Source organism: Kurthia zopfii (genome assembly GCF_003143955.1).
GTDB lineage: Bacteria > Bacillota > Bacilli > Bacillales_A > Planococcaceae > Kurthia > Kurthia zopfii.
The window spans coordinates 1-56,090 of sequence record NZ_QFVS01000018.1 but is presented as its reverse complement, the minus strand read 5'-3'; the positions used below and the strand labels follow the sequence as shown (position 1 = coordinate 56,090).

Below are 56,090 nucleotides of genomic sequence, written 5' to 3'. Positions count from 1 at the left end.
CCCATTACGCAAGTAAGTAAGATCCCTTGAAGACGACAAGGTAGATAGGTTCGAGGTGGAAGTATGGTGACATATGGAGCTGACGAATACTAATAGATCGAGGACTTAACCACAATTGTTACAAAAATTATCAATGAACCGTTTATCCAGTTTTGAAAGAACAAACTTCTTTCAAAGAAGTGTAGTGATGATGGCAAAGAGGTCACACCCGTTCCCATGTCGAACACGGAAGTTAAGCTCTTTAGCGCCGATGGTAGTTGGAGGTTTCCTCCTGTGAGAGTAGGACATTGCTACGCAAACGAAGAACCACTTGTAGAGTGGTTCTTTTTTTATGCATTTTTATGGAACGCGTTAGCTGGAATACTAGTAGAATTAGATCTTAATTGTCATACTCGAAGCCCTCTAGCACCTCTCAGATACGCTTAGAAGGGCTTTAGAGAGTATTAAACAACACAAGACTTATGATATAGTGAAATACCATTAAGCCCTGTTTCAATATCCCTATAAAAATTGAATAATACTATCAAAAATACAGGATTTTTAAATAAATATTCAAAAAACATATTGCATATTTTTCGTATTTTGTTATAATAATATATGTGTTAAGGATAACGCATTAGATTTTAATAATAATTGTTCCGTTGTAGCTCAGTTGGTAGCAGCATCTGACTGTTAATCAGAGGGTCGCAGGTTCGAGTCCTGCCAACGGAGCCATTTTTTTATGTCTTATGCTTCCATAGCTCAGCAGGTAGAGTGCTTCCATGGTAAGGAAGAGGTCACCGGTTCGAGCCCGGTTGGAAGCTTAAAAGAAATCTTTTAAGTTATTTCAAAAAAACACTTGCATCGTTTTAAAAAACATGATATTATAATTCTTGTCTTGTTAAGACATTAACTTAAATTTTATTTGATGGCCCCTTGGTCAAGCGGTTAAGACACCGCCCTTTCACGGCGGTAACACGGGTTCGAATCCCGTAGGGGTCACCATTCATATATTCGGAGGATTAGCTCAGCTGGGAGAGCACCTGCCTTACAAGCAGGGGGTCGGCGGTTCGATCCCGTCATCCTCCACCATATATTATATATAATTTTTTGTGTCGGAGGGGTAGCGAAGTGGCTAAACGCGGCGGACTGTAAATCCGCTCCTTCGGGTTCGGCAGTTCGAATCTGCCCCCCTCCACCATTTTAAATTTTCATATCATTTCCATTGTTGGGGTATAGCCAAGCGGTAAGGCAACGGATTTTGATTCCGTCATGCCCTGGTTCGAATCCAGGTTCCCCAGCCATTTTTTCAATATTTTATCTTGAGTCATTAGCTCAGTTGGTAGAGCATCTGACTTTTAATCAGAGGGTCGCAGGTTCGAATCCTGCATGACTCATCAAGGTTTATAAAACCTTCTCTTATAAAAGAGAAGGTTTTTTTTATGTTTAATTCTATAAATAGTGGGTAAAAGTATAAGTAGTAACATTAAGGAGGCTATAAAAATGGGAAATGAATTTTCAGACAAACTAAAAGATGTAGTAGAACAAGGGAAAGATAAACTAGATGTCTTAAAGGATAAAGCAAGTAACTCTGCAAATGAAATAAAACATAGAACAGAGGAGAAAGCTGCTGATTTAAAGACGGATGCAAAAGAAAAAAAGAATGATTTGAAAGATCATTTTAGCGATCAATAATCTAATAAAAGAAACCGTTTAGCTGAAATATTCGCTAAGCGGTTTCTTTTTCGTTTGAAATAGCTATTTTTGTATAATTATGCGAATAAATGTCTGGTTGAACCATGTGTGTGTAAGCGATTACAATAGGAAGTAATCTAAGGGGGTTAAAATTATGGAAAACTTACAGATTTCAGTGATTGGTGTACCGATTGATTTCGGTCAAATGCGTCGTGGTGTTGATATGGGACCTAGCGCAATTCGTTATGCAGGTGCTATTGAGCGTTTAGAAGCTATTGGACATACGGTAAAAGATGAAGGGGATATCTATGTATCAAATGCTGCGCAATTAGAAGTGCATCCGAAATTACGTAATTTAGGTGCGGTAGTTGAGGCTTGTACACAATTATCAAACCGAGTGAAAGAAACTGTTGAACAGAAGAAATTTCCATTAATTTTAGGTGGGGATCATAGTATCGCAATTGGTACGCTTGCTGGTCTTGCACATCATTATAAAAATCTAGGTGTTATTTGGTACGATGCTCATGCTGATATGAACACGGCTGAAACTTCACCATCAGGTAATATTCACGGGATGCCACTTGCAGTAGCGATGGGGATGGGTCATGAGAAGCTTACGAACATCGGTGGAAGTGGAGCGAAAATTAAGCCTGAGAACTTAGTTATTATCGGCGCTCGCTCTGTAGATGAGGGTGAGAAGGCTTTAATTAAGGAAAAAGGTATTAAAGTGTACTCGATGCATGAAATTGACCGTCTAGGTATGACAGCGGTTATGAAAGACGCGTTAGAGTACTTAGCATCACGTAATGTGGACGGTGTGCATCTATCATTAGATTTAGATGGACTTGATCCGTTACACACACCAGGTGTAGGTACACCGGTTCCTGGAGGCATTACGTATAGAGAAAGTCATTTAGCGATGGAGATGCTTCAAGAATCAGGTGTATTAACTTCTGCAGAGTTTGTTGAAGTAAACCCTGTATTAGATACGAAGAACTCTACAGCGAATGTAGCAGTGGAATTAATGGGTTCTTTACTAGGAGAATCTTTAGTATAAAATTTCTCAATCCCCCTTCACATGTTACAATAGAAAATGAAACTATTTGTAATAACGAAACGTATATAGAATATAAGTTTAGTTGGAAGGAAAATCACAATGGACACGCTAATTAATAAGAGAATAAAGCAGGTGCTAAAGGGCGATCAAAATGCATATTCTGACATTGTGAACTCTTACCAGCAGAGTCTTTATCACGTATGCTATCGCATATTAGGGAATCAACAAGAGGCAGAGGATATTGCCCAGGAAGCATTTGTACGTGCGTATATTAATTTACATACATTTGACCCAAAGAGGAAATTCTCTACTTGGTTATACCGAATCGCAACCAATCTATGTATTGACCGACTGCGTAAGAAAAAGCCAGATTATTATTTGGATGCAGATGTGCCAGGTACAGAAGGTTTGGATCTCTATTCGCAAATACCAGCAGATGAGAGATTGCCTGAGGAAGAAGTAGAGCGTATGGAATTAAAGGAGCGCATTCATTACGAGATTAGCCGCTTACCTGAGAAATATCGTACGGTCGTGATTTTGAAGTATATTGAGGAGTTACCACTGCAAGAGATTAGTGATATTCTTGAAATTCCGTTGGGCACTGTTAAAACACGTGTGCATCGTGGACGAGAAGCACTTCGCAAGCAGTTAGGTGATGTGTAGGGGGAATCATGATGGATGCATGTCCAAAGAATATTGTTACGTATATGCATGCTCATTTAGATGGAGATATTAGTGCGACAGAAGAAAAAGAGCTGCGCAGTCATTTAAATACTTGTGGAGCGTGCCAAAAGCATATGAGTGAGCTAGAATATGTAGTTCACACCCTAGAATCATTGCCAGCAATAGCTGTGCCAATGGGGTTCTCAGAAAGAGTTATGTTACGCTTACCTAAGCCAAAAGTGAAAAGTAGCATTCAGCGCTGGTTGCGTAGACATCCAATGCTTGTAGCGGTTGCAATTTTTGCAATTTTGATGAGTGGGCCATTAATGTCAGGCTATAACTCAAGTTCGGAGTTTTCTGTTACAGATTATCCGGGCTTAATTGTCAAAGATGGTTCTGTTGTTGTTCCAGAGAATGAAACAATCAAAGGCGACATCATAGTCAAAAACGGTTCGCTTGAAGTGAAGGGTAAGGTAGATGGTGACATTACAGTCGTAAACGGCAAGTATATGGCGTCAGCTGCCAATGTTACAGGTCAAGTGAAAGAAGTCGACGAAACATTCGAATGGCTTTGGTACTCGATTAAAGATTGTGTAACAGGAATTTTCTCATCAAAATAATAAATACTAGAACTGTAGAATTGTATTTTTCCGTTATTGGAAGAACCGATTTTACAGTTCTTTTTTTACAATTTCTTGCTTGGAAAAGGCGAAGAAAGGGTATGTTGTGCTATACTGTACTCATATGCACGCGCTAGAAAAGTGGGGGATTCCACGTGACATTTATTAATGAATTGACACATTTTACTGAAAACCAATTAGTCAGAATGCTATTAAATATTTTAGATATTCTCCTAGTTTGGTTCGTTATTTATAAAATTTTGACCCTCATTAAAGGGACAAAAGCAGTTCAATTACTAAAAGGTATATTCGTAATTGTCATTATTCGAATTATTACTTTGTATTTAGGCTTGAATACCTTGAGTTGGATGACCCAACAAGTAATTGATTATGGTTTCTTAGCCATTATCATCATTTTCCAACCAGAGCTTCGTCGAGCATTGGAGCAACTAGGGCGCGGTAAGCTCTTTGCGAGAAGTAGCATGCAGGAAAATGAAGAACGAGATCGATTAATTGCAGCGATGAAGAAATCGGTTAGTTATATGGCAAAACGTCGTATTGGCGCACTTGTGTCAATCGAAAAAGACACAGGATTAAACGACTATATTGAGACGGGAATTTCGATGAACTCAGATATTTCATCAGAATTAATGATCAATCTGTTTATTCCGAATACACCATTACATGATGGTGCAGTAATTTTACAAAAAAATCGAATCGCAGCAGCTGCGTGTTATTTACCATTGTCTGAAAGTCCATTTATCTCAAAAGAGTTAGGGACGAGACATAGAGCGGCAATCGGTATTAGTGAAGTAACTGATGCTGTGACAATCGTCGTTTCTGAGGAAACTGGTGGTATTAGTTTGACGGTGAATGGCGAGTTATTCCGCGACCTTTCTATTGATGATTTTGAGCAACGCTTACGTAAAGCTTGGTTTGGTGATGAGCCGACTGAGAAAGCTACTTCACGTTGGTCATGGAAAGGGGGCAAAAAATAATGGATAAATTTATCGATAACAAATGGCTATTGCGCATTACAGCATTGTCATTGGCAGTCCTGATGTTTTTCAGCGTGAGACCAAATGGTACGAATAATGTTGATTCAACAACTTCAGGTATGCGAGATGCCATTATTCAAGATGTCCCTGTGGAAATTCGTTACGACGATAGTAATTTCGTCGTTTCAGGTGTACCGCAAACAGTGGATGTAAAAATTCACGGCCCAATTGGCATTGTGATTACAACGCAAACGGGACGTAATTTCAAAGTAATTGCGAATATTAAAGATAAACCAAGCGGTGAACATGTGATTAAATATAAAGCGGTTGGTTTTTCCGATAAATTGGATGTAGAAGTTGATCCGAAAACAGTTAAAGTAATGGTGGAAGAGCGCATTACGAAAGATGTGCGTGTCGAACCTGAAATTAACGAAAATCAGTTAGCGGATCATAAATTTGTGAAGTCGATGACAACAGAGCCACAGACGGTTACAGTGTCTGGAGCGAAGAGTGCAATCGAGAGTATTAGTTATGTGAAGGCAACTGTTTCAGCTGAAAAAGGAGCAGATAAAACATTTGAAAAATCAGCGGGTGTGAAGATTTTTGACCGTGACTTGAATATTTTAAATGTTGACGTTGAGCCAAAAACTGTTACAGTAAAAGTCGAGCTTGGTGAATATAATCGAGAAGTTCCGGTTATTGTTAAGCCAAAGGGTACACCTGCGAAAGGGTACGCTGTGGATAGTGTGACTTCTAAAACGAAGAAGGTCGTAATCTACGGATCGCGCGCTGAAATTGATCAAATTCATCAGATTACAGTTGATGCAGATGTGTCTGGTTTGAAAAAATCAAAAACAGTAAATGGCACGATTCACAAACCAAAAGGGGTTACTAGTACGTCTATAGATAGTATAGATATTAAAGTGAACATTACAAAAGACAATGAAAACAATTCAGATGATGTAGCGAACTCGGAAGATCCGACTGAAAAAGAGGATGAAGAGACTACAGCTTCTGACGAAAAAACATTACAAAATATTAATGTACGTCTAGCAGGACTAGATGTAGCAGCGTTTAATCATGCATTTGTAACACCGGCTACAGGTCAAATTGATGTTGTAGCAAAAGGTGAAGGAGCAGCAAAATTAACGAAGGGTGATGTTTCGGTATCTGTTGATGCGAGTAAAGTAGCAGAAGGTACAGAGGAACTACCTGTCCAAGTGGATGGCCCGGGGAATATTGAGTTTCGTCCTTCAATGACAAATGTACAGGTTCATTTTACGAAGAAAGCTTCATAAAATACATGATTAAATAATGGATATGCTTTAAAGGAGAGAACAACAAAATGGGTAAATATTTCGGTACAGACGGCGTCCGAGGAGTCGCTAATAGTGAGTTAACACCAGAGCTAGCTTTTAAATTAGGTCGCTTTGGAGGATACGTTTTAACGAAAGACACTACAAATCGTCCTAAAATCTTAATTGGTCGCGATACACGTATTTCAGGTGAAATGCTTGAAGGCGCACTTGTAGCTGGTTTAATTTCAGTAGGTGCAGAAGTTATGCGTTTAGGTGTTATTAGTACACCAGGCGTTTCTTACTTAACTCGTGCAATGAGCGGGGACGCAGGCGTAATGATCTCAGCTTCACATAATCCAGTAGCGGATAACGGTATTAAATTCTTCGGTGCAGATGGTTTCAAATTATCGGATGCACAGGAAGCCGAAATTGAAGCACTATTAGATGAAGAAGTAGATACATTACCACGACCAACTGGTGCAGACCTTGGTTCGGTAAGTGATTACTTCGAAGGTGGATTGAAATACATCCAATACTTAAAACAAATTGTAGATGAAGATTTCACAGGCATTCATATCGCATTAGACTGCGCGCATGGTGCAACATCTTCATTAGCGACACATTTATATGCAGATTTAGAAGCAGATTTATCATCAATGGGTTCTTCACCTACAGGATTAAATATCAATGATGGCGTTGGTTCAACACATCCTGAAGCATTAGCAGAACTTGTACTTGAAAAAGGTGCAGACGTTGGTCTAGCATTTGATGGTGATGGTGACCGCTTAATCGCAGTTGATGAAAAAGGTCAAATTGTTGATGGCGATCAGATCATGTTTATTTGTGCGAAATATTTACATTCAAAAGGCCGTTTAAATAAAAATACGGTTGTATCAACAGTGATGAGTAATATGGGATTCTACAAGGGGCTTGAGGAAGAAGGCATCGAGAGCATCCAAACAAAAGTAGGAGACCGTTACGTAGTAGAAGCGATGCGTGAAGGCGGCTATAATGTCGGCGGAGAGCAATCAGGTCATATCGTATTCATCGATTACAATACGACTGGTGATGGCTTACTATCAGGTTTACAACTAGTGAATACAATGAAAATGACAGGCAAGAAATTATCTGAGCTTGCAGCTGAGATGACAATCTTCCCTCAAAAATTAATCAATGTTCGTGTGACAGATAAATATGCTGTAACGGATAATGCAAAAGTTGCGGAAACAATCGCAGCGGTTGAAGCGGAAATGGCTGGTAACGGTCGCGTATTAGTTCGTGCTTCTGGTACTGAACCTTTAGTGCGTGTAATGGTTGAAGCAGCTACACAAGATTCTTGCGATGCATTCTGCGTACGTATTGCAGATGTAGTAAAAGAAGAAATGGGATTAGCTGAATAAGCGAATCTTGAAAAGGTCGAATCACAACTATGTGGTTCGATTTTTTTGTTTTGAGGTATAGTATATTGCCTGGGAAATAGTATTTTGATGAAAAAAGTTATTTTTTTCCGTTTATGAATTGACTACTGTAATGTTACCGTTTATGATAGAAATCTAATAAATTGCTAAGGAGCCTTGTGTATAAGCAGAAATCGGAAAAACAGTTATAGCGCCAGTACTGAAGAAATCGGACGACATGAATCTTCAGTAGACGAGGTGGAGGATTATCGAATGTTTCGGCGGATGCCTCCCGGTCGACAGCCCGATCGTAAGTTCATCTTTAAATCAGTGAAGTGATTCATTGGACAAAGAGATGAAACGGCAAATAGGAAATATGCAGAATTTGGCCAGTGCTTTTGTGCGGTCTTTTTTCTGACATGGATAATTTGCGAAAAAATCGGAGGAAAATTTAATATGTGTGGAATTGTAGGATATATCGGACTTTCAGATGTGAAGGAAATTTTATTGAAAGGTCTGGAAAAACTAGAGTACCGCGGTTATGACTCAGCTGGTATTGCTGTACGTAATGATGCAGGTATTCACGTTTTTAAAGAAAAAGGTCGAATTGCTGACTTGCGCCAAGTGGTAGATTCAAATGTAGAAGCGACTACAGGAATCGGACATACACGTTGGGCAACTCACGGTGTACCAAACTATACGAATTCTCACCCGCATCAAAGTGCATCAAAAAGATTTACGATTGTACACAATGGTGTGATCGAGAACTATCATTTATTACAAGATCAATTTTTACCAAACATCACGATGCAAAGTGATACGGATACAGAAGTAATTGTACAGTTAGTAGAACATTTCTCAAATGAAGGAATGACTACTGAAACAGCATTTTGCCATACACTTTCTTTACTTGAAGGTTCATATGCGATTGGCTTAATTGATGCGGAAAACGAAGATACTATTTTCGTCGCAAAAAATAAAAGTCCGTTATTAGTAGGTGTTGGTGAAGGATTCAATGTGATCGCTTCAGATGCGATGGCTATGTTGAATGAGACGAACCAATTTATCGAACTTCATGACCAAGAAGTTGTATTAGTGAAAGCAAATGAAGTACAAATCAAAAAAATAGACGGTACATTAATCGAGCGCGCGCCTTATAAAGCAGAACTTGATTTAAGTGATATCGATAAAGGGACATACCCTCACTATATGTTAAAAGAAATGGATGAACAGCCAGCAGTCGTTCGTCGCATTATGCAGCAGTATGAAAATGAAGCGGGCGATTTAACAATCGATCCAACTATTTTACAAGCGATTAAAGAAGCAGATCGTCTGTACATCATTGCAGCGGGTACGAGTTATCATGCTGGATTAATCGGTAAACAATATTTTGAGAAAATGGCTCAAATTCCTGTGGAAGTTCATATTTCAAGTGAGTTTGGTTACAATATGCCGTTATTATCGAAAAAACCATTATTCGTCTTCATTTCGCAATCTGGAGAAACTGCGGATAGTCGCCAAGTGCTTGTAAAAGTAAAAGAAATGGGTCATAAAGCATTAACGATTACGAATGTACCTGGCTCTACTTTATCAAGAGAAGCGGATTACACATTATTACTACATGCAGGTCCAGAAATTGCAGTAGCTTCTACGAAAGCATATGTTGCACAAGTTGCTGTTCTAGCAATTACAGCAGCGGCAGTCGCAGATCAATTAACATTTGATTTGAAAAAAGAGCTAGGTATTGCAGCGAATGCCATCCAATCAATTATTGATCGTAAAGAAGAATTTGCTACAGTTGTTGAGAAGTTTTTAGCGACTACTCGTAATGCATTTTTCATCGGTAGAGGAATGGATTATTTCGTAAGTATGGAAGCAGCATTAAAATTAAAAGAGATTTCATATATCCAAGCAGAAGGATTTGCTGGCGGTGAATTGAAGCATGGTACAATCGCTTTAATCGAAGATGGCACACCAGTCATCGCACTTGCTACGCAAAAAGAAGTTGCATTAAACTTACGAGGAAATGTGAAAGAAGTTGCAGCACGAGGCGCACATACTTGCATCATTGCGATGGAAGGCATGGACGAAGCGGGCGATACATTAACAATCCCTCACGTACACCCATTATTAGCGCCATTAGCAGCAGTTGTCCCTGTACAACTAATCAGCTACTATGCAGCACTATACAGAGGCTGTGACGTAGATAAACCACGAAACCTAGCGAAGAGCGTAACGGTGGAGTAGGAATATAGTGAAACCCCCTTTAGATGTAGGTTTGAAATAAAGTCGTACCGTTTATAAAAAAGATATACCGTTTTGAATAAAGTTATACCGTTTATAAAAAAGTTGCACCGTTTTACCCCTTTAGATTATAGTAATCTAAAGGGGTGTTTTTATGTCAAAAAGAACTAGAACATCTAAAATTGAAAAATGGATTAAAGAAGGTCGTGGTTCAGGAGTGGGTGCTGACTATAAGCCATGGTTAAATATTCAAGACGTTTCCTCACTTGGAAGATCTACTCGTTTAAAAGGTATTAAAACTGGTAGGCAACATGAATTTTTATCGGATTTGGAGCGAAATTACTTCTATTTAACTGAATTTTCGGATTCTATTGTCGACATTCGAGAACAATATCCGCTGTTGCCGTTAGAAGAAACACTTGTCATTGCCGATGAATTAGGAATTAAACATCCAACTGATCCGAAAACTGGTGAACCAATTGTCATGACAACGGATTTTTTATTAACAGTAAATAAAAGCGAAGATAGCGTAGAGCTTGCCAGAACAATAAAAATGAAAGATGAACTTTTAAAAGAACGGGTTCTTGAGAAGTTTGAAATTGAGCGTGTTTATTGGAAAAAAAGAGGTGTGGACTGGGGTATTGTGACGGAATTAGAAATTCCTAAAACACTGGCACGAAATATTAGTTATATACATGACTATTATGATATTCAACAATATGATGCATTCCAAAATATTAGTCCACAATCTATTGAAGATTTAGCAATTGAATTATTGAAGAGAGTATTAGATACGGATAAAAGCATTCGAGAAATCACAAATTTGTTTGATAAAGAAGTGCACTTGTCTTTAGGCAGCGGAATGACATTATTTTATCATTTGTTAGCTCAAAAAATCATTCAAATAGATATGTTAAAACCACTAAATGTAGAAGAAACTATGGTTATTCAAACCATTGACGAAAGTAAATTAAAGCAGGTGAAATACGGATGATTTATATTAATCAAGTGTTGCAATCTGTGAAGGATTCAAAACGAATACGTATTGTTGAAATCAAAGAATCATATGTGTATATCGTTAATGTGGATGCTATTACATCAATGCCTAAGAAAGAGCTATTCACATCGTTTTTAACAGACGTAGAACAAAGAGAATGGATTATTATTACGGATCCATTTGCACGGGTAATTGAAGATGAAGACTTAACGGATATTCAAATTCAGAAACGAGATTTAGATTGGGATATTGTTCAAAAATATTGTTTAAAACATATGAATGATTTGCTTCAGAAGAATGGTAGAGAAATAAAAATTAAAGATATAGCTCAGGAATTAGATGTCACACCTACAAAAGTAAAAAAACTCCTCAGTCGTTATTGGCAGCGTGGGATGAATAAGAATGCGATGTTACCTGATTATGCAAAATCGGGTGGTAGAGGAAAAACAAAAAAATTAAGTAATGATAAGGTTGGGCGTCCACGTAGAGTAACTATAAACGGTGAATATCGCAGTGGTATTAATATAACAGATGAAATTAAAATACAATTTGAACATGCTATTAATAAATATTATCGGAAAGCCAATAATTATTCATTAAAAGATGTATATCATTTTATTTTACGAGATTTTTATTCCAATCGATATAAAGAAAATGGTGAAATTCAGTATCGTATTTGGGAAACGAATCAAATTCCTTCATACCATCAATTTTATTATTGGTTTAAAAAGTTAGAAGATCCTAAAAAAGATATAACATTTCGTAAGAGTGCGAAAGAATATGAGTTAAAGCATCGTCCTATTTTAAGTAATTCTAAAGTTGAAACAAATGGACCGGGTACGAGATTTCAAGTTGATGCCACGATTGCGGATATTTATTTAGTGAGTTCTTTTGATGCAAATCGAATTATTGGTAGACCTGTTGTTTATGCAATTATTGATGTTTATTCGCGCATGATCACAGGGCTATATGTCGGGCTTGAAGGACCGTCGTGGCTAGGTGCAATGATGGCTTTAGATAATATGGTGGCTAATAAGGCTGATTTTTGTAAACAATACGGAGTAGAAATTACAGAAGAACAATGGCCGACACATCATTTACCAGAAGTAATCATTGCTGACAGAGGAGAATTTGAAGGTTATTCGGTTGCAGGGCTCATTAATAACTTAAATATCAAAATTGAAAACACGACTGCTTATCGAGGAGATTTAAAAGGGATTGTTGAGCGTAAATTCCGTACGATTAATGGGAAAGTTAAGCAAAAAGCTCCTGGTGCTATTCAAAAAGAGTATAGAGAACGAGGAGATCGAGATTATCGATTAGATGCTACATTAAATTTAAAAGAATTTACAGCACTAGTTATTACAATGATACTTCATCATAATCATAAAATTATTGATAAATATCCAATGGAAAAAGAGATGATTACAGATGAAATTGTGCCAACACCTATTAATTTATGGAATTGGGGCGTACAAAATCGCAAAGGGCGTTTAAGAACAATAGACAGAGCGATTCTACGATTGAACGTGTTGCCAAGAGGTAAAGCTACTATATCCAGAGCAGGTATTAAATTTAAAAATTTATTGTATGGTTCAAAACAAGCAATTGAAGAACAATGGTATGCGAAGTTGAAGAATAAAAGCATTGATATTGTCTATGACCCCCGACATTTAGACAAAATCTATATTCCAAATGATGATGGTATGGGGTTTGAAACATGTATATTATTAGAGCCGAGTCAGCAATATCAAGAAGATTTTTTAGAGGAAGTTATATTTCATCAACAGTTGCGTAATGAATTAGAAGAAGAGAACCGCTCGAAGCAAGTACAACTAACCATTAATGCTGATACGATGATGGATCAAATTATAAAATCAGCTGTTAAAAGAAAAAAACAAGTTACGCACCAGCCTACAAGTAAAAAAGAGAAACTTGAAGCTATACGTGATAATAAAAAAATCGAAAAAGAAGCGAATCGAAATACGGAAAAGTTTGATTTAACCCCTACCGTAGCTGAACATTCACCAGAAATTATAGATTTTGAATCAGGAACAAAATTGGAAGAGCCTCCACCTCAAAAATCGTCAACACGTCTTATGGAAAAATTGAAGAAGAAACGAGATGAGCAGCTTGGAAAAGATGACTAATGTAGTTTTAAAAGGCAACTTTGAAGAAGCTGAATACAAGGAACAGATGTTGTCTGAATACAGTAGGAATCCTTTCATTGAGGCGCTGCCACCCATTTTTGACGAGGATGACGTACTGGAACGTTTTATGGTGACACCACGAATCACAACTCAAGATAAGCAAAGTGCCACAAACATTCGCTATCATGTGCTTAAACGTATAAAGAATTTTATTCAGCCATTACCGATTCATTTCGAAGTGGAACGTCGATTATCTACGTTGATTCGTAGAGGTTATTTAGCTAGAAATCCTTTAGATAAAACATTTTTGGAGCGTATTCGAGTTTTACATCAATTACGAGAAGATGAAGAAGATGCACATAGATATATAGATGAACGGTTAAATTATATTCGTTCTACAGCAGATAGCTTATCTATCATTGGGATTTCAGGTATCGGAAAAACGACAGCTATTGAGCGATTATTGTTGATGTATCCACAAGTGATTAAGCATGAACAATATGAAGGAGAGCCGTTCAATCGTACACAAATCGTTTGGTTAAAAATAGATTGTCCTTATGATGGGAGCCTTTCAACCCTTTGTAAAAGCTTTTTTAAAGCGATAGATGATTTATTAGGAACGCGTTATTTAGAGAAGTTCGGATACTTAAATCGTGTAACATCGACTATGTTGTTACATATGACTTCATTAGCTAGTATGTATGGTGTTGGCGTACTTGTAATTGATGAGATACAACATCTATTACATGCAAAAAATGATCAAGAAGAGATGCTTAATTTCTTTGTGACTTTGTCTAATACGGTTGGTGTTCCAACAGTTTTGATTGGTACGTCTAAGGCTCAACAATTGTTCAAAGGTAACTTTCGGCAGGCTCGTCGTGCAGCTAGCGATGGTTCAATCATTTGGGATCGTATGGATGAAAATAGTGAGGAATGGGATTTCTTTTTAGAAACGTTGTGGGAATTACAATGTCTTAAAACGTACTCAGAGCTCACAGATGATGTTAAGAAAACTTTTTATGATGAATGTCAGGGAATTACTTCTGTCGCAGTAAACCTATTTATATTGGCTCAAGAAAGAGCGTTATATGATGAAGCGAATGAAGATGAAAAATTGACACCAAGAGTCTTAAAGAAAACGGCAAAAAATGATATGAAGATCATTCAGCCAATGTTGAATGCTATTCGTAAAAATGATTTACGAGCTATGTACAAGTATGAGGATATTATGATTAATCTGGATGAATTAATGCAGAATCATAAAAAAAGCACTGAGTATGAAGGTCGAATTAAAGAGGCAATGAAAGAGCGTAAAAATACTTTAGCATACAAGCGCCAAGAGTTGATTGAAGGTTTGAGTGAAGAAGTTGCAGCAATCGGTATTTTTGATGCGTTAACTCCGAGTGACATTAAAGAAGCTACAAAGAAATTAGTAGAAAATTCATCGATAGAAACGGATTATAACCTACTGAAAACACAACTTATTCCTAATTTAATTGAGTTGAATGAGAAGGTTAAGGAGAAGAAAGTGCAGGCAGTACCTTCGAATAAAGTATTACCTTTGTTAGATGCTAGGGAGAAGGCACTGAAACAGAAGAAACATATGTATGAAGTATTAAAGGAAAATGGTTATATAAAGAACCTAATTGAGGAATTTCATTGAAATGATAGGAGAGATTGGTTATGGGGGAGAAAAAAGAATTAGTAAAGCCGCTTGTAATTGAGTCAGTAATAGATGCTGTTAGTTCGCAAGGTGCTGAATTAGTTAAATCAACAGGTATGGGTATGATAGGATCAATTGCTACGGATGCAGTGGCATCATTTATTCCGGGGCTAGGCAATGCGTATATGAGCTACAAACAATCACGTTTACAAAGAAACTTTAATACTTTTGAAGAAGAATTAGTTGGAAGAATAACTAGATTAGATGAACTTTTTAAATTAAAAAATACTGAGCAGAAAGAAGAACTTGATCGATTATGTGAATTGGTTCTTGGATATGTGGGGGATGAACCACAAGAAGAAAAAATTAAATATTTAGTAACAGGCTTTATGAATATAGCTGAACACGAGAAAATTACAGAAGATTTTGTATTAGTTTTTTATGATATGTTAAGAGATTTAAGAATTATAGATCTTACTGTTTTGAAGTTATACGGAAAGAATTATCTTAACGAACCAGATGAAAACGTAAATAATTACCAAGATGTTTTGGACGTACATGGAATCTCATATGAACAGTATGAAACTATAAGAAGAAACTTAGTACGAAAAGGGATATTAACGACTAAAACAGATGTAATTTTAGAGAAAGATTTAGAGGAGATAGAAAAGGCGATAAACGAATTGCAAAAATCTTTATCAATGGCTACAAATCCTAAAAACAAATCTAAATTACCAACATTAAAAAAGGTAAAACTTAAATCTAAAGATAGACTTGAGCTGACGAAGTTTGGAAAAGATTTCATTAGATATTTTTTAGAAGAGCTTAGTTAATAAAAAGTTGATGACTACTTTAGGAGGTAATTAAATGCTACCCTTCTTCACTAATCCATATCCAGATGAATTATTGTATTCAGCGATTGCGCGTTATCATTTTTATAGTGGGAATCTTGATTGTAAAGATACATTAGAAGAGTTGTTTGATAGTCGTTCTGTGATACCGAGTGTGGAGATTGGTAGTCATTTTACTAATTTAGTAGAGAAATTAGGACCTCAATATTCAGTAGAAGATTTATTGACCAACCATACGATTTACTCTTACTACGCTTCGTTTTTATCTAAACAACGACAGCTAGAGATTTTAGAGGATGTCAAAAATAATGGACAGGCTTTATATACAAGGCTTGGTATTGTAGCTGGAGGTATTTGTCGTAAAGAAGGGTTATATTACTGTGCTCTTTGTGCCAAAACTGATTCTGAGAAGTATGGAGAACCATACATTCATCGCGAGCATCAACTACAAGGAATAAGTTACTGTGCCCACCATGAAGTTCCGTTGAGGGAGTATCCGGTAACGGGTGGCAGTCGTATGCAATACATTCGTTTCGAATTACGTCATATGAATCTATCGGATTTATACGAAGTGGATCCATATGAAGAGATAGCTATTCAATTAGCAAAACAGGCATATAAATTATTACAAATACCGTTACATTCATTAACAAAGATAGAGATAAGCTCGATGTATAAGGCTTTATTGAGAAAGAAAAATTTAATTACGGCAGCCAATCGTGTTAGACAACAGGACTTGTATCAAATGATAAAGATAGGTTTATCTGAGGAGCTTTTAACGAGCTATGAGAGCGATTTTAATGAAGAAGATGAATATAACTGGGTAAAAGTATTAACTCGTAATTCAACGAGGCATGTGCACCCATTACGCCATTTATTAATGCTTTTATATTTGAAGCAAGATGTAGGAGATTTAATAGTGGATAATGGCCCATTTGGAAAAGGTCCGTATCCATGTTTGAACAAAGCTGCAGGACATTATAAAAAGTTAAGCATATCTTCTGTAGAAGTTACAAATGACTCTAAATCAAAAACGCCGATTGGAACATTCCGTTGTACTTGTGGGTTTGTGTATGCTCGTAAAGGTCCAGATAGCACTGTAGAAGATCAATATAGGATTGGTAGAGTAAAAGCCTTTGGACCAGTGTGGAGTAGAAGATTAAAAGAATTGATGGGTACAGGCATGAGTATCCGATCTATCGCAAAGGAGTTAGGCGTAGATTCTAAAACGGTTAAGAAATATGCAGAAAATCCCTCACGAAAATCATTTAGCACAGTTAAATCAGATAGACTAGAAACCTATCGTAACGATGTGTCTGAAATAATACGTGCACAGCCGCAGTTAACTCGAACTGAAATAAGGAATGGATTATATAAGCAGTATATGTATTTATATAGATACGATAAAGAGTGGCTAATGGCTAACTTACCAATCCAGCGAAAGCATACAGAACCGAATAGACTTGTGGATTGGAACGCACGAGATCAAGAATATGTGCAGCGTATAAAGGCTTTACATCAGCAATTATTAACTATTGAGAAGCCCGTTCGAATAACAAATTCTTTAATTGGGAAGCGACTAGGGATTACAGCAAATCTACAGAGGAATCTGGCTAAGTTACCGAATACGAAAGCTTTGTTAGATGTGATAACAGAAACTGTTCAGTCATTCCAAATTCGACGTTGTTGTAAGGTGATTGATCGAATACTAGAAGAAGACGATGTAATCAAACTCTGGAAAGTACAGCGATTAGCGGCAGTAAAGTCGCATCATTTTCATGAAATAAAAGATGTGTTATCTAAATATATTCAACAAAGCCAGGATGTGAAAAGAGATGAGCAGCAAAGTATATAAATTGAAAAACTGGCCGTTTCCCAAAGGAGAACCAGCTCAATTAATTTGGATTGGTTCTCCTTTTAAAGCTGAAAAGAAAATGATGGTCTATGTGCATTTTAGAGCAAAAGGGAAAACTAAAAAAATCGCAATAGATTGGGGAGTGTTACCAGCATTAGCTATTCAACATATGTATATAGATGGTGATTTGCGTTATAGTTTACCACCAGACAATTTAGAAGAGATTGATTTGATGATTTTTCCGCAATCAGTGCGTTATACAGAACGGGAATGGGTTGTACAAGGAACGAATGATCAAGATATATCACGTAGTTTTATAGTGAATTTTAATAATAAATCATATACATTGCCGCTAATTGAAGTAGTTCGTAGCATATTAGCGCCGAATCGCTTTTTATTATATCGTTTATTTGAAATGAACTCTTTCCCACAATATTTCATCGAAAACTATTCAGAAGGACAAATTCATTTGGATTTTTCTTCTCAATATAATCTGAAATACACAAAAAAAAGCTTTTTATACCAGCTAGTATGGTTATTAGGTAATCGAGATTTAAGAAGAACGTTCGAAAATATTGCTTATACATTTTTAAATACGGGTGAATTGAAGTTTGATTGGTTATTCCAACAACCAATTTCAATTAAAGCGATTGTAAAAATCACTTCAAATGGAGGGACAATTTTAAGAGTAACTGAAGTGAAAGATAAGGAAATACCATTTGAAATCATATCATTTTCACATCCAGAAGTATCAAAATCTGAAAAAACTAATGAACCTAAGAAATATACAATGCATGAATTAAAATCATCTGCTGAAGAAAAAGAAAAAATGATAGATGAAACAGTGGAAGGTGCAACGGAGGATTTTGAATTAATTGAAATGAATAAACAAGTTCATAAATATGCCGAATCACCAAGCATTGTAAAGGTTCAAGGCAAATCAACAAAGCAACGAACGTATGAAGATGAAAGTACGAAACGATATACATTTAAAGATTCAGGAATTCGTTCAGCTTCAGATACAGGAGGCAATCGCTTGGCAAGAGGGATTGAAAATCAATCTTTGCAGCAAGCCCAGGCAGAGGGAGAATTGGGTGAATTCGTATATATATTGCAAGAGTTAGAAGATTACAAAGAAGTACAATCTATTAATGTCCAGTTGAGTTCATTGCCAATTGGTGATGGGAATCGAGTGTTTAGTTATTTAGAAGATGGTATAACACCACGTCGCTATGCACTAGCGACAGTTAATCTATTTAACGGTAATGAGTTTAAAATTTTAGAAGTAGAACGAGAGAATCGTGCACTATCTATGTTGATTTTATTTGCTACAGTATCGATTAATTGGAATCAATTGATTGATGGTTTGTTATTAAACCTAGTGAATAGTAGTGGGTCGTGGGAGAGAGATGTACTGGGAGATTTGAAACGAAGGAATATAGTCGTACGAAAAGCAAAGCATAGTAAGAAGGGCTATAAACATAGAGCGAGGTTATTGTTTAATAAAGTGTTATGAATATAAGTGATTGTAATTTAATAATTAGTTATAGTTAATATGGATATGGATGGATTGAAAAAAGTACTGGAATTTATGGAGGTAATTTTTGTGGATGATAATTTAGATATGTATGAAAAGAAATTTGATTATGGGATAGAAGAAGAAGAAATTGAAGACTTTGAGTCTGAAGAAACACCCTTTGATGCAGAAAAAATTAGAATAGAGCAAAGAATGTTATCTTTAAAATACGTTAAAGAGTTAATAGATGACGGTTCTTTAAATTTAAATCCAGATTTCCAAAGGAATGTTGTTTGGAAAGAGGTAAAAAGAAAATCTTTATTAATTGAGTCACTGATGTTGAGAATTCCCATACCAGCTTTTTATTTCTATGAAGATGATGATTCCTTTCTAAATGTTATAGATGGATTACAAAGGTTAAATACAATTAATGAGTATTTAAATGGAAAGTTCAAATTGAAAAATTTACAGTATCTAGATAAATTGTGTGGGGGAAAGAAATTTGCTGATTTAGATAAAAAATATAAAACTAGAATATTTATGACTCAATTTTCAGTGAATATTATAGATGCTAGAACACCAACACAAGTTAAGTATGACTTATTTCGAAGAATTAATACGGGCGGAATGCCTTTAAATGCACAAGAAATTAGAAATTCAATTGCAAAACCACATATTAGAGATTTCTTAAAGCGTTTATCAAACTCTGAAGAATTTTTGCTTGCTACTAACTCAAGTGTTAATGATACTAGAATGGCTGCACAGGAATTAATTTTACGCTATATAGCATTTGATTTTGCATATGATTTCGATTCAGGAGAATTAAAATATGATAGAAGTGATTTAGAGTTATTTATAGATAATGTTTTTGAAAGAATTAATAAATTTAAAGAGGATGAGTTGAAAGAAATAGAGGGGAAATTCCTACATAGTATGAATAATGCCTTTATTTTATTTGGGGAATATGGTTTTAGAAAGTATAATAATTTGGATGCGGAAAATAATTATTCGAAGAGAAAATTGGTGAATAAATCTTTGTTTAGTTCATTAAGTGTTATTTTGACATACTATACAAGTGTGGAAATTAATGAAATGAAAGAGAAAGATGCATTGAAAGAAATAACCGATTTAATTACTAGAGATGAAGTATTTTCTGATAGCTTAACTGTAGGAACAAATTCGGTAGCAAATGTTCAATATAACTTTAAAAATATCAGGAAAACAATGGAGGATTTACTTTTATGAAACTGTTAAAAATGAAGATTAGAAATTTCAAAAGTTTAAAAAATATAGAATTAGATTTTAAAGGTATAAACATATTTGCTGGAGGAAATGGTGTCGGTAAATCTAGTGTAATACAAGGTTTGCTTTTGGCTAAAACTACAGCTGAACAATTATCCGAAGAATCTAATCAGATTGAAATTAATGGTCCATATAATTTAGAGTTAGGAAGAACGGAACAAATTTTAAATTTCTCAGCAACTGATGATAAAATTTCTTTAGAATTTCAAACAGAAAATAAAAAATTAAATCTAGAATATGAAGTAGATATTTATGAACAACCGCATACTTTAACGCTAGATAATAAAAAAACTAAAAACATTGATGAGTTGAATAATATCAACTTTAATTATATTGGTGCAGAAAGAGTTGCGCCAAGTAAAGCTCAATTTTTTGATCCACAACAGAAACTAAAAGTAGGTTATAAAGGAGAATTCACAAATCATGTTTTAAGTAGAGCGGATTATTTGCAGATAGATATAGTTGAACAAATGAAACATAAAGATGGACTAGAAAGATTTTCAACTCAGGTTGAAGCTTGGATGAGAACTATATTTCAAGATTTCCGGTTGAAATATAAAGAAATTAAAGAGGTAGATATGGTATCAGTTTTATATGGAAAAGAAGATTCGAATGAATTTATACCTCAAACATCTACAGGATTTGGTATTACATATGCTTTACCGATAATTACAGCTGGATTACTTGCTGTTAGTGGTGAACAAGCGAATAATATTCTAATAGTAGAAAATCCAGAAGCACATTTACATCCTTTTGGTCAATCAAGATTAGGCAGATTTTTAGCATTATTAAGTCTTTGTGGTGTACAAATAATTGTTGAAACTCATAGTGAACATATTATTAATGGGATAAGATTAGAATTATCACATGCAAAAAATACTGACAATGCTACAATAAATTTTTTCCATCAGATTCAAGGAGAAACTATTAATAGTATTATTAGTATAAAAGAAAATGGCGAACTAACAAATTGGCCAAGTGGTTTTTTTGATCAAGAAAAACAAGATCTATTTGAATTATTGAAAATAAAGAGGGGGAAAATATCTTGAGAATAAACTATCTTCTATTAAATGAAAGTGTTGCAGTGAGTCAAATTTCGGAATTAAAGATTATTGAGAAATTAGCGGACTTTTTTGATATTTGTACTGAAATAATTCAATATGAAGATGAAGATATTTTTTACTCTTTAGAAATTTATGATCAAATTTTTAATGGTTTAGATTTTGCTGCATGGTTATATTCTCCAAAAGAAGAAACTACAGAAAAACAACTTTTAAGGAATTATTTAGAAAAAGAGTTTATTAATGATAATAAACAATATAATGAATTGTATAATAGTGTGAGCTCTGAAAAGGTAGGTGGAATGAGTTTATTAAAATGTCCTACAAATTTGACTGAAAATATTGCTCATATAGATTCGCTAGATGCTTGTTTACAGATAAGAAAACAAGTTTTAGTGAGAAGTAGTAATACAAATGATTTTGTAAAAGGGATATCGAAGACATTTCCTAATCTATTTTTATCAGAAAATGTATTTAAATCAATAAAGCATTTTAATCCTATTACTAAACATGCAAATGAATTAATAAAACATTTATCGGCTTTAAATGATTATGGTGTTGAGTGTTATTCTATATATAAACAAAGCGGACATAAACCAGCATTGAAAGTTTTGAAGTCAAAAAACAAAGATTTTGAGTGTTCCCCTGAAGGCGATGCAGGAATAGTGACGAAATTTTTATCATTTGAATTTGTAGATGTTAACGGCGAAGTTAGAAAGGTTAAATGTTCACCACATACGAAATTGTATCAGCCGAATTCCAATGATAGAATTTATTTTGAATGGAACGACAAAAGAGTTAATGGGCGTCCACTTATTTTAATTGGACATATAGGCAATCATCCTTATTAGAAAAAGTTATTTTTAATCAATCTTTTTTATAAAAATTTCCATAAGCTAAAATGAAACTCACGAATTTTGATCAATCTTTGTTCAAAATACATGGGTTTCTTCTATTATAAAATCAACGTTTGCAGAACACTTTTAATCAAACTTTATTCCAAACCAACATTAGATTCTAGTAATCTAAAGGGGTGTTTTTGCTTTAACATTCATTTAATAGAATATAAGGATAATAAATTTAGTTTCTGTTAACAATTATACTAATAAATAGGAAAAATGGTATGTGGAAATGGTATAATCTATACAATATATAGTTTTATTAAAATCTATATTTACTTAAACTAAGAAAATAATGAGTGAACTAATTATATAGCTATGTGAAAGTTGAGGTTTTTTCAGTGGGTTATCAGTCAGAAGCACAACTAGAAAAGCATTTAGTAGAACAATTGCAAATACAGGGATATGAATCTGTACATTTATCAGATTATGCAGCTGTATTAGTTAATTTCCGTACACAATTAAATAAATTTAACGAAAAAAAGTTGAATGGTCAACCATTAACAGAGAAAGAATTTAAGCGTGTGCTAGTTGCAACAGAGGATAAAAGTATTTATGAATCGGCTAAAATTCTACGCGATAAATTACTAATCGAACGTGAAGATGGAACAGAGCTTTATTTAGAATTAATGAATACAAAACAGTGGTGTAAAAACTTATTCCAAGTAACTACACAAACGACGATGTTTGGAAAGTATGAAAATCGCTATGATGTGACCATTTTCATTAATGGATTGCCCGTTGTTCAAATCGAGTTAAAACGTCGTGGACTTGATTTCAAAGAAGCTTTTAATCAAATCCAGCGCTATCGTCGTCATTCATTTCAGGGACTGTACCATTTCCTACAAATTTTTGTTGTGAGTAATGGTGTTGATACGAAATATTTCTCAAACTCGGATTATGATATTCAGTTTGGTTTTACGTTCTTTTGGTCGGATGAAGAAAATAATATTATTACGAACTTACAAGATTTTACGAAAGCATTTTTACAACCATGCCATCTAGCAAAAATGATTAGCCGTTACATGATTATTAACGATACGGACAAAGCATTAATGGTTATGCGTCCGTATCAAGTGTATGCAGTAGAAGCATTAGTGAAACGTGCGAATGAAACAAATAATAATGGATTCATTTGGCATACGACAGGTTCTGGGAAAACGCTAACCTCTTTTAAAGCAGGACAAATATTAGCGAATGAGGAGAGCATTAAAAAAGTATTCTTCCTCGTCGATCGACAAGATTTAGATAGCCAAACGACTGCAGAATTTAATAAGTTTGAAAAAGGTTCTGTAGACCGCACAGATAAAACAGAGGAATTAATTAGGCAAATTAAAGATCCAATGAAACGTTTTATCGTAACGACTATTCAAAAAATGAGTAATGCAGTTAAGAATCCACGTTATGAAAAAATCATGGAACCGTATAAACAAGAACATGTTGTTTTCATTATCGATGAGTGTCATCGTAGCCAATTCGGCGATATGCGAAAAGATATTGATCATCACTTCCAAAATGCACAATACTTTGGTTTTACAGGTACGCCACGTTTTGAAGAAAATAAAAGTCAGGATGGTCGTACAACTGCAGATTTATTTGAAAAATGTCTACACAATTATTTAATTAAAGATGCGATTCGTGATGGGAACGTATTAGGTTTTTCAGTTGAATATATTAGTACATTCCAATCAAAAGTAGATGAATTAGATGATACGAAAGTGGAAGGCATTGATACAGATGAAGTATTACATCATCCCACACGTTTAAATATGATTACAGAACATATTGTCGATAATCATAATCGTCGCGCGAAAAGTAAAGGTTATTGCGGTATCTTTGCGGTAGATTCGATTCAAACATTAATTAAATACTATGATTTATTTAAATCGAAAAATCATAACTTGAAAATTGCAGGGATTTATTCATTTGGTGTGAATGAAGAAAGTGATGGTACAGAAGAACATTCACGTGAAGCGTTAGACCGTATGATTGTCGATTATAATAAAATGTTTGGAACGGACTATTCAACCGATACATGGGATCGCTACTTCTCTGACGTATCGAAAAAGATGAAAAATGCGCAAATTGATATTTTACTCGTTGTAAATATGTTCTTAACAGGATTTGATAGTAAGCCACTTAATACATTATATGTCGATAAAAACTTACAATATCATAATTTATTACAAGCTTATAGCCGTACAAACCGTGTAGAAAAGGCGACAAAACCTTATGGTAATGTCGTTTGTTATCGTAATTTAAAGAATCAAACAGATGCGACAATTCGTTTGTTTTCTAAAACAGATTCTGTTGATGATGTTTTAATGCAAAGTTATGATGCTTATTTAGCTAAATTTAAAGAAGCATTAAAAGGTCTGAAAAAAGTAGCAGTATCGCCTGAGCAAGTAGACACACTTCAAACTGAAGAAGATCAACGAGAATTTATTGTGGCTTTCAAAAATGTAACGAAAATGCTTCAACGACTGCAATCATTTTCTGACTTTGAATTTGATGAAGATGAACTGCAAATTACAGAGCAATCTTATGAAGATTATAAGAGTAAATACTTCAAAATTCATGATCGCTTGAAGAAAGAAGATCTAAGTAAAGAGTCCATCTTACAAGACATTGATTTTGAGCTAGAGTTAATGCAAACAGATAAAATTAATGTCAGTTATATTATGAATCTCATTGCTAATTTAACAATGAATGATGAAAAAACACGTGATCAAGAGATTAAATTAATTAAACAAGAGTTAGATCATGCGTCAGATGAAAAGTTACGTTTAAAAGTTGAACTAATTCATAACTTCTTAGATAAAATTGTCCCACAACTCGGTACAAATGTATCGATTCTTGATGAATATTCAAAATACGAAGAAGTAGTACAAGAAGAAGAAATGAATACTTTTGCAAGTGAAGTAGGATTAGAGCAATCTGTTTTAAAAGAACAAGTAGCGACTTATGAATATGCCAATATTATTGAAGATAGTACCATTATGGATCGTTTATCAGGTTCATTTTTGAAGAAGAAAAAGGCAATTAAAGCAATAAAGAACTTTATTCATGAACAAGTTGCAAAATATGGAGCATAGGAAAAAGAGAGAGGATATCCTCTCTCTTTTATGTTATTTTAAAAAATATCGAAAATAAATACGAATTAACTTGATATTATTTAAAATATCATTTAATATAATATTCGTAGAGGAGGTTATGCGATGAAGTTAAGAGAATGTGCAGATGTTACGCAAGGCGTCTTTACTAATCGAGTTGAAACATCGAATCTGAGTGAAGATAGTGTCCAGATGCAGTTAGTAACATTAAAAGAATTTAATCATTTACTTGGAATCGATTATCGGATTTCTCAAGAAAAAGATCGATCGATTTATGTAAATAAAGAGAAGATTAAACAAGAAGTATTAACTGATCCGGAAAGCCTCGTGTTACATACGTTAACACAAAAGTTTGTTTGGTTTCCTCCGCAATATCAGGGTCTATTACTTACGAATAACTTTATGAAAATAAACTTTTTTGAAAAAGTAGATGTTCATTTTATGGAATGGCTATTTAATGAGCATCCTTCTATTCAAAAGCAAATCGCGTTATTTACAGAAGGAAGTATTATTTCTTCATTGAAGTTATCGAATGTAAAAGAAATTGAATTGAAACTACCCAATATTGAAAAGCAAGTAGTATTAGGGAAAATCGCACAATTAAAAAAGAGAAAGACAGCACTTTTAAAAGAGAAGAATCGATTAGAACAACTACTCCTACATTATGAAATGGTAGAGAGTATTGAACAATTAGGAGGTCATTAATATGACAACAAGTGAAAAACAACGTCAGCAGCAAGCAGAATTGCACAAAAAACTTTGGGCAATGGCCAATGACTTACGTGGTCAAATGGATGCGAGTGAATTTAAAGACTATATTTTAGGCTTAATTTTTTACCGCTATTTATCAGAAAAGGTTGAAGCTCGTGCAGGTAAATTACTTGAAGAAGATGCACTAACATTTGTGGAAGCTTGGGATAATGAAGAATATCGTGAAGATTTACAAGAATATTTAATCGAAGAATTAGGTTATGTGATTACACCACAATACTTATTCTCTACATTCGTGAAAGAAATTGAATTAGGTGTAAACGGTGATTTCGACGTTGAAACGCTTCAAAATGGCGTTAAAGCAATTGAAGCTTCAACAATGGGCGCAGATAGCCAAGAAGACTTCGAGAACTTATTTGATGATATGGATTTAAACTCGACAAAACTCGGCAAAACTGTAAAAGCACGTACAGAGCTAATTTCAAAAGTGATTGTAAATATTGCCGATATACCGTTCCTACAAGACGACGTAGAAATCGATGTATTAGGTGATGCTTATGAATACATGATCTCTCAATTCGCCGCAAATGCCGGTAAAAAAGCTGGTGAGTTCTATACACCACAACAAGTGTCACGTATTTTAGCAAAAATCGTCACAGCTGGTAAAACAGAAGTTAAAAGTGTATACGATGGTACATGTGGATCGGGTTCATTATTATTACGCGTTGGTAAAGAAGCAAAAGTATACAAATATTACGGTCAAGAAAAAGTATCAACAACATTCAACTTAGCGCGCATGAACATGTTACTACATGATATTCCATACCAAAACTTCGACATTAAAAATGCAGATACATTGGAAGATCCTCAGCATATGGGTCAAACATTTGAAGCTATCGTTGCCAATCCACCATACAGTGCGAAATGGAGTGCGGATGATAAATTCCAAGATGACGAGCGTTTTAGTAACTATGCGAAACTGGCACCAAAATCAAAAGGCGACTTCGCATTCGTCCAACACTTTATCCATCATTTAGACGATAACGGTACATTCGCAGTCGTATTACCACATGGTGTATTATTCCGTGGCGCTGCAGAAGGCGTGATCCGTAAGTATTTAATTGAAGAGAAAAACTATTTAGATGCGGTCATCGGTTTACCAGCGAACATTTTCTTCGGTACATCCATTCCGACATGTATTTTAGTATTCAAAAAATGCCGTAAACACGATGATAATGTCATTTTTATTGATGCATCAAATGAGTTTGAAAAAGGCAAAAATCAAAACCACTTATCAGATGAGCATGTTGAAAAAATCGTCGCAACGTATTTAAGCCGCGAAACGATTGATAAATATTCATACGCAGCTACATTAGATGAAATTCGCGAAAACGACTACAACTTAAACATTCCACGCTACGTCGACACATTCGAAGAAGAAGAACCAGTAGATCTTGCCGAAGTCGCAAAACAACTTGAAGCCATTGACGCCGAAATTGCGAAAGTGGACGAAGAACTCGCTGCCTACTTCAAAGAATTGGGGGTGTAGCAGATGAACGTACCAAAGTTGAGATTTAAAGAGTTTGGTGGGGAATGGAGAAGTGTTTCATTAGATAGTATTGTAGAAAGAGTTGTAAGGAAAAATAAACAACTAGAATCGAAATTGCCGTTGACTATATCAGCAGATAGAGGATTAGTTGATCAAATTACTTATTTTAACAAAAATGTCTCAGGTAAAGATTTAAGTGGGTATTACTTATTGAAAAAGGGAGAATTCACTTATAATAAAAGTTATTCTAACGGCTATCCTTGGGGAGCAATAAAACGATTAGAAAACTATAATCAGGGAGTATTATCAACATTATATATTTGTTTCAAAGCAACAAATATTGATGAATTGTTTTTAAAACATTATTTCGAAACTACTCACTGGCATAAAGAAGTATCAATGATAGCAGCGGAAGGCGCTAGAAATCATGGTTTGCTTAATATTCCTGTAAATGAATTTTTTAAAATTAAGTTAAATATACCTGAAGAATGGGAACAAAGAAAAATCAGGAATTTATTTGAGAAAATAAATAAAAAAATCAAACTCCAACAACAAAAAATTGATTTGCTGCAAGAACAGAAAAAAGGATATATGCAGAAGATGTTTCCTAAAGCTGGTGAGACACAGCCAGAGATGCGGTTTGAAGGATTTACAGGGGAATGGGAAGAGCGTAAGTTGGGGGATTTACTGAAATATGAACAACCAACTAAATACATCGTTGAGTCAACTAATTATAATGATAGCAATGAGACACCGGTTTTGACAGCCGGTAAAAGTTTTATTTTAGGGTATACAAATGAAATTTCTGGAATTAAAGAAGCAAGTGCTAAAAATCCAATCATTATTTTTGACGATTTCACAACGAGTTCACATTATGTTGATTTCTCATTCAAAGTAAAAAGTTCAGCTATGAAGCTACTCTATTTGACATCAAGTGATTATGATTTCTATTTTGTTTTTAATGTTTTGAAAAAATTTGAATATGTTCCAGAAAACCATGAACGTCAATGGATTTCGAAATTTGCTAAGTTTAAAGTATTAGTTCCCGTATTCAATGAACAAGAAAAAATAGGAGCATTCTTCAAAAAAATAGATGACAATATCTATCTGCAGCAACAAAAAATTGATTTTTACAAAGAACAGAAAAAAGGTCTTATGCAACAAATGTTTATATAACAATCAAAGAGCATTCTAGTATTATGTAATATTAGAATGCTTTTTCAATAGAAAAGGAGATAATATGAAAAAAGAGATTTTTTTAAAGTCGTTAGCAGAACATGGCTACAATGTGATGTTTGGCGCTAAAAAGCATTTTGCAACCTATGATATTGTTGAAAAAGTGCCAAGTGGAGTAGCTTTAATCACATTATTAATTGGGATATGGCAATTGTATGCACCATTTTTTGACTATAACAAAGAAGTATCTCTTGTTATTATCTTAGTGAGTGTTATTGCACTGCAAATAAATCTATATAACTCTAATAAAGAAGATTATATGAAAGCTGGCATAAAACTAACAGAAATTCATAATGAATTAAAAGATATGTATTATCAGACAAAGAGCTCTACTGAATCTGAGGTGACCAATGAAGATCAAGAAAAACTACAAAAACTGTTGAATGACTATTATGCCATAAGCATCACAAAGCAAATAACATTTAGTGATTGGTATGCCCATTATAAATTTTTTTATCAAGCGCAGCATGAATGGATTGATGAGCAAAAAAGATTCACTTGGAAAGATAAATTTCCAATGTTTTTTAGAATATGGACTGCCATTGTAATTATTACAATTTTAGTTCTTGTAATAAAGTTTTGTATTGAAAATTAGAAGCAAAGGGGATACGGTATGTTAGCTACGCATATAGAAGAGTTTATTGATTCTTTAAAGATTGAAGATGTTGAAGAGGAGATTAAGCGAGTTAAAAAAATCACAAAAAGATTAAATAAATCTTATTATGAGGATTGTGAAAGCGAAACAGAGCACTGTGAGATTGTTGGATCACTTGGAAGAAAAACTGCGATTAAATCATTTAGTGATGTAGATATGTTATTTATTTTACCAAGCAGTAAAAAGAAGCAATATGATGACCATGATGGAAATGGCCAGTCAAAACTACTGCAAGATGTAAAAAAAGAAATAAAAAAGCGCTATTCTAGGACAATTGTACGTGGCGATGGACAAGTTGTTGTTGTGAGTTTTGAAAGCTTAAAAAAGATTGTTGAAGTTTGTCCTGTATTTGAACAGTCGGACGGGTCTTTTTTATATCCTGATGCAAATGAAGGTGGTAGTTGGAAAAAAACAAACCCTATTCCAGAAATTGATGAAGCAGCTGCTTTCAATATTACTACCAATAATAATTTTAGCTATGTCTGTTATTTAGTTAGAGCTTGGAAAAATAACATTGGGTTTAAATTTGGCGGATTACTGCTTGATACATTAGTCTACAAATTCTTGAACGCAAATTCTAAATATTATTCTGCGGATTTTACTGATTATTTAGATTTGTTAAAAGACTTATTTAAGTATTTAAAAGATTTGAATGAAGATCAAGCATATTGGTATGCTCTAGGCAGTAAGCAAAAAGTCTACAATAAAAAGTGTAAGTTCGTAAAGAAAGCAAAGAAGGCTTATAACAAAATTAAAGATTTAGATGAGGATAGTACAGACTTATATGAAACGCTAGTATATTTATTTGGCCAAACTTTCCCAGTTCCAGAAACAGTTAATAAATCTGTTGCCTACTTTGAATCTGCTTATACTAGAGCAACTAACACCGAGGAATTCATTGAAAATAAATTTAGAGTTGATATACGTTATTCGCTTAAAGTTGACTGTATTATTAAACAAGATGGTTATAGACCGACATTTTTAAGAGACCTTTTGAAAGGTCAAATTAGAATTAAACGCCAAAGGACACTTGAATTTTTTATTGTTGAAAATGAATTTGAGCAAATTATTAAAGAACGTAACCAAATAAATAGCTTTAGTTCGGATGAAAAAATCAAATTCGATATATATTGGAAAGTCCTGAATAGAGGTGACGAAGCAATTCGTAGAAACTGTATTCGAGGGCAAATAAAAAAGGGAATAGAAAAGCGTACAGAATCAGCAGATTTCAATGGAGATCATTTCGTAGAATGTTATATTGTTTACGAAGATACAGTAGTAGCAAGAGATCGTATTCATGTTCCTATTCAAATTGAAAATACTTTACAAAGCTCTTTTTAATCAATCTTTTTTATGAAAACTTCAATACTTCGAAACTAAAACCCACGCATTTTGATCAAACTTTGTTCAAAACGTGTGGGTTTCTTCTATATATAAAATCAACGTTTGTAGCATCCTTTTAATCAAACTTTATTTCAAACCAACATTAGATTATAGTAATCTAAAGGGGTGTTTTTATGTCAAAAAGAACTAGAACATCTAAAGTTGAAAAGTGGATTCAAGAAGGTAGAGGATCGGTATAGTTGTAGATTCTAAATCTTGGTGGAACAATAAGTGTTTAGAGTAGGTTAAGGGTATACTGGGAAACCTCAAGGTAATAATTGGAGATGAGATGAATGAATGAATGATCACATTAGAAAGAAGAAAAATTCCCTATCGATTCAAGTTCCTTATAATTTCATTAGAGAAAAAATAAATAGTCTTACTTGGAGAGAATTACAATATGGTATTCTTACAGGTTATACTTCAAAACAAACAGCAATAGAATACGCTATTGCAACTATAAGCTCAAGTGAAGATTCTAAATCACTTCATTTTCAATTGGCAAGTTTATATAATTCGGAGCTTTCTTTAGTAGAAAATTTACTAACACAAATTGCTAAAGAAGAAGCTTTACAAAATGAAAATGAGATGAAAAGAAAATGGGGCTATCTTATAATTTTTTGGCTTTTCTCAAATCGAGGAACACCGGTTTTTATTAACGATACGCCTCCCATCCCTCTAAATGGGCTCTTTGAAATGTTATTAGTATTATTTGAGGATCTGGAATATCCTGTTGAGTTAGCGGGGATTATTGGGTACAGTGATGAGGCAAATGAGTCGATGAGTTATTTGGAAGCAATTGAAAAATATTTGGTTGAATCAGAAAAAACATTTAATAAATAAGGTTCTGTTGCAAAGTATGAAAAGATTTAATGAGATTCCTATCATTTTGTTTTTATAATTCCACATTTTTTTACGAGTTCTTCAATATAGCTATTTAAATGGCCGACCTGCAATGCTTTCGTCAAAATCGGTTGGACACTCAATCGTTACATCCTGTAATTTTAAAAGAATGAGGGAGTTTCAGAAGGAAGGAACTCCTCTGTAACTACAGGAAGCCATCGTGTTGATTCTGTTTGTTTCATTAAAAAACTAACATTTACCAATTTATCCCTTTAGGTTATAGTATTCTAAAGGGATCTTTTTTTATTCTTCAAAAAGTGGTGATCAACAATAGATTGTTGCATTAATTCGGGTATAGTAGTCAACGCTTGGTAATTTGGATAAGGGGAGTGGAATATATGGCTAGTAGGAAGAAGAAACTTACATTAACTTTCATCATCGGCTTTATTACGATCATTTTTGTGTTACCAGTACTGTATGCGTTAGGTGTTCCGCGGGGAGAAGTCGTGTTAACTGCGTTATTCGGAGAAGGAAGTATGTGGGCGGTCATTTTTTCACTCTTGTGCATCGGATTGGTTATTTTCGGTATAAGTAAAGCAACGAAATAGACTTCAGCTAGGAAGTAAGACAATCTTATAAGCGTTTTGAAAAGAGTAATGCTTCTTTATGTCTAAAGAGGGATTACTCTTTATGCTTTCTAAGCAAAAATTTTGTTTTCACAGTATATTTATTGAATGTAAAATAAAGGGTATGTTAGGCTTGTTATGAGAATAACATGACGAAACGTATGTTAAAGAAACAGTATGAATAATTTTAAGCAGGGGTAAAGGATGCCATATAAAAAATCATTATACTTATTTATTTACTACATTATATTTGTTGTATTTGTTTGTTTAGTTTTTTCATCGCTTGCGGCTTCTTTTGAAAATAGTGGCAAGTTGGAAGATGGTTTGACTGAACAGAGTTTTCAAATGGTTGTGTCTCAGGACGAAGGTGAGTCAGTTCGTGTAAAAACTTGGCTTGATTTTATTCGTGAGAAAGAATCGTCATTTATATTGATGAAGCGTGATTCTTCTTATGTTAGTAAAGAGATTTTTCTTCAAAACTATCCATTTCGCTTAGCTAGTGAGAAGCGTATTGAGCATTTACCAGATCAAAGTGCTTTCATCGATCAAGATGTTCAGCAAAATAGTATGAATCGCTCAGATGGAAAAGTAATTCATGCTTTTGGGAAAGATTACATAGTGTATGGAACTTTTAATAATCCGAATGATAGTTTGCGTATGAATAGTACAATTTATTATTCGATGAATGAACAAAATGTTTTTGAAGGTGAATTTTTAATTGATGGAATTGCTGAAAAGAAGTTGAGGCAATTTGTTCATGATTTTCAAAAGCACTATGCACATTTAAATATTGAATTAACTGCAAATCAATTGTCGATAGTAGAAAGAATCACATTCGTTTTCAAAGAACAGATGATTTTACTCGTTGTGTTAATGCTGACATTAATATTAATCGTCATAAATACGATTGCGACAATCATTACTTGGATTGAGTCGAGAAAAGAAGAAATTCAAATTCGGTACTTAGTAGGTGGCAGTTCAAAAGGAATTCAATGGGATTTATTAAAAGATTATTGGCTCATTGTTAGTTGTAGTTTCTTGGTTGGTACGCTTATTGCCTATGCAATATATCAACTTGGTCTATTTGATATTTTAATTCAGTCATTTCGATTGGATGCGGTAGTGTATTCATTTATTTTTTGTTTCGTATTAGGGACGAGTATCGCTTACCCGAGTATTCGATATTATGATCAATCTCATATCGTAAAAAGGGGCGAAAAAGTTAAATGAAACAACTACTATTTGCATTAGAAGACTTATGGAAACGTAAGTGGCTTTCGCTATTATTATTAATTCAATGTATACTATTACTTTGTATTGCGAACTTTGTTACAGATAATATAAAAGATTTATCAAATATGAAACAAGAAGTGGAGCGGGTGACGAAATCAGAGCCGATTTATTATTTTCACGATTTAACAACTGAAAAACAGTTGGATCGTACTTTGAATCAATCTGCTCATTTGGAAGAATATAAAAAGATTTATAAAGAAATTTATGAGAAACAAGATAGCCAAGCATTTTCATTATATTCGACTTCGTATCCTTTTGATTTACGTTATTTTAAAGAGAATGTAAAAGATTTGATTGTTGAAGGGCATCAAGTATATATTGATGTATTAACTTTTGCGAATCAGTCATTTTATGATTATGCCCAATTGAAAATGGCAGAGGGAAGATATTTTCAAAAAGAAGATTTATCTCCTTCAAAGCAACCTACTTCGGTTGTAATTGGTGCAGATTTATCCGTATCATTACAAGTGGGAAGTGAGTTTACAAGTGATGAAGAACGATTCCGAGTAATCGGGATTTTAGAAAAAAATATGAGTTATATGAATCTTGCTGCATCGAAAGATTTCATACAACTAGATCGAATGATTTTACTACCTACACCAGTTTTAGAAGATAATACAGATTATTATTCGATTATTAGCTCGTCATTTATTCCAACTTCGAACGAACAAGATCTACGAGATTTAATGGAGGTAATCCAACAACAAGGTCATATTAGTTTTATTTATAGTGATTTGAGTAAACAAGTACCGTATGTGTTGGAAGATAAGAGAAAGTGGATTCAAATGCAACTAATGCTGACGATTTTAATTAGTGCCTTTACATTGATTAGTATTACCGTATCGTATTTGCAATTTATTCGAAAATATATGTTTGACTTAGGTGTTCATATTTTAATAGGTGCGACTAAAAACCAAGTGATTGTACGTCTATGTAGCCAATTAATGATTTTATTCGTCATTGCGAATAGCATTGTTATTTTTATAATTCATAAATTCCAGCTGTCATTCATCGTAACGGTTATTTCGTGTTTGATTTTGTGGATTATACCGATTATTCGAATTCGAAAAATGAAAATTGATGAAATGCTAAGGAGAAAATCATGAAGAAACTAATAGAAGTCCAACATTTATCAAAGGTTTATCCAATTGCTTCAAATGAAAAAGTACATGCATTAAAAGATGTGAATTTTACGATTAGTGAGGGAGATCTCATCGCGATTGTTGGCACATCTGGGTCGGGGAAGTCTACTTTATTACGGATATTAGGTTGCATTGATACACAGTCGACTGGTCAATATCTTTTTAAGGGTTTGAATATTGAAGGGAAAACAGATAAAGAGTTAGCGAATATACGCAATCAATCGATTGGTTTTGTTATGCAAGATTTTTCTCTAATTGAAGATTACTCGGTTAAGAAGAATGTATTACTACCACTCACTTATGAAAAAAATAAAGTCAAAAGAAATAAACGAAAGAAAAATTTAAACACACTATTAGAAAAGTTGAATATGTCTAATCAAGAGAATCAAAATGTCACTTCATTATCAGGTGGACAAAAACAGCGAGTGGCGATTGCACGAGCTTTAATAAATCAACCTGCTATATTACTTGCTGATGAACCGACTGGCGCATTAGATCAAGCAACTTCAAAAGAAATTATGAGTATTTTGCATAGCTTACACGCTGAAGGTAAAACGATTATTATTGTCACACATGATTTGCAAATTGCCGAACAATGTCAGCGTATTTTTCAAATTGAAGATGGTCATTTACATGAGGTGTGTGAGTTATAATAGGATTAAAAGATAGTCCATTTAAGGAATGATTCGATGTTTGTGATTGAACTAATTGTGGATATTGTATTTAATTTATTGACGATGCTGGATTTTAGAAGTCCAGAAAAGAAGATTAAGTCGAAAATGAAAATTGTCGGGAAATATGCTCCGGGAATTTTTCAGAAGTATGAGGAAGATTGTGTATTTTTTGAGCATGGGGAGATTGCAGAAGTGATTTTGAATTCGCCTCTTAAAACCGATGAGCAAGTGGAAGAACTTATTAGCAAAATCGAAGTGTATTTGAAGAATCGAATTGCTTAGGAAATTAAACATTCGCAACACAAAAACGGAAACTGTGCCATAATGCAGTTTCCATTTTTTATAGCCTATTTCAATGTTAGTGGTAGAAATGCGTACTCGTTGTGACGAAGTATGGGATGTTGCTGCACTTCGATTGGGTGTTTGAATAGTGGGCCGTCCAATACGGTTGTATGAAATTCGCCACTTTCGCCGCATGGATCGATGCCACGCTGAATGAGTTCATCGACATATTCCATTGTCATGATGCGCCCTAAATCGTCTTCGTTCATGCCGAGAGATGTGTTCACTGTGACAACCATCGTCTTGAAGCCGAGTTGGATGAGTTCGTCGACTGCTTCTTTTCGACCGACATCCCATAATGGCATACAGAGGGAGAGGTCTGCTTTTTGGGTTACTTGTTCATTCCAATCGGCGTGGCCGACGACATCTAAATCACCAGTGACAAGCGTTTCGGCTCCTGTATCTGAGGCGTTTTCTAATAGATTAATGAAGTTTTGTTCATAGTCTGCCCAATTTGAAGCGGCTGCGAAAATTGGTAATCCGATTGCATCTGCTTGTGCTTGAATGATTTCGGGCGGCATTCCATGTGAGCGAGATTTTTCGCCTTGTTCTTCTAACATGACGATGAGGCCGATTGCTGTGCCATATTGCATCGCTTTATAAAGGGCGAGGCTGCTATCTTTGCCACCGCTATAAGAAGCGACGAATGCTTTATTTTCAATTGCGGGAATCCATCGATTTTCTGTCACGAGTTGATTCACTCCATTTCTTAATCGGTCGGTTTGAATGACGAGCAACCGGTATTAAAAAATAGTATAATATTAAATAGGAAGAAACTCGATAGAAAAGGATGTTTTTTAGTATGGATGAGCAGTTAAAACTATGGATTAAACAGTTCCAACAAGATAAAGATGCGGATGCATTAGGTAATTTAAAAGAGCATTGTGCGCATATGATTGAGCCTTTAATTGTAGAATTTACGGAAAAGTATGGGGAAGAAGCGGGCGTGTTACTACGTTCGAAATGGGATAAGCGTTTTTTCTTCATTTTCTCTAAATATCAATTGAATGTAGGGCTTTCATTGGAAAGTTTCGTTCAAAATACGTATCGCTTCTACTTTATGCAACTGCTTCGTAAAGCGGGATATATGAATTAAAATCGAAAAAAACGCCTCTTAGACTGTAATAGCTAAGAGGCGTTTTCTTTATGCGTAAACTAAATCTTCTGCAAGACTTGTGAATACTTCACCAACGACAGAGTCTTCATCGTAAATAGATGAACCTCTGTTTTCTTCGGGTTTTGCGAATGGTACGCGAGCGATGACGCTAGATTTTAAAGAGCGTGCTAAGTTGTCGCCGCCACCTTCGCCAAGAATATAATTTTTCTTGCCGTCTGGTGTTTCGAAGTAAGCCATGTTCTCAACGACACCAAGTACTTCATGTTTCGTATGAAGTGCCATCATGCCAGCACGAGATGCTACATATGATGCAGTGTTATGTGGTGTTGTCACAATGATTTCTTTCGCTTGGGGAATCATTGCTGCAACATCAATTGCTACATCACCTGTGCCTGGCGGTAAGTCGATTAATAAGTAGTCGAGTTCTCCCCAGTGTGTGTTGACTAGGAAGTTACGAATCCATTTATTTAACATCGGACCACGCCACATAACGGGTTGGTTATCCTTCGTATAGAAGCCCATCGACATAATTTTCACGCCTGCGATTTCAACAGGAATTGCTGTTTTGTCGATCATCGTAGGTTTTTGTTGTGCGCGCATCATGGCTGGAATACTGAAACCATAAATATCTGCGTCAACAATGCCGACACGTTTGCCCATACGAGCAAGGGCAGTTGCTAAGTTGATTGTGACAGTCGACTTACCAACGCCACCTTTACCACTCGTAATTGCGATGAATTGGACACCTGAGTCTGGTGCTAGCATTTTAGGCATACCTTGACCGTCCACATTTTGTGTTTTCAAAGAAGCAGTTAAAATCTGACGTTCTTCAGGAGTCATCGTGCCAAATTGTAAAGAAACTTTCGTCGCACCAAGTGCCTTAATTGCATCTTCCACATCTTGCTGGATTTTTGCTTTTAGAGGACAGCCTTGGATTGTTAAGACGATTTCTAAAGATACTTCAGTACCGTTAATTTGAACATTTCTGACCATATTTAGCTCAACTACGCTTTTATGAAGCTCGGGATCATTGACATCCTTCAGTGCATTCACAACGTTTTCGTTCGTTAACATATTGGTATACCACCTTACTATTTTAAATTACTACCTAGACCTTTAAGGAAATGAATACCGAAATTCATCGCGCGGTTTACGTCCGGGTCTTTCATCATGCGTACTAATTGGAATGTGCTGATTTTATCGTTTTCAGCGACTGCTTTATTCGCCTCATCGACACCGCTCATTAAACCACCGACTAATTTCTCTGTTACAGCAGGGTCTAAACTAGCAAGCGCCCCAGCAGCGCCCATCATGTTGTTGATCATGTTCGTTACTGGTTTACTCGTTAATTGACCTAGTGCGATGTTGGCAACTTCTTCTTTTGCTTCAAGCATTTTATTTGCTGCTTCTAAAGCGCCAATCGAATCTAGTTCACCGACAAGTTTCAGAATTTGTTGTACGGCACTATCATTTTCAGATACTAATTGCTTTAAGCTATCTAATTTTTGCTCCGTAATCTGCTCATCTGTTAAAACATTTTTTCTAATTGAATTAATAGGTGTAGCCATTTATTATTCCCCCTCATTCGTCGTTAAGTGTACGTAGCCTGGACGATCCCATTTACGGTTAACTTCAACACCATTTTGTGGATGGCGTTTTTTATTACGAGGGTTCGTCGCTGGAAGTGGATTTCTTCCTTTACGTTTTAATACTTCTACACGAATTTTCGTTTGCTTGTAAGCAGGCGTTTGTGTATTGGCATCACTTTGTGGACCTGTAAGGAAGTTAATTGATGATTCCTTATCAGTCGAGTTCATTGGTAAGAATAATTCATTTCCTTGTACGCGATCCGTAATTAATGCAGGTACTTTTAATGCGCCATAAGGGGATACTAAGCGTAATAATGCACCTGTTTCAATGCCACGTTCTTTCGCTAATTCAGGAGATACTTCAACAAAGATTTCTGGAACTTTCAATTGAATCCCAGTCGATTTGTTCGTCATATTACCTTCGTGGAAATGTTCTAGCATACGACCATTGTTAATATGGCAGTCATATTGGCAATCATATTCAACAGTTGAAGCCCAGTCGTTTAATGCAAAACGAGCTTTTTTGTCTGGGAAGTTGAAGCCGTCTACGAATAATAGTGGTGTATTCGCTCCAGAAATTGGGTCACCCCATACGAAGCTATTCCAGCCTTCCATGACATCGTAGTTATTTTGAGCAAATACTGGAGTTAGGCTTGCCATCTCTGCATAAATTTCACTTGGATGTTCAAAGTTCCAATTCGCGCCAAGACGATTTGCAACATCTTGAACGATGCGCCAGTCAGGACGTGAATCACCAAGAGGAGGTAGTACTTCGTATAGACGTTGTACACGACGCTCTGTATTGGTGAATGTACCTTCTTTTTCAAGTGAAGGTGATGCTGGTAAAATAACATCTGCATATTGAGCAGTACGAGAAAGGAATACATCTTCTACTACGCAGAATTCAAGTTGTTCTAATACTTCATGTACGTGGTTTGCATTGGCATCAACTAACGCCATATCTTCACCAACGATGTACATTGCTTTCATTTTTCCTTCAGCGATTGCTTGAATCATTTCAGGGTTTGTACGACCTGGAGTAGCAGGGATTTTAGCGCCGTAAGCTTCTTCAAACTTCGCACGAGCTGCATCGTCCGTTACTTTTTGGTAACCAGGGAATAAGTTCGGTAATGTACCCATATCACAAGCACCTTGTACGTTGTTATGTCCACGTAATGGATACGCACCAGCGCCAGGACGACGGTAGTTACCAGTTGCTAATAATAAGTTTGAGATTGCAGCAGATGTATATGAACCACCTGTATTTTGTGTAACACCCATACCCCAAAGGATACAAGTACCGTCTGCATCGCGCACCATTTCAGCGATATTGATGATTGTTTCTTTCGGTAGGCCAGTTTCTTGAACCGCATAATCAAGTGTGTATTTTTCTAACACTTTTTTGAATGCTTCGTAATCATTTACGTTATCTTGGATGAATTGTTCATCATGCCAACCTTGGTCAATCATATATTTCGTAACAGCCATTAACCATACTTGGTCAGTACCTTGTTTTGGACGGATGTGAATGTCAGAGCGTTCTGCCATTTCGTTTTTACGAATGTCCGCAACGATTAGTTTTTGACCATGTAATTTATGGGCACGTTTTACGCGAGTTGCTAGAACTGGGTGACCTTCAGCTGGGTTTGCCCCAACGATGATGACTAAACCAGCTTTTGCGATATCTTTAATTGTTCCGGCATCGCCACCGATTCCGACTGTACGGTTTAGGCCGTCAGTTGCAGGAGATTGGCAGTAACGTGAACAGTTATCTACGTCATTCGTATTGAATACTTGACGTGCTAATTTTTGAATTAAATAGTTCTCTTCGTTTGTGATTTTTGATGAAGAAATGAAGCCGACTGAACCTGGGCCAAATTCTTCTTTGTATCCGCCTAGTTTAGAAGCGACTAAATCAAGTGCCTCATCCCATGAAGCTTCAACGAATTCGCCATTTTTACGAATTAAAGGTGTTGTAATACGTTCTTCAGAATTGACGAAGTCCCAACCGAATTTACCTTTCACGCAAGTTGAAATTGCGTTTACTGGTCCTTCAGATGGTTGAACTTTTAAGATTTTACGATCTTTCGTCCAAACTTCGAATGTACAACCTACACCACAGAAAGTACAAACGGTTTTCGTTTTCTTCGTACGTTTACTACGCATTGCTGCTTCAACTTCAGAAATTGCGAAGATGCCGCTGTAGCCTGGCTCAACTTCTTTGATTAAGTCGATCATTGGATCTAATGTATCTTGTTTAATACTTGTCATGAAGCCAGCTTCACCAAGCATTGATTTTTCCATTAGGGCATTACACGGGCAAACTGTGACACATTGACCACAACTTACACATGATGAATCATTGATGTCTACACCTTCATCCCAGATGACACGAGGTTTTTCAGCTTCCCAATCAAGAGATAGAGTTTCGTTTACTTGAAGGTTTTGACATACTTCTACACATTGACCACAAGCGATACATTGGTTCGCATCGTAGCGGTAGAAAGGATGTGATGAATCGACGGCTGTTTCAGGTTCTTCTTTCTGAGTGAAAGGATATTTCTGATGTTCAATGCCCATCATTTCCGTTGTGTTGTGCAGCGTACAGTTGCCGTTGTTGTTATCACAAACAGTACAGTACAGCATATGGTTTTCTAATAGACGATCCATTGCTTCTGTTTGTGCTGCTTTTGCGTTTGTAGAATCAAGTTGGATATTCATGCCGTCAACTGCTTTAGTAGAGCATGAGCGTACTAGTTGTCCATCAACTTCTACGATACATGTATCACAAGTTTGAATGGGATCGACTGATGGCACATAACAAACTTGGGGATGTTCAATTTTATGTTTGTTGATTGTCTCAAGAATTGTAGCGTCCTGTGCAACGTCATAAGACAAACCGTTAATTTTGATTTGGGTCATGGTTATTTCCTCCGTTTTTTAAAATTCGGTACTTTATAATCGACAAGTTAACTTTGAAAGTAAATCGGGAATAGTGAACTGAGCTTTACGTAAATTTTTGTCTTGTTATACGTTCTATTCCCGAAAACCTCAAAAATATGATGGAAATATGGAAAAATGCGAAAAATATTTAACTTGTGATTATCTGTGTAACCGTACTTTGTAAAAAAAAATCCACCATGAATCAACATACAGAGAATCTGGATGTTAAGAGTACATGGTGGATAAAATTCTTAGCAAACCTTGCTAAAAATCCAATCTACTTTTTAAATTAGTATAGATTTTAAATAAAAGATTTCACTCATTAACGCCAAAAATAGCAATTGCCCATTCAAAAAGAATAGGGAAAAACCAAAAATAACGATAAAAAGAAAAAACCTTTATTAACTGAAACAAGTATAGACCTATTCACTAAATTACACAATAACATATAAGAAATATTGTTTGGTGAGAATGATTCTCGTTTAAAAAAGAACTTTAAATTTCTTTTCAGTTGCTTTATCATTAACCAATTGTAAGGGTGCACGCATAGTCAGAATGGTAAAATTAAGTAAAAAGAAGTTGGGAGAATGATAGTTATGTCTCAAAAAATTCATGAATTTAATGATATTATTCGCAAGCTACGAAAGGATTTATTTGGTAAAGGACCCGAGAGAATTCATACCGTTTTCGTGGAAAATATGGCGGTGTCTACATTGACAGGAAATGTGACGCCCACTGAAAAATTCATCGCAAAATCGCTGGACGGAGTGAAAATGGTCCATGCGGCAAGAACTTCGATGATTCAGGATCTATATGCGGAGAAAACACCTGATGGCATGGAGGAGTTGATGGGTTCGAAACTTGTTCATCTTTTTTCAGATATTAAAATTGAAGAAGATATTGCCATCTCTGTATTTGTCTTTGAGGATACGATCAGTCAGTAGAGGGAGATGCCAGATGGAAAACACAGTAAAAAGAGAAATACTTCGAATTGTTGGGAATGAAGTCGAGAAGGTTGAGGATACTGTAGTGACGGAATACGCTGTTACAGTAAAAATTAATCAAGAAGAGTTTGTCACGATGGTTTGCACACCGGAATATGTGGAAGACATGGTGATTGGCTATTTGGCATCGGAACGAGTAATTAAAGGTTACGATGACATCGAACGAATTTGGCATCAGGAGAAGGAAGGCTTTGTTCATGTGAAGACGAAGAAAGTGAATCCTTATTTCCAACAGATGCAAAATAAACGCTATATTACTTCTTGTTGTGGTGCTAGTCGACAAGGCTTTGTTTTTGCGAATGATGCACTTGTTGCGAAGAAAATGGAAGAAGTTCACGTAACTGTGACACCGGATGATTGTTATCGCCTGATGAAAGAGATGCAAAATTCTGCAGCTGTTTTTCAGGAGACGGGTGGCGTGCATAATGCGGCACTTTGTGATAAAAATGGTATTGTTTTAAGTCGAATGGATATCGGGCGACATAATGCGCTTGATAAAATCTATGGTTACTGTCTTCGAAATAATATTAGTATGCAAGATAAAATCATCGTTTTCAGCGGACGTATTTCTTCAGAAATTTTACTGAAGGTATCTAAAATCGGCTGTGAAATCGTACTTTCAAAATCGGCACCAACTGAATTAGCGCTAGAATTAGCGGATAATTTAGGGATTACGACTGTTGGATTTATAAGAAAAGACGCGATGAATGTTTATACGCACGAAAAACGCATTCAATTACAGAACGAACGTTAATTGGATTAGTGAAGAAGGAGGAATTTTATATGAACAATGTTAAAGACCAACTTCAAAGACCATTAAGGGATTTACGAATATCCGTAACAGATCGTTGTAATTTCCGCTGTAGCTATTGTATGCCAGCAGAAGTATTTGGACCAGATTACGCATTTTTACCGAACGATAAAATTCTGAGCTTTGAAGAAATCGAAAGACTTGTCAAAATCTTTGTGTCACTGGGTGTAGAGAAAATTCGTATTACAGGAGGAGAGCCCTTATTACGAAAAGATTTACCGACTTTAATCCGTATGATTCATGCGGTAGATGGTGTGAAAGATATTGCGATGACGACGAATGGCGCATTGCTCAAGAAATTTGCACAACCTTTGAAAGATGCAGGTTTAGCGAGAGTTTCGGTTAGTTTGGACTCTTTAGACGAAGATCGTTTCTTTGAAATGAACGGTCGTCGAGGAAAAGTAAAAACTGTTTTAGAAGGAATTGAAAAGGCAGCGGAAGTTGGGCTGCAAGTAAAAATTAATATGGTTGTGAAAAAGGGTGTCAATGATCAAGATATTGTTCAGATGGCTGAATTTTTCAAAGAGAAACAACACATTCTTCGATACATCGAATATATGGATGTAGGTAATTCAAATGGTTGGCGATTAGATGATGTCGTTTCGAAAAAAGACATTGTCGACAAAGTGAATGAATTTTCACCACTTCAACCAGCTGACCCGAACTATAAAGGCGAGGTCGCATCACGATTCGAATACAAAGATCAAAAAACAGAAATCGGTGTTATTTCATCCGTAACGGATTCATTCTGTTCGACATGTTCTCGTGCGCGAATCTCGGCGGAAGGTAAGTTGTACACTTGTTTGTTTGCTACAAAAGGAACTGATTTACGTGAATTACTTCGTGGGGAATTAAATGATGAAGCCATTACAGAAAGTATTTCGAGTGTATGGGAGAACAGAAAAGACCGTTACTCTGATGAACGAAATGAGCAGACAATTCAAGAACGTAGAAAAACAAAAATTGAAATGTCGCATATCGGCGGGTAATAGACAACTTAGATATTTAGATACTTGAGGAGATGTAATTTTTAATGGCTTTTAACAAACCTGCTGAAATAGCAGATATCGCAGTAAATGTTGGTGTAGAGAAAGTCGCATCACCAATTACAAAAATGCTCGTTCTAGGATTTTTAGGTGGAGCATTTATCGCATTAGGATTTTTATTAGACATTCGCGTAATGGCAGCAATGCCGGCTGAGTGGGGAAGTTTCATCACTTTAGTTGGAGCAGCAGTATTCCCACTTGGACTAATACTTGTTTTATTAGCAGGTGCAGATTTAATCACAGGTAATATGATGACCGTACCCTTAGCTTTATACGCAAAAAAAATCACTTTCACGCAATTATTAAATAACTGGTTTTGGGTTACAATAGCGAACTTACTTGGCGCATTATTTGTTGCATTTGCATTTGGACATTATTTAGGGTTAACAGAAACAGGCGTATTTTTAGATAAAACAGTCGCAATTGCTGATGCTAAAATCGGCGATTCATTTTTACACACTTTCGTTTCAGGGATCGGTTGTAACTGGTTAGTATGTCTTGCAGTTTGGTTATCATTCGGCGCACATGACTTCATCGGTAAAATCGTAGGTATTTGGTTCCCTGTAATGGCATTCGTAACATTAGGTTTCCAACACGTTGTTGCCAATATGTTCGTAATTCCAGCAGCAATTTTTGCAGGTCACGCAACTTGGGCAGATTTAGGTTCAAATGTCGTACCAGCATTTTTAGGTAACGCAGTAGGTGGCGCAATATTCGTTGGTGCAATTTACTTCGTAGCTTATACAAAGAAAAAAACAGCAACAAAATAATCAGGTCACAAAAAAGAAAAGGATGAATCGTGCCATAGCGTGATTCATCCTTTTCCGTGCAAATATTAGATTGATTGATGGTTGAATGTGCCACTTTTTCCACCTGTTTTTTGAACGAGGTAAGTTTCTTTAATGACCATTGATTTATCAATAGCTTTACACATATCATAAAATGTAAGTGCTGCAATGGTTACAGCTGTTAATGCTTCCATCTCAACACCTGTTTTGCCACTACATTTTACAGCAACTTCAATGTGAAGTTCATAGCCTGTTTCGGCTTTTTGATAATCAAAAGTGAAATCAGTTCCTTGCAACATAATCGGGTGACACATCGGAATAATATCAGATGTTTTTTTAGCACCCATGATGCCAGCGATTTGTGCCACTTGAGTTGGATCACCTTTTTTGATGCCGCCATTTTGGATTGCTGTATAAACAGCATCTGAAAGTGTGATTGTGCTACGTGCAATAGCAGTTCGTTTTGAAGCGTCTTTATCAGAAATGTCGACCATTTTCGGTCTGCCTTCTTCGTTCCAGTGTGTAAAATTTGTCATTATGAGTCTCCTTTTGGCCAATCAGTTTGGTAATTAATATTTGTAAAAGTTGGGTCTTCGTTTGAAAATGAGCTATAGTGAACGCAAACAGAATCGAGAAGTGCTTTCATGCTTCGGCGATTATTTGCGACCAATTCGGCGGTTTTTTCAAGTGTTGATCGATTGTACAAACCAGCAAGTGGTTGCATACGCTCGTTTTGAATCGGAATGATTGCATCAAGATGTGGTTCGATTTGTGCGACAAGATTTTCAATGAAAGCCGCGTTCATATAAGGCATATCAGCAGCTACTAGGAAAAACCAATCAACAGAAGGGTTTTCGACAAGTAGTTGGTACAAGACGAATAGTGGTCCTTGATGCTTCGTACTTTCTAAAGCCCATGTAATCTCCGAATCTTCTTGGAAGAAAGGGCGTAATTCATCATTTGTCGTCACGATTACTGTCGAGAGATTGTTTTGCTTCAAAGCATTGAGGCTATGTTGATACAAAGGAATGCCTTCGAATGGCTCGAACATTTTAGGTCGTCCATAACGAGAAGATTGTCCGCCAGCTAAAAGGACACCTGCAATATTCATCGGCGATTCAACTCCCCGACGAAATGTTGTACGGTTGGAAGTATTAGCTTTTGCATCGCTAAGTCGACGGCATTTTTTGAGCCGGGAAGTAAGTAAATCGCTGTTTCTTGGCGACAACCTGCGACTGCTCGACTAAACATTGCGCGTGGTCCAATTTCTTCATAGCTTAGGGATCTAAAAAGTTCGCCGAAACCGGACATCTCTTTTTCAAAAAGAGGTGTAACTGCATCGAAGGTTTGGTCACGAGGCGAAAATCCTGTACCACCTGTAATGATGATGGCATTAATCGAAGGTTGGCGACACCAATCTAGTAATTGCTGAACAATTTGTGTAGGTTCATCGCGTTCGATGCAATAATCTGCAACAGCGAAACCGGCATCTTGGAGTAATGACTGAATGAGCTGTCCGCCAGTGTCCGTATCCTTCGTGCGCGTATCACTTACAGTAAGAACTGCAGTAGAAATCACAACTTCATTATGAGAGGGGTGCATAGTAGCAACCTCCTTCTTAGTATTTTGTGTTTATTATAAAGCTATAAATGAAAACGTCAAATTAAAATGACAATGAGAAAGGTGGAGGATTCCGATGGATGATCGCTATTCAAGACAACAATTATTTCGTCCCATTGGTGAAAATGGCCAACAGTTATTACGTCAAAAACATGTATTAATCGTTGGTGTAGGTGCATTAGGAAGTGCTAGTGCAGAAGCTCTAACACGAGCAGGTGTTGGGAAGTTGACGCTAATTGACCGAGACTATGTCGAGTGGAGTAATTTACAAAGACAGCAACTTTATACGGAAGCGGATGCGATAGAGAAATTACCGAAAGTTGTTGCGGCGAAAACGAGATTACACGCAATTAATTTAGATGTTCAAATTGAAACGCATATTTTAGATGCATCAAGTGAAGTATTGCCGTCATTACTTGAAACGGTGGATGTGCTAATTGATGCGACCGATAATTTCGACATTCGATTTATTTTAAATGACTTAAGCGCGAAATATAAAATTCCTTGGGTATACGGTTCATGCGTTAGTAGTTACGGCGCTGTGTACACTGTGATTCCAGACGAAACGCCATGCTTTCACTGTTTATTAGATGTGATTCCACAATCTGGAATGACATGTGATACGGCTGGAATTATTAGCCCAGCAGTTCAAATTGTCGCGGCATACCAAGTCGCTGAAGTGATGAAATTATTAACAAATAACAACGAAGCTATTCATAAGAAATATAAAACATTCGATGTTTGGCAAAATCAGCACTTCGACATAAATGTTGAAAAGATGCGTAATGAAAATTGCCCATGCTGTGGGAAAAATGCGACGCACCCATACTTAGCATATGAAAATCAAACGAAACTAGATATTTTATGTGGACGAGATGCCGTACAAATTCGACCACCAAAAGCAGTAAAATATGATTTTGAAGCATTGAAATCTAAACTAGAATCACAAGGTAAAGTTCAAAGTAATCCATACTTACTGTCATATCAAACGGATGACTTTCGATTTGTTCTTTTCCAAGATGGTCGAGTTGTGATTCATGGTGTAAAAGATGAGCAAGAAGCGAAGAAAATCTATTATCAATTATTAGGATAGGGAGTGTTGAGTATGTTAGAGAGAAGAAATCCAATAGCGGTGTCCGAAGCGGTAAAGAAAGTAATGGAATTTGCGTATGAGGAAAAAGTGGAATGGGTCTCATTGACGGATTCAAACGCGAGATTTTTAGCTGAAGATATCGCAGCCGATCAAGATGTACCTTCTTTTGATCGTTCACCTTATGACGGTTTTGCAATTCGCTCGGTCGATAGTGAATTAGCGACGAAGGAAAATCCAGTTCAATTCAAAGTAGTTGGAGAAATTGGTGCGGGCTTTGTTTATGAAGCGGAAGTTCAAGCTTTTCAAGCAGTACGAATTATGACAGGAGCGCCGATTCCAGCAGGATGTGACGCGGTCGTAATGTTGGAATTGACGAAGAATGAAGTACAAAATGGCGAAACATTTATGTCGATCAATCGTGCATATGAAGCAGGCACGAATATTTCTTATCAAGGTGAAGATGTCAAAATTGGTGAAGTGCTAATTGAAAAAGGACAGTATATTAATCCGGGAGTTGTCGCGTTACTTGCAACATTTGGTTATGCGAAAGTGCCTGTGTACCGCAAGCCAATCATTGGGGTAATCGCAACAGGAAGTGAATTATTAGAACCTGATGAAGCACTTGCGCCAGGTAAGATTCGAAATAGTAATGCATATATGTCGATGGCTCAAATCGAAAGGGCGGGTGCATCATTTAAATACTTCGGTAAATTTAGCGATGATTTAGACGTATGTATTGAAGAAGTGAAAAAAGCGTTAGCGGAAGTCGATCTACTGATTACAACTGGTGGCGTATCCGTTGGTGATTATGACTATTTACCAGCGATTTATAAAGCAATCGGTGCGGAAGTATTATTCAATAAAGTGGCGATGAGACCAGGAAGCGTGACGACTGTCGCAGCATTGGATGGCAAATTATTATACGGGTTATCAGGAAATCCATCTGCTTGCTATGTCGGATTTGAATTATTTACACGTCCGATTATTCGCAAAGCATTTGGTAGTAATCAACCACATTTACGTCGTGAAAAAGCAGTTTTAGGTGAAGATTTCACAAAAGCGAATCCATTTACGCGCTTTATTCGTGCCGCGGTTCATTATGATCAAGGTCAACTAATCGCAACACCATCTGGTTTCAATAAATCGAGTGCTGTTTCTTCGCTTGCAACTGCGGATGCATTCATCGTTTTACCTGGTGGTTCACGAGGTTATGAAAAAAATATGTTCGTCGATGTGCTACTACTTGATGATTTACAGGGAAGTGAGTGGCCATGGGACAATATCAAAAAATACTCCAAGTAGTCGGCTATCAAAACAGTGGTAAAACGACTTTAATGGAGCAATTAATTAAGCAATCTGTTGAGTTTGGCATGAAAGTAGCTTCCATCAAACATCATGGTCATGGTGGCAAACCTGATTTTGAAAGTACGAAAGATAGTGCGAGGCATGAGCGAGCAGGCGCTACCGTTACAGCGGTTGAAGGTGACGGAACTTTACGATTAAATGTACAGAAGAAGGAATGGACTTTAGAGCAAATCATTTCTTTGTATGATCACTTTGAAATTGATATGATTTTTATAGAGGGGTATAAAAAAGAGCATTATCCGAAAATCGTTATTTTACAAATGGCGGAAGATTATGAGCTTGTGGAGCAACTTTCGAATATCGTGTGTGTCCTCTATTGGCCAACTTATACAGGGAAGATTCCAGACTATTATCCGGCATTCCCGATTGATGATCGCCAACAATATATACCTTTTTTATGTAAGGAAATGAGGGTTCAAAATGCAAACGAAGAAGTTTGAAATTATAGAGCAGGCAATTGATGTCGAATCGATTCGCCAAAAAGTAATGAGTCGAAATGCAGGAGCAGTAACACTTTTCATCGGTACGGTTCGTGAGATGACGAAAGGCAAGAAAACATTGTCATTGCAGTATGAGGCGTATCCACCGATGGCAGTGAAAATGCTTGAACAAATCGAGCGTGAAATGTTAGAAAAATGGCCGGAAGTAAAAGTGGCGATTACACATCGTGTTGGTCATTTACAAATTTCTGATATTGCCGTAGTCATTGCTGTATCTTCACCACATCGAAAAGTGGCATATGAAGCAAATGAATTTGCCATTGAACGTATTAAACAAATTGTTCCGATTTGGAAAAAAGAACATTGGGAAGATGGGACGGCTTGGATTGGCGATCAATTAGAAAATGTACCTTATCCGAAAGGGCATCCTGAGTTAGAGGAGGAGTCGCAAAATGATTGAGATTTTATTTTTTGCACATCTACAAGAGACGATGGGCCAAAGTAATTTAGCAGCACCGCTTGCGGGTAAAACAGTTGCTGAAATTAAAGATTGGTTAGAAAATGAATATCCATTACTATCACTAAAACAAGTGATGGCCGCGATTAATGAAGAATTTGCGGTTGATCAAACAATTGTAAAAGATAGCGATACAATCGCGTTCATTCCACCAATTAGTGGAGGTTAAAAGAACTGCTCCTTTGAAAAGGGGCAGTTTTTTTGTATGAAAAAACGAGCTGATTGACAGGAATGAATCAGCTCGAATAAAAAGTATTTTTTTTACGCTCTTATTAGGTGGACGCATAAAAGCATAAGGAAGGAAATGATAATCATACTAATAACCAATGCCCATGCTAATGACATATTTCCCGAATCAATCGCCATATAAATTGCGAGGGGAGCAGTTTGAGTTTTGCCTGGGATATTCCCAGCAAACATTAAAGTTGCACCGAATTCACCAAGTGCGCGTGTGAAACTCAAAATCCCGCCAGATATAATGGCTTTTGATGCTAGGGGAATGGAGATGAAGAAAAAGACCTGCCACTCTTTCGCGCCGTCGACTCGCGCAGCGTTTTCGATATCCTCATCAACACCTTCGAACCCCGTTTTCGTAGATTGATACATTAGCGGAAAGGCTACAACAATCGAGGCGATTACTGCCGCCCACCATGTAAACATGACAGGTGCGTTGAATAACCAGACGATTGCTTCACCAGCAAAACTGTTCTTTCCAAAAATAATAATGAGTAGAAAACCTACGACAGTAGGCGGTAACACGAGCGGTAGAAGGAGTACCGTTTCGAAAAATAGCTTCCCTCGAAACTGTTTTTTTGCCATCCATTTGCCTAATAATATGCCAACAATCATAACGATGATGCCTGCTATACATGCAATTTGAACCGACAGCTTGAGAGGAGTCCAAAATTCGGTACTCATTACTTACTTCGCTCCTTTAAAACCATATTTTTCGAATACTTTCATTGACGCATCTGTTTGAAGGAAGTCGTAGAAAGCTTCTGCTTCTTTAAAATGTTTACTTTCTTTAATTACGCCTACAGGGTAGATGATTGGTGTGTGTGTATCATTTTTCGCTGTAGCGACAATTTTCGTTTTGTCAGAAGTTAAAGCGTCTGTTTTATAAACAATCCCAGCATCTACATTCCCTGTTTCTGCATAAGTTAACACTTGACGAACATCTTTTGCATAAACAACTTTTGATTCTAGTTTGTTCCATAATTTCATCGCTTTTAATGTTTCAAGACCGTATTGACCAGCTGGTACTGCTTCAGGTGTACCAAGCGCAATTTTTGAAGCTTTATTTAAATTGTTAAATGAATTTATTTTTTTCTCGTTGTTCTTTGGCACGACTAATACTAATTCGTTTGATAAAAGATCAACACCGTTTTCTTTTGCAATGACTTTGCTATCTACTAAAGCGTCGAATTTATCTTCTGCAGCTGAGAAAAATAAATCGACTGGTGCACCTTGTGAAATCTGTTGTTGTAAAGCACCTGAACCACCAAAGTTGAATTGTAGTTTAACATCTGTGTGTTCCTTCTCGTAAGTCTTTTGAAGTTCCACTAAGGCATCCTGCAAACTAGCAGCGGCAGAAACAGTTAATTCCGTCGTCTGTTTTGATGAAGATTCCTTCGAAGTATCCGTACTTGAACAACCTGTAAGAATGGCCATTAATAATAAAACTGTTGCAAATAAACTATAAAGCTTTTTCATAGAAATTGAACTCCTTTTTATAGCTCGTTATAACAAGACATAACCAATTATAATTAGTTATAACTCAAAATGGAAGGGTAAATATAAAATAATATTTCTTTCTGCCAAAATATTCACAAATACGTTACTATTAGAAAGAGAAGCGTGGAAGGAGAATTTACATGCCACAAGACTATTCCTATACGATTGAAGAAGTTGCGCAGCTGTTAAAAGTTTCGAAACTTACTATATATGATTTAGTGAAAAAAGAAGAGCTCCCAGTCTACCGAGTGGGACGCCAAATGCGTGTCGATCAAGAAGATTTACAAAAATATATTCAAAAAAGCAAAACAGGTAGTTCGGTAAAAGAAGTCGCAACGCCGAAACAAGTTCAGCATGATTCAGAGAAGAAAAAAGTGATCATTAGTGGACAGGATCTCGTACTCGATTTACTAGGAAAGTATATTGAGAAAGACCAAAAAGTGAAGATTTTACGTTCACATGAAGGTAGTTATAATGGGGTTCTTGCGATGTATAATGGCGATTGTGATATTGCGAGTATGCATATGTATGATGGTGATACAGGTGAATACAATACCTCTTATTTGAAAAAGATTTTCGTCAGTCATCCGTATATTCAAATTCATTTGCTTACACGAATGGCAGGATTCTATGTTGAAAAAGGTAATCCGCTTGGCATTCAATCATTTGAAGATATTACGAAACCGGATTTACGCATCATTAATCGTGAGAAAGGTTCAGGCGCGCGTACATTATTAGACGAGAAATTACGTGTTCATGAAATTCCGCGTGCGACAATTTTAGGATACGATGATGAGGAGAAAAGCCATTTAGACGTAGCTTCGGCAGTTGCTCAAGGTCATGCGCAGTTAGCGGTAGGCATCGAAAAAATCGCCAAACTTGTCAATGTTGATTTCATTCCGCTCGTAGAAGAGAGTTATGATATTGTCTTATTCAAATCACCTGAAAATGAGCAGCTAGTGGAAACGGTGAAATCCATCTTACAATCTTCGGAATTCCAAGATGAGGTTGCCGCATTAGGTGGATACTCGATTCAAAATATGGGTAAAGTAATTTATGAAAGTTTATAAGTAATGGGCTGAGAATTTTTTCTCAGTCTTTTTTATGTTATGGTAAATGTTAGGTGGTGAATCGTATGAAAAAGAAGTTTAATTTACTTTTGAGCAATTTATTCGAGTCAGCGATTCTTGCGCTACTCAATGCAATCCCTATATGCATCCTTCTTTTCTTCATCAATTGGGGGAGGATTTATTGGTTTGTTTACTTGATGGTGTATGTCATTCTATTTTTACTCATTTGCATTGTAAAGTTGAAAGACAAAGAAAAAGCATAGCAGGTCGCTATGCTTTCATTCTTTGTTTTGTATGTGCATCAAAAAATAGTAATGCATTGGCGGCCAGCTGAATACGGTCGCCTTTTTTAAATGGATGCTGACCTTGTAAAGCAACCGTCCAATTTTTCTCGGCGAATTGGAGTTTTACTTGTGTTTCATGTCCGAGTTGTTCTTGAGCAGTTACTTCTAAATCAAAAGTATCACCGAAAGTAAGTGTTTCTGGTCGTACACCAATGATGAATGGTGTTTGCTGCGGTAAGTTTTGAGCAATTTCTGGTGCAAGTTCCATCGTATATCTTTGTTCAATTGTTAATGTATGGCCATTCAGAATCGCATCTGCTGTATTGATCGAAGGCGAGCCAATAAACTGCGCAACAAATAGATTTGCAGGTTCATTATATAAACTAAGTGGCGTGCCGACCTGTTGGATTTCACCATTATGTAAAACCATGATGCGATCGCCCATCGTCATCGCTTCCGTTTGATCATGCGTGACGTAAATCGTTGTTAAGCCGAGTGATTTTTGCAATTGCTTAATTTCTAAACGCATTTGCGCACGTAATTTTGCGTCTAGATTAGATAATGGTTCGTCCATTAAGCAAAGAGGCGCTTGGCTAACAATTGCTCGGGCAAGTGCTACACGCTGTCTTTGCCCACCAGAAAGAGCTTTTGGTTTCCGTGTTAAATAAGGTGTAAGTCCTAATAAATCTACGCTATGATTCAAACGAATTTGTTGTTCCTTCGCATCAATTCCTTTACGTTTTAAGCCGAATAAAATATTTTGTGCAACGGTTAAATGAGGATAAAGTGCGTAATTTTGAAAAACCATCGAAAGATTTCTTTCTCTCGGCGATTGTTTTTCAATGGCTTCGTTATTTAAAATGATTTGCCCTTGATCACAAGTTTCAAGACCTGCAATTAATTTTAGTAAAGTACTTTTTCCTGATCCAGAAGGGCCAACTAAGACGAAAAACTCACCTTCTTCGATTTGGAGATGAATGTTTTGTAAGACGGGTGCTGATTGTTCAAACGATTTTTCAATCGCTTGTAATTGTAAAAAGGACATGATGAACCTCCGTTCGAATGAATTTCTGTCATTCTAACATATATTTCAGAAGTGCGGAAAGTTCGACTCGGTTGATTTCCGTTTCTCTACTGTATATAATATGACTGAACGTCATTCATTTTAGGGGGATACGATGGATAAAAGACAACGAATTATTGATGCAACGATTCAATTATGTTTAGAGAATGGAATCGAGAAAACAACGATTTCCCATATCGTCAAACACGCGGGTATTGCACAGGGCACTTTTTACTTATATTTCCCGACGAAATTAGCTGTTATGCCAGCAATTGCTGAGCAAATGGTGACAATTATACATGAGAAATTAAGCCAAATTGATCGTAGCGAATCGATTACGATGAAGATGCAGAAGTGTATTGATACGATTTTTGCCAATACGAGTGCGTATCAGGAATTAACGAAATTGGTTTACTCTGGGCTGACGCAGACTGAAGAAGTGAAGCAATGGGAGAAAATTTATCAACCTTTATACGATTGGATTTTCGAAGTGATTGAAGAAGCGAAATTGACTGGCGGCATAAATTCGGAATTAGACAGCGGTATTGTAGCCCGCATTATTATGGGGTCAATTGAATCGACAGCCGAACAAATCTATTTATTTGATTACGCACCGACAATTCAGGTGGAGCATGTAAAGAATAACCTACATACATTTATAATGAATGGATTGGGTAAAAATATATAAAAAATGCTAATACTTCATTAGTATTTTTTTATCGGTATAAAATGAATGACGTTCATTCATTATTTTGGAGGTAGGACAATGAATAAGTCTTGGATCTTTGTAGTATTAACAAGTATTTCTGAATTAGTTTGGATTTATGGTTTTAATGTTGCGACAACATGGTGGCATTGGGCAATTATTGTACCAATCATTATTGTCGATTTCTGGTTTTTAGCGAAGGCATGTGAAAACTTGCCAACAGGAACCGTCTACGCTATTTTCGCAGCGGCAGGTACAGTAGGGACAGCTTTAATGGACGTGTACTTATTTGATGGTACATTGACGACGGAGAAAATTATTTTCATCGCGGTGATCGTAGTCGGAGTTATTTTATTAAATATTGCAGATACAATTGCTGAGAGAAAGGAGCGAGTTTAATGGGTTGGCTTTTAGTTATGGGATCGGCATTGCTGGAAACAGTTGGTGTAATCGGTCTGAAAAAATATAGCATGGAGAAAAAACTTCAAAACTTACTTCTCCTATTCGGTGGTTTTGGTGGAGCATTCGTTTTATTATATGCATCGTTCAATTACTTACAAGTAAGTATCGCTTATGCTGTATGGATTGGAATCGGTACTGCGATTGCTGTCGTTATTAATATGTTATTTTTCGGAGAATCGAAAAGTATCGGAAGAATCATTGCCGTAATTGTCATTATTATCGGTGTGAGTGGTTTAAAAGCAGTTTCATAAATATAAATTAACTGAGATTGGAGGATACTCCTTTCTCGTTTTTTTGTTATGATTAGCAAAAAGATATTATTTATGAAAGGTGATTAAAGGAGAGAAATGTTGTTTTAAGTAGGTTTGTTACGGTTTTTTGTGTGTGAAATGAGGAGGATTTTAAAAAAATAAAATTGCATTACTCTTTTTGATTAGAGATTAGTTGCTAACGATTAAGCGTAATGCAATTTTGTTTAACATCTGTTCGGTAGAATTCTCCCATCTTCTATAAGTGGGGGATGAATACCGTTCAGTTTGAGGGTTACCGTTGGTAACTCGAAAACTGATATAAAGGTCTTATCGCCTTTTTCTTTTAGCTTAGATAAGAACATATGTTTCTTTTTT

At 35.9% G+C, this 56,090-nt stretch carries 53 protein-coding genes, 7 tRNA genes and 2 rRNA genes; 52 read left to right on the top strand and 10 right to left on the bottom strand.

What is annotated here, in order from left to right; translation table 11 throughout:
* The 38 genes from DF281_RS08090 to DF281_RS07900 all read left to right on the top strand — a co-directional run.
* Positions 1-113: ribosomal RNA gene (locus tag DF281_RS08090) — 23S ribosomal RNA — on the top strand; the annotation flags it as partial.
* Between the two features lie 67 nt (positions 114-180).
* A 5S ribosomal RNA gene (gene rrf, locus DF281_RS08085) occupies positions 181-296 on the top strand.
* 341 nt (positions 297-637) lie between these two features.
* A tRNA-Asn gene (locus DF281_RS08080) sits at positions 638-714 on the top strand.
* A gap of 16 nt (positions 715-730) precedes the next feature.
* Positions 731-803, top strand: a tRNA-Thr gene (locus DF281_RS08075).
* A 106-nt stretch (positions 804-909) separates the two neighbouring features.
* A tRNA-Glu gene (locus tag DF281_RS08070) sits at positions 910-984 on the top strand.
* 11 nt (positions 985-995) lie between these two features.
* Positions 996-1,071: transfer RNA gene (locus tag DF281_RS08065), tRNA-Val, on the top strand.
* A 25-nt stretch (positions 1,072-1,096) separates the two neighbouring features.
* Positions 1,097-1,180, top strand: a tRNA-Tyr gene (locus DF281_RS08060).
* Positions 1,181-1,208: 28 nt separating this feature from the next.
* A tRNA-Gln gene (locus tag DF281_RS08055) sits at positions 1,209-1,283 on the top strand.
* A 20-nt stretch (positions 1,284-1,303) separates the two neighbouring features.
* Positions 1,304-1,376, top strand: a tRNA-Lys gene (locus tag DF281_RS08050).
* A 106-nt stretch (positions 1,377-1,482) separates the two neighbouring features.
* Positions 1,483-1,674 (top strand): hypothetical protein, encoded by a 192-nt coding sequence (locus DF281_RS08045; protein ID WP_109349748.1) that lies wholly within the window; start codon positions 1,483-1,485, stop codon positions 1,672-1,674.
* 154 nt (positions 1,675-1,828) lie between these two features.
* A complete protein-coding gene (rocF, locus tag DF281_RS08040; RefSeq protein ID WP_109349747.1) occupies positions 1,829-2,731 on the top strand; it encodes an arginase in 903 nt (300 codons plus the stop codon).
* 99 nt (positions 2,732-2,830) lie between these two features.
* Positions 2,831-3,394 carry an RNA polymerase sigma factor SigW gene (gene sigW, locus DF281_RS08035; RefSeq protein WP_109349746.1) on the top strand — a complete coding sequence of 188 codons (564 nt, stop codon included), beginning with the start codon at positions 2,831-2,833 and terminating at the stop codon, positions 3,392-3,394.
* 11 nt (positions 3,395-3,405) lie between these two features.
* Complete coding sequence (locus DF281_RS08030; RefSeq protein WP_109349745.1) at positions 3,406-4,014, top strand: anti-sigma factor family protein; 609 nt, start codon at positions 3,406-3,408, stop codon at positions 4,012-4,014.
* Between the two features lie 206 nt (positions 4,015-4,220).
* Positions 4,221-5,012 carry a diadenylate cyclase CdaA gene (gene cdaA / locus DF281_RS08025; RefSeq protein ID WP_109349751.1) on the top strand — a complete coding sequence of 264 codons (792 nt, stop codon included), beginning with the start codon at positions 4,221-4,223 and terminating at the stop codon, positions 5,010-5,012.
* Positions 5,012-6,310 (top strand): CdaR family protein, encoded by a 1,299-nt coding sequence (locus tag DF281_RS08020; RefSeq protein ID WP_166636104.1) that lies wholly within the window; start codon positions 5,012-5,014, stop codon positions 6,308-6,310. Before cdaA ends, DF281_RS08020 begins: the two co-directional genes overlap by 1 nt.
* 47 nt (positions 6,311-6,357) lie before the next feature.
* On the top strand, positions 6,358-7,710 hold the full coding sequence (gene glmM / locus DF281_RS08015; protein ID WP_109349743.1) for a phosphoglucosamine mutase: 1,353 nt from the start codon (positions 6,358-6,360) through the stop codon (positions 7,708-7,710).
* Between the two features lie 453 nt (positions 7,711-8,163).
* Positions 8,164-9,954, top strand: a complete 1,791-nt coding sequence (glmS, locus tag DF281_RS08010) for a glutamine--fructose-6-phosphate transaminase (isomerizing) (protein ID WP_109349742.1) — start codon at positions 8,164-8,166, stop codon at positions 9,952-9,954.
* Between the two features lie 151 nt (positions 9,955-10,105).
* The gene (locus tag DF281_RS08005) at positions 10,106-10,945 is read left to right on the top strand and encodes a TnsA endonuclease N-terminal domain-containing protein (protein WP_109349741.1); all 840 of its coding nucleotides are present in this window, start codon (positions 10,106-10,108) and stop codon (positions 10,943-10,945) included.
* Positions 10,942-13,098 (top strand): Mu transposase C-terminal domain-containing protein, encoded by a 2,157-nt coding sequence (locus DF281_RS08000; protein WP_109349740.1) that lies wholly within the window; start codon positions 10,942-10,944, stop codon positions 13,096-13,098. The genes DF281_RS08005 and DF281_RS08000 overlap by 4 nt, the downstream gene beginning before the upstream one ends.
* Positions 13,073-14,761, top strand: a complete 1,689-nt coding sequence (locus tag DF281_RS07995) for an ATP-binding protein (protein ID WP_109349739.1) — start codon at positions 13,073-13,075, stop codon at positions 14,759-14,761. Before DF281_RS08000 ends, DF281_RS07995 begins: the two co-directional genes overlap by 26 nt.
* Positions 14,762-14,781: 20 nt before the next feature.
* On the top strand, positions 14,782-15,594 hold the full coding sequence (locus tag DF281_RS07990; protein ID WP_109349738.1) for a hypothetical protein: 813 nt from the start codon (positions 14,782-14,784) through the stop codon (positions 15,592-15,594).
* Between the two features lie 34 nt (positions 15,595-15,628).
* Entirely contained in the window at positions 15,629-17,467 is a 1,839-nt protein-coding gene (locus DF281_RS07985) for a TnsD family Tn7-like transposition protein (RefSeq protein ID WP_109349737.1), read from the top strand.
* Positions 17,448-18,983: a Tn7-like element transposition protein TnsE gene (locus DF281_RS07980; RefSeq protein WP_109349736.1), complete on the top strand. Its 1,536-nt coding sequence runs from the start codon at positions 17,448-17,450 to the stop codon at positions 18,981-18,983. Before DF281_RS07985 ends, DF281_RS07980 begins: the two co-directional genes overlap by 20 nt.
* Before the next feature lie 90 nt (positions 18,984-19,073).
* Positions 19,074-20,228: a DUF262 domain-containing protein gene (locus tag DF281_RS07975; RefSeq protein ID WP_166636105.1), complete on the top strand. Its 1,155-nt coding sequence runs from the start codon at positions 19,074-19,076 to the stop codon at positions 20,226-20,228.
* The gene (locus DF281_RS07970; RefSeq protein ID WP_109349734.1) at positions 20,225-21,334 is read left to right on the top strand and encodes a DUF3696 domain-containing protein; all 1,110 of its coding nucleotides are present in this window, start codon (positions 20,225-20,227) and stop codon (positions 21,332-21,334) included. Before DF281_RS07975 ends, DF281_RS07970 begins: the two co-directional genes overlap by 4 nt.
* The gene (locus DF281_RS07965; protein WP_109349733.1) at positions 21,331-22,197 is read left to right on the top strand and encodes a hypothetical protein; all 867 of its coding nucleotides are present in this window, start codon (positions 21,331-21,333) and stop codon (positions 22,195-22,197) included. Before DF281_RS07970 ends, DF281_RS07965 begins: the two co-directional genes overlap by 4 nt.
* Positions 22,198-22,586: 389 nt before the next feature.
* Positions 22,587-25,340: a type I restriction endonuclease subunit R gene (locus tag DF281_RS07960; protein ID WP_109349732.1), complete on the top strand. Its 2,754-nt coding sequence runs from the start codon at positions 22,587-22,589 to the stop codon at positions 25,338-25,340.
* A 123-nt stretch (positions 25,341-25,463) separates the two neighbouring features.
* On the top strand, positions 25,464-26,063 hold the full coding sequence (locus tag DF281_RS07955) for a restriction endonuclease subunit S domain-containing protein (RefSeq protein ID WP_109349731.1): 600 nt from the start codon (positions 25,464-25,466) through the stop codon (positions 26,061-26,063).
* Position 26,064: 1 nt separating this feature from the next.
* Complete coding sequence (locus DF281_RS07950; protein ID WP_109349730.1) at positions 26,065-27,618, top strand: type I restriction-modification system subunit M; 1,554 nt, start codon at positions 26,065-26,067, stop codon at positions 27,616-27,618.
* Positions 27,619-27,621: 3 nt separating this feature from the next.
* Entirely contained in the window at positions 27,622-28,794 is a 1,173-nt protein-coding gene (locus DF281_RS07945; protein ID WP_109349729.1) for a restriction endonuclease subunit S, read from the top strand.
* Positions 28,795-28,858: 64 nt separating this feature from the next.
* Positions 28,859-29,449, top strand: a complete 591-nt coding sequence (locus DF281_RS07940) for an SLATT domain-containing protein (RefSeq protein WP_109349728.1) — start codon at positions 28,859-28,861, stop codon at positions 29,447-29,449.
* Positions 29,450-29,467: 18 nt separating this feature from the next.
* Positions 29,468-30,850 (top strand): nucleotide-binding domain-containing protein, encoded by a 1,383-nt coding sequence (locus DF281_RS07935; protein WP_109349727.1) that lies wholly within the window; start codon positions 29,468-29,470, stop codon positions 30,848-30,850.
* Between the two features lie 339 nt (positions 30,851-31,189).
* Positions 31,190-31,735, top strand: a complete 546-nt coding sequence (locus DF281_RS07925; RefSeq protein WP_109349726.1) for a DUF2247 family protein — start codon at positions 31,190-31,192, stop codon at positions 31,733-31,735.
* A 398-nt stretch (positions 31,736-32,133) separates the two neighbouring features.
* Positions 32,134-32,343 (top strand): hypothetical protein, encoded by a 210-nt coding sequence (locus tag DF281_RS07920; protein WP_109349725.1) that lies wholly within the window; start codon positions 32,134-32,136, stop codon positions 32,341-32,343.
* Positions 32,344-32,565: 222 nt separating this feature from the next.
* Positions 32,566-33,591, top strand: coding sequence for an FtsX-like permease family protein (locus DF281_RS07915; protein WP_109349724.1), 1,026 nt, complete (start codon positions 32,566-32,568; stop codon positions 33,589-33,591).
* Positions 33,588-34,760, top strand: a complete 1,173-nt coding sequence (locus DF281_RS07910; RefSeq protein WP_109349723.1) for an ABC transporter permease — start codon at positions 33,588-33,590, stop codon at positions 34,758-34,760. Before DF281_RS07915 ends, DF281_RS07910 begins: the two co-directional genes overlap by 4 nt.
* Positions 34,757-35,449, top strand: a complete 693-nt coding sequence (locus DF281_RS07905) for an ABC transporter ATP-binding protein (protein ID WP_109349722.1) — start codon at positions 34,757-34,759, stop codon at positions 35,447-35,449. The genes DF281_RS07910 and DF281_RS07905 overlap by 4 nt, the downstream gene beginning before the upstream one ends.
* Positions 35,450-35,485: 36 nt before the next feature.
* Positions 35,486-35,752 (top strand): hypothetical protein, encoded by a 267-nt coding sequence (locus DF281_RS07900; protein WP_109349721.1) that lies wholly within the window; start codon positions 35,486-35,488, stop codon positions 35,750-35,752.
* A gap of 65 nt (positions 35,753-35,817) precedes the next feature.
* Here DF281_RS07900 and DF281_RS07895 read toward each other — a convergent pair whose 3' ends face one another.
* A complete protein-coding gene (locus DF281_RS07895) occupies positions 35,818-36,501 on the bottom strand; it encodes a Dph6-related ATP pyrophosphatase (protein WP_172461976.1) in 684 nt (227 codons plus the stop codon).
* A 113-nt stretch (positions 36,502-36,614) separates the two neighbouring features.
* On the opposite strand from DF281_RS07895, the gene DF281_RS07890 reads away from it, so the two are divergent.
* Positions 36,615-36,908, top strand: a complete 294-nt coding sequence (locus tag DF281_RS07890) for a hypothetical protein (protein WP_109349720.1) — start codon at positions 36,615-36,617, stop codon at positions 36,906-36,908.
* 48 nt (positions 36,909-36,956) lie between these two features.
* On the opposite strand, the gene DF281_RS07885 is transcribed toward DF281_RS07890, so the two are convergent.
* From DF281_RS07885 to fdhF, 3 genes are read right to left on the bottom strand one after another with little or no spacing between them, the layout of a single operon-like run.
* Complete coding sequence (locus DF281_RS07885; protein WP_109349719.1) at positions 36,957-38,003, bottom strand: Mrp/NBP35 family ATP-binding protein; 1,047 nt, start codon at positions 38,001-38,003, stop codon at positions 36,957-36,959.
* A gap of 17 nt (positions 38,004-38,020) precedes the next feature.
* On the bottom strand, positions 38,021-38,497 hold the full coding sequence (locus DF281_RS07880) for a helical membrane plugin domain-containing protein (protein WP_109349718.1): 477 nt from the start codon (positions 38,495-38,497) through the stop codon (positions 38,021-38,023).
* Between the two features lie 3 nt (positions 38,498-38,500).
* Positions 38,501-41,440, bottom strand: coding sequence for a formate dehydrogenase subunit alpha (gene fdhF / locus DF281_RS07875; protein ID WP_109349717.1), 2,940 nt, complete (start codon positions 41,438-41,440; stop codon positions 38,501-38,503).
* A gap of 617 nt (positions 41,441-42,057) precedes the next feature.
* Between fdhF and DF281_RS07870 the strand changes: the two genes are divergently transcribed.
* From DF281_RS07870 to DF281_RS07855, 4 genes are read left to right on the top strand one after another with little or no spacing between them, the layout of a single operon-like run.
* A complete protein-coding gene (locus DF281_RS07870; protein ID WP_109349749.1) occupies positions 42,058-42,405 on the top strand; it encodes a Na-translocating system protein MpsC family protein in 348 nt (115 codons plus the stop codon).
* Between the two features lie 13 nt (positions 42,406-42,418).
* A complete protein-coding gene (gene fdhD / locus DF281_RS07865) occupies positions 42,419-43,219 on the top strand; it encodes a formate dehydrogenase accessory sulfurtransferase FdhD (RefSeq protein WP_109349716.1) in 801 nt (266 codons plus the stop codon).
* A gap of 29 nt (positions 43,220-43,248) precedes the next feature.
* Positions 43,249-44,265, top strand: a complete 1,017-nt coding sequence (gene moaA / locus DF281_RS07860) for a GTP 3',8-cyclase MoaA (protein ID WP_109349715.1) — start codon at positions 43,249-43,251, stop codon at positions 44,263-44,265.
* Positions 44,266-44,309: 44 nt separating this feature from the next.
* Positions 44,310-45,092 (top strand): formate/nitrite transporter family protein, encoded by a 783-nt coding sequence (locus DF281_RS07855; protein WP_109349714.1) that lies wholly within the window; start codon positions 44,310-44,312, stop codon positions 45,090-45,092.
* Positions 45,093-45,157: 65 nt separating this feature from the next.
* On the opposite strand, the gene moaC is transcribed toward DF281_RS07855, so the two are convergent.
* From moaC to DF281_RS07840, 3 genes are read right to left on the bottom strand one after another with little or no spacing between them, the layout of a single operon-like run.
* Entirely contained in the window at positions 45,158-45,646 is a 489-nt protein-coding gene (moaC, locus tag DF281_RS07850; protein WP_109349713.1) for a cyclic pyranopterin monophosphate synthase MoaC, read from the bottom strand.
* Entirely contained in the window at positions 45,646-46,221 is a 576-nt protein-coding gene (locus DF281_RS07845) for a molybdenum cofactor guanylyltransferase (protein ID WP_109349712.1), read from the bottom strand. The genes moaC and DF281_RS07845 overlap by 1 nt, the downstream gene beginning before the upstream one ends.
* Positions 46,218-46,712 (bottom strand): MogA/MoaB family molybdenum cofactor biosynthesis protein, encoded by a 495-nt coding sequence (locus DF281_RS07840; protein WP_109349711.1) that lies wholly within the window; start codon positions 46,710-46,712, stop codon positions 46,218-46,220. Before DF281_RS07840 ends, DF281_RS07845 begins: the two co-directional genes overlap by 4 nt.
* 94 nt (positions 46,713-46,806) lie before the next feature.
* Here DF281_RS07840 and DF281_RS07835 point away from each other — a divergent pair, with 94 nt between their 5' ends.
* From DF281_RS07835 to moaD, 5 genes are read left to right on the top strand one after another with little or no spacing between them, the layout of a single operon-like run.
* Positions 46,807-47,823, top strand: a complete 1,017-nt coding sequence (locus DF281_RS07835; RefSeq protein ID WP_109349710.1) for a MoeB/ThiF family adenylyltransferase — start codon at positions 46,807-46,809, stop codon at positions 47,821-47,823.
* A 12-nt stretch (positions 47,824-47,835) separates the two neighbouring features.
* The gene (locus tag DF281_RS07830) at positions 47,836-49,125 is read left to right on the top strand and encodes a molybdopterin molybdotransferase MoeA (protein WP_109349709.1); all 1,290 of its coding nucleotides are present in this window, start codon (positions 47,836-47,838) and stop codon (positions 49,123-49,125) included.
* A complete protein-coding gene (mobB, locus tag DF281_RS07825; protein ID WP_109349708.1) occupies positions 49,095-49,628 on the top strand; it encodes a molybdopterin-guanine dinucleotide biosynthesis protein B in 534 nt (177 codons plus the stop codon). The genes DF281_RS07830 and mobB overlap by 31 nt, the downstream gene beginning before the upstream one ends.
* On the top strand, positions 49,609-50,088 hold the full coding sequence (locus DF281_RS07820; RefSeq protein ID WP_109349707.1) for a molybdenum cofactor biosynthesis protein MoaE: 480 nt from the start codon (positions 49,609-49,611) through the stop codon (positions 50,086-50,088). Before mobB ends, DF281_RS07820 begins: the two co-directional genes overlap by 20 nt.
* Positions 50,081-50,314 carry a molybdopterin converting factor subunit 1 gene (moaD, locus tag DF281_RS07815; protein WP_109349706.1) on the top strand — a complete coding sequence of 78 codons (234 nt, stop codon included), beginning with the start codon at positions 50,081-50,083 and terminating at the stop codon, positions 50,312-50,314. Before DF281_RS07820 ends, moaD begins: the two co-directional genes overlap by 8 nt.
* A 92-nt stretch (positions 50,315-50,406) precedes the next feature.
* Here moaD and modB read toward each other — a convergent pair whose 3' ends face one another.
* Positions 50,407-51,063 carry a molybdate ABC transporter permease subunit gene (gene modB / locus DF281_RS07810; RefSeq protein ID WP_109349705.1) on the bottom strand — a complete coding sequence of 219 codons (657 nt, stop codon included), beginning with the start codon at positions 51,061-51,063 and terminating at the stop codon, positions 50,407-50,409.
* A gap of 3 nt (positions 51,064-51,066) precedes the next feature.
* The gene (gene modA / locus DF281_RS07805; protein ID WP_109349704.1) at positions 51,067-51,858 is read right to left on the bottom strand and encodes a molybdate ABC transporter substrate-binding protein; all 792 of its coding nucleotides are present in this window, start codon (positions 51,856-51,858) and stop codon (positions 51,067-51,069) included.
* Positions 51,859-52,019: 161 nt separating this feature from the next.
* Here modA and DF281_RS07800 point away from each other — a divergent pair, with 161 nt between their 5' ends.
* Complete coding sequence (locus DF281_RS07800; protein ID WP_109349703.1) at positions 52,020-52,949, top strand: helix-turn-helix transcriptional regulator; 930 nt, start codon at positions 52,020-52,022, stop codon at positions 52,947-52,949.
* 270 nt (positions 52,950-53,219) lie between these two features.
* On the opposite strand, the gene DF281_RS07790 is transcribed toward DF281_RS07800, so the two are convergent.
* The gene (locus DF281_RS07790; protein ID WP_109349701.1) at positions 53,220-54,278 is read right to left on the bottom strand and encodes an ABC transporter ATP-binding protein; all 1,059 of its coding nucleotides are present in this window, start codon (positions 54,276-54,278) and stop codon (positions 53,220-53,222) included.
* A 133-nt stretch (positions 54,279-54,411) separates the two neighbouring features.
* Between DF281_RS07790 and DF281_RS07785 the strand changes: the two genes are divergently transcribed.
* The 3 genes from DF281_RS07785 to DF281_RS07775 all read left to right on the top strand — a co-directional run bounded on the left by DF281_RS07785 (position 54,412) and on the right by DF281_RS07775 (position 55,715).
* On the top strand, positions 54,412-54,984 hold the full coding sequence (locus tag DF281_RS07785; RefSeq protein WP_109349700.1) for a TetR/AcrR family transcriptional regulator: 573 nt from the start codon (positions 54,412-54,414) through the stop codon (positions 54,982-54,984).
* Between the two features lie 78 nt (positions 54,985-55,062).
* A complete protein-coding gene (locus DF281_RS07780) occupies positions 55,063-55,401 on the top strand; it encodes a DMT family transporter (RefSeq protein ID WP_109349699.1) in 339 nt (112 codons plus the stop codon).
* Positions 55,401-55,715: a DMT family transporter gene (locus DF281_RS07775; protein ID WP_109349698.1), complete on the top strand. Its 315-nt coding sequence runs from the start codon at positions 55,401-55,403 to the stop codon at positions 55,713-55,715. Before DF281_RS07780 ends, DF281_RS07775 begins: the two co-directional genes overlap by 1 nt.
* Positions 55,716-56,090: the final 375 nt, after the last annotated feature.

Bases quoted from the DNA above. Each gene is read 5' to 3' on its own strand.
- DF281_RS08045 (WP_109349748.1), top strand. From the start codon at position 1,483: ATGGGAAATGAATTTTCAGACAAACTAAAAGATGTAGTAGAACAAGGG.
- rocF (WP_109349747.1), top strand. From the start codon at position 1,829: ATGGAAAACTTACAGATTTCAGTGATTGGTGTACCGATTGATTTCGGT.
- sigW (WP_109349746.1), top strand. From the start codon at position 2,831: ATGGACACGCTAATTAATAAGAGAATAAAGCAGGTGCTAAAGGGCGAT.
- DF281_RS08030 (WP_109349745.1), top strand. From the start codon at position 3,406: ATGGATGCATGTCCAAAGAATATTGTTACGTATATGCATGCTCATTTA.
- cdaA (WP_109349751.1), top strand. From the start codon at position 4,221: ATGCTATTAAATATTTTAGATATTCTCCTAGTTTGGTTCGTTATTTAT.
- DF281_RS08020 (WP_166636104.1), top strand. From the start codon at position 5,012: ATGGATAAATTTATCGATAACAAATGGCTATTGCGCATTACAGCATTG.
- glmM (WP_109349743.1), top strand. From the start codon at position 6,358: ATGGGTAAATATTTCGGTACAGACGGCGTCCGAGGAGTCGCTAATAGT.
- glmS (WP_109349742.1), top strand. From the start codon at position 8,164: ATGTGTGGAATTGTAGGATATATCGGACTTTCAGATGTGAAGGAAATT.
- DF281_RS08005 (WP_109349741.1), top strand. From the start codon at position 10,106: ATGTCAAAAAGAACTAGAACATCTAAAATTGAAAAATGGATTAAAGAA.
- DF281_RS08000 (WP_109349740.1), top strand. From the start codon at position 10,942: ATGATTTATATTAATCAAGTGTTGCAATCTGTGAAGGATTCAAAACGA.
- DF281_RS07995 (WP_109349739.1), top strand. From the start codon at position 13,073: ATGAGCAGCTTGGAAAAGATGACTAATGTAGTTTTAAAAGGCAACTTT.
- DF281_RS07990 (WP_109349738.1), top strand. From the start codon at position 14,782: ATGGGGGAGAAAAAAGAATTAGTAAAGCCGCTTGTAATTGAGTCAGTA.
- DF281_RS07985 (WP_109349737.1), top strand. From the start codon at position 15,629: ATGCTACCCTTCTTCACTAATCCATATCCAGATGAATTATTGTATTCA.
- DF281_RS07980 (WP_109349736.1), top strand. From the start codon at position 17,448: ATGAGCAGCAAAGTATATAAATTGAAAAACTGGCCGTTTCCCAAAGGA.
- DF281_RS07970 (WP_109349734.1), top strand. From the start codon at position 20,225: ATGAAACTGTTAAAAATGAAGATTAGAAATTTCAAAAGTTTAAAAAAT.
- DF281_RS07955 (WP_109349731.1), top strand. From the start codon at position 25,464: ATGAAGTTAAGAGAATGTGCAGATGTTACGCAAGGCGTCTTTACTAAT.
- DF281_RS07950 (WP_109349730.1), top strand. From the start codon at position 26,065: ATGACAACAAGTGAAAAACAACGTCAGCAGCAAGCAGAATTGCACAAA.
- DF281_RS07945 (WP_109349729.1), top strand. From the start codon at position 27,622: ATGAACGTACCAAAGTTGAGATTTAAAGAGTTTGGTGGGGAATGGAGA.
- DF281_RS07940 (WP_109349728.1), top strand. From the start codon at position 28,859: ATGAAAAAAGAGATTTTTTTAAAGTCGTTAGCAGAACATGGCTACAAT.
- DF281_RS07935 (WP_109349727.1), top strand. From the start codon at position 29,468: ATGTTAGCTACGCATATAGAAGAGTTTATTGATTCTTTAAAGATTGAA.
- DF281_RS07925 (WP_109349726.1), top strand. From the start codon at position 31,190: ATGAATGATCACATTAGAAAGAAGAAAAATTCCCTATCGATTCAAGTT.
- DF281_RS07920 (WP_109349725.1), top strand. From the start codon at position 32,134: ATGGCTAGTAGGAAGAAGAAACTTACATTAACTTTCATCATCGGCTTT.
- DF281_RS07915 (WP_109349724.1), top strand. From the start codon at position 32,566: ATGCCATATAAAAAATCATTATACTTATTTATTTACTACATTATATTT.
- DF281_RS07910 (WP_109349723.1), top strand. From the start codon at position 33,588: ATGAAACAACTACTATTTGCATTAGAAGACTTATGGAAACGTAAGTGG.
- DF281_RS07905 (WP_109349722.1), top strand. From the start codon at position 34,757: ATGAAGAAACTAATAGAAGTCCAACATTTATCAAAGGTTTATCCAATT.
- DF281_RS07900 (WP_109349721.1), top strand. From the start codon at position 35,486: ATGTTTGTGATTGAACTAATTGTGGATATTGTATTTAATTTATTGACG.
- DF281_RS07890 (WP_109349720.1), top strand. From the start codon at position 36,615: ATGGATGAGCAGTTAAAACTATGGATTAAACAGTTCCAACAAGATAAA.
- DF281_RS07885 (WP_109349719.1), bottom strand. From the start codon at position 38,003: ATGTTAACGAACGAAAACGTTGTGAATGCACTGAAGGATGTCAATGAT.
- DF281_RS07880 (WP_109349718.1), bottom strand. From the start codon at position 38,497: ATGGCTACACCTATTAATTCAATTAGAAAAAATGTTTTAACAGATGAG.
- fdhF (WP_109349717.1), bottom strand. From the start codon at position 41,440: ATGACCCAAATCAAAATTAACGGTTTGTCTTATGACGTTGCACAGGAC.
- DF281_RS07870 (WP_109349749.1), top strand. From the start codon at position 42,058: ATGTCTCAAAAAATTCATGAATTTAATGATATTATTCGCAAGCTACGA.
- fdhD (WP_109349716.1), top strand. From the start codon at position 42,419: ATGGAAAACACAGTAAAAAGAGAAATACTTCGAATTGTTGGGAATGAA.
- moaA (WP_109349715.1), top strand. From the start codon at position 43,249: ATGAACAATGTTAAAGACCAACTTCAAAGACCATTAAGGGATTTACGA.
- DF281_RS07855 (WP_109349714.1), top strand. From the start codon at position 44,310: ATGGCTTTTAACAAACCTGCTGAAATAGCAGATATCGCAGTAAATGTT.
- moaC (WP_109349713.1), bottom strand. From the start codon at position 45,646: ATGACAAATTTTACACACTGGAACGAAGAAGGCAGACCGAAAATGGTC.
- DF281_RS07845 (WP_109349712.1), bottom strand. From the start codon at position 46,221: ATGAATATTGCAGGTGTCCTTTTAGCTGGCGGACAATCTTCTCGTTAT.
- DF281_RS07840 (WP_109349711.1), bottom strand. From the start codon at position 46,712: ATGCACCCCTCTCATAATGAAGTTGTGATTTCTACTGCAGTTCTTACT.
- DF281_RS07835 (WP_109349710.1), top strand. From the start codon at position 46,807: ATGGATGATCGCTATTCAAGACAACAATTATTTCGTCCCATTGGTGAA.
- DF281_RS07830 (WP_109349709.1), top strand. From the start codon at position 47,836: ATGTTAGAGAGAAGAAATCCAATAGCGGTGTCCGAAGCGGTAAAGAAA.
- mobB (WP_109349708.1), top strand. From the start codon at position 49,095: ATGGGACAATATCAAAAAATACTCCAAGTAGTCGGCTATCAAAACAGT.
- DF281_RS07820 (WP_109349707.1), top strand. From the start codon at position 49,609: ATGCAAACGAAGAAGTTTGAAATTATAGAGCAGGCAATTGATGTCGAA.
- moaD (WP_109349706.1), top strand. From the start codon at position 50,081: ATGATTGAGATTTTATTTTTTGCACATCTACAAGAGACGATGGGCCAA.
- modB (WP_109349705.1), bottom strand. From the start codon at position 51,063: ATGAGTACCGAATTTTGGACTCCTCTCAAGCTGTCGGTTCAAATTGCA.
- modA (WP_109349704.1), bottom strand. From the start codon at position 51,858: ATGAAAAAGCTTTATAGTTTATTTGCAACAGTTTTATTATTAATGGCC.
- DF281_RS07800 (WP_109349703.1), top strand. From the start codon at position 52,020: ATGCCACAAGACTATTCCTATACGATTGAAGAAGTTGCGCAGCTGTTA.
- DF281_RS07790 (WP_109349701.1), bottom strand. From the start codon at position 54,278: ATGTCCTTTTTACAATTACAAGCGATTGAAAAATCGTTTGAACAATCA.
- DF281_RS07785 (WP_109349700.1), top strand. From the start codon at position 54,412: ATGGATAAAAGACAACGAATTATTGATGCAACGATTCAATTATGTTTA.
- DF281_RS07780 (WP_109349699.1), top strand. From the start codon at position 55,063: ATGAATAAGTCTTGGATCTTTGTAGTATTAACAAGTATTTCTGAATTA.
- DF281_RS07775 (WP_109349698.1), top strand. From the start codon at position 55,401: ATGGGTTGGCTTTTAGTTATGGGATCGGCATTGCTGGAAACAGTTGGT.